The 57,437-nt window shown below is 71.1% G+C and carries 53 protein-coding genes (1 of these 53 running past the window's edge); 7 read left to right on the forward strand and 46 right to left on the reverse strand.

The annotated features are described in order from the left end of the window. Together AC1UKG_RS12180 and pyrR are read right to left on the reverse strand one after the other, a co-directional pair. A protein-coding gene (locus tag AC1UKG_RS12180; protein ID WP_018814041.1) for an aspartate carbamoyltransferase catalytic subunit crosses the window boundary here: on the reverse strand, nt 1–493 show its 5' portion. It extends 434 nt beyond the left edge of the window; 493 of the gene's 927 nt are visible here — the first part of the coding sequence; its start codon is at nt 491–493; its stop codon lies beyond the left edge, outside the window. Nucleotides 494–551: 58 nt separating this feature from the next. Continuing rightward, entirely contained in the window at nt 552–1,133 is a 582-nt protein-coding gene (gene pyrR, locus AC1UKG_RS12185) for a bifunctional pyr operon transcriptional regulator/uracil phosphoribosyltransferase PyrR (protein WP_018744001.1), read from the reverse strand. A 284-nt stretch (nt 1,134–1,417) separates the two neighbouring features. Between pyrR and bldD the strand changes: the two genes are divergently transcribed. Next, complete coding sequence (bldD, locus tag AC1UKG_RS12190; protein WP_011905744.1) at nt 1,418–1,906, forward strand: transcriptional regulator BldD; 489 nt, start codon at nt 1,418–1,420, stop codon at nt 1,904–1,906. A gap of 109 nt (nt 1,907–2,015) precedes the next feature. Here bldD and nusB read toward each other — a convergent pair whose 3' ends face one another. From nusB to aroC, 6 genes are all read right to left on the reverse strand, one after another. Continuing rightward, nucleotides 2,016–2,426, reverse strand: a complete 411-nt coding sequence (gene nusB, locus AC1UKG_RS12195) for a transcription antitermination factor NusB (RefSeq protein ID WP_180199258.1) — start codon at nt 2,424–2,426, stop codon at nt 2,016–2,018. A gap of 23 nt (nt 2,427–2,449) precedes the next feature. Next, nucleotides 2,450–3,007 carry an elongation factor P gene (gene efp / locus AC1UKG_RS12200; RefSeq protein WP_018730003.1) on the reverse strand — a complete coding sequence of 186 codons (558 nt, stop codon included), beginning with the start codon at nt 3,005–3,007 and terminating at the stop codon, nt 2,450–2,452. Between the two features lie 96 nt (nt 3,008–3,103). Next, complete coding sequence (aroQ, locus tag AC1UKG_RS12205) at nt 3,104–3,535, reverse strand: type II 3-dehydroquinate dehydratase (RefSeq protein WP_018740283.1); 432 nt, start codon at nt 3,533–3,535, stop codon at nt 3,104–3,106. After that, a complete protein-coding gene (aroB, locus tag AC1UKG_RS12210) occupies nt 3,532–4,605 on the reverse strand; it encodes a 3-dehydroquinate synthase (RefSeq protein ID WP_018814043.1) in 1,074 nt (357 codons plus the stop codon). The genes aroQ and aroB overlap by 4 nt, the downstream gene beginning before the upstream one ends. Before the next feature lie 173 nt (nt 4,606–4,778). Then, on the reverse strand, nt 4,779–5,282 hold the full coding sequence (locus AC1UKG_RS12215) for a shikimate kinase (protein WP_018743999.1): 504 nt from the start codon (nt 5,280–5,282) through the stop codon (nt 4,779–4,781). Then, nucleotides 5,282–6,460, reverse strand: coding sequence for a chorismate synthase (gene aroC / locus AC1UKG_RS12220; protein ID WP_018814044.1), 1,179 nt, complete (start codon nt 6,458–6,460; stop codon nt 5,282–5,284). Before aroC ends, AC1UKG_RS12215 begins: the two co-directional genes overlap by 1 nt. 154 nt (nt 6,461–6,614) lie before the next feature. On the opposite strand from aroC, the gene AC1UKG_RS12225 reads away from it, so the two are divergent. Further along, entirely contained in the window at nt 6,615–7,880 is a 1,266-nt protein-coding gene (locus AC1UKG_RS12225) for a cation:proton antiporter domain-containing protein (RefSeq protein WP_018743997.1), read from the forward strand. Nucleotides 7,881–7,924: 44 nt separating this feature from the next. On the opposite strand, the gene AC1UKG_RS12230 is transcribed toward AC1UKG_RS12225, so the two are convergent. From AC1UKG_RS12230 to AC1UKG_RS12315, 18 genes are all read right to left on the reverse strand, one after another. Then, nucleotides 7,925–8,311 (reverse strand): DUF1990 family protein, encoded by a 387-nt coding sequence (locus AC1UKG_RS12230; RefSeq protein ID WP_482642913.1) that lies wholly within the window; start codon nt 8,309–8,311, stop codon nt 7,925–7,927. 183 nt (nt 8,312–8,494) lie between these two features. After that, complete coding sequence (locus tag AC1UKG_RS12235; protein WP_018743995.1) at nt 8,495–9,478, reverse strand: glycosyltransferase family A protein; 984 nt, start codon at nt 9,476–9,478, stop codon at nt 8,495–8,497. Then, nucleotides 9,430–9,996 carry a glycosyltransferase gene (locus tag AC1UKG_RS12240; protein WP_018743994.1) on the reverse strand — a complete coding sequence of 189 codons (567 nt, stop codon included), beginning with the start codon at nt 9,994–9,996 and terminating at the stop codon, nt 9,430–9,432. The genes AC1UKG_RS12235 and AC1UKG_RS12240 overlap by 49 nt, the downstream gene beginning before the upstream one ends. A 160-nt stretch (nt 9,997–10,156) precedes the next feature. Continuing rightward, the gene (locus tag AC1UKG_RS12245; RefSeq protein WP_018722790.1) at nt 10,157–10,639 is read right to left on the reverse strand and encodes a glycosyltransferase family protein; all 483 of its coding nucleotides are present in this window, start codon (nt 10,637–10,639) and stop codon (nt 10,157–10,159) included. Between the two features lie 135 nt (nt 10,640–10,774). Then, complete coding sequence (locus tag AC1UKG_RS12250) at nt 10,775–12,046, reverse strand: hypothetical protein (protein WP_482642914.1); 1,272 nt, start codon at nt 12,044–12,046, stop codon at nt 10,775–10,777. After that, nucleotides 12,043–12,945: a sulfotransferase domain-containing protein gene (locus tag AC1UKG_RS12255; RefSeq protein ID WP_482642915.1), complete on the reverse strand. Its 903-nt coding sequence runs from the start codon at nt 12,943–12,945 to the stop codon at nt 12,043–12,045. The genes AC1UKG_RS12250 and AC1UKG_RS12255 overlap by 4 nt, the downstream gene beginning before the upstream one ends. Before the next feature lie 8 nt (nt 12,946–12,953). Next, nucleotides 12,954–14,534, reverse strand: coding sequence for a lipopolysaccharide biosynthesis protein (locus AC1UKG_RS12260; RefSeq protein WP_482642916.1), 1,581 nt, complete (start codon nt 14,532–14,534; stop codon nt 12,954–12,956). Further along, entirely contained in the window at nt 14,531–15,916 is a 1,386-nt protein-coding gene (locus tag AC1UKG_RS12265) for an O-antigen ligase family protein (protein WP_018743990.1), read from the reverse strand. The genes AC1UKG_RS12260 and AC1UKG_RS12265 overlap by 4 nt, the downstream gene beginning before the upstream one ends. A gap of 8 nt (nt 15,917–15,924) precedes the next feature. Next, nucleotides 15,925–17,601 carry a lipopolysaccharide biosynthesis protein gene (locus AC1UKG_RS12270; protein ID WP_482642917.1) on the reverse strand — a complete coding sequence of 559 codons (1,677 nt, stop codon included), beginning with the start codon at nt 17,599–17,601 and terminating at the stop codon, nt 15,925–15,927. Beyond that, nucleotides 17,594–18,136 carry an acyltransferase gene (locus tag AC1UKG_RS12275; RefSeq protein ID WP_029123651.1) on the reverse strand — a complete coding sequence of 181 codons (543 nt, stop codon included), beginning with the start codon at nt 18,134–18,136 and terminating at the stop codon, nt 17,594–17,596. Before AC1UKG_RS12275 ends, AC1UKG_RS12270 begins: the two co-directional genes overlap by 8 nt. An 88-nt stretch (nt 18,137–18,224) precedes the next feature. Further along, complete coding sequence (locus tag AC1UKG_RS12280; protein WP_482642987.1) at nt 18,225–20,156, reverse strand: hypothetical protein; 1,932 nt, start codon at nt 20,154–20,156, stop codon at nt 18,225–18,227. Between the two features lie 254 nt (nt 20,157–20,410). Next, entirely contained in the window at nt 20,411–21,238 is an 828-nt protein-coding gene (locus tag AC1UKG_RS12285) for a shikimate dehydrogenase (RefSeq protein WP_482642918.1), read from the reverse strand. After that, nucleotides 21,228–22,433 (reverse strand): endolytic transglycosylase MltG, encoded by a 1,206-nt coding sequence (gene mltG, locus AC1UKG_RS12290; protein WP_482642919.1) that lies wholly within the window; start codon nt 22,431–22,433, stop codon nt 21,228–21,230. The genes AC1UKG_RS12285 and mltG overlap by 11 nt, the downstream gene beginning before the upstream one ends. Next, a complete protein-coding gene (gene ruvX, locus AC1UKG_RS12295; RefSeq protein WP_018730022.1) occupies nt 22,430–22,891 on the reverse strand; it encodes a Holliday junction resolvase RuvX in 462 nt (153 codons plus the stop codon). Before ruvX ends, mltG begins: the two co-directional genes overlap by 4 nt. A 64-nt stretch (nt 22,892–22,955) precedes the next feature. Next, nucleotides 22,956–25,634 (reverse strand): alanine--tRNA ligase, encoded by a 2,679-nt coding sequence (gene alaS, locus AC1UKG_RS12300; RefSeq protein WP_482642920.1) that lies wholly within the window; start codon nt 25,632–25,634, stop codon nt 22,956–22,958. Then, nucleotides 25,631–25,936: a hypothetical protein gene (locus AC1UKG_RS12305; protein WP_018743982.1), complete on the reverse strand. Its 306-nt coding sequence runs from the start codon at nt 25,934–25,936 to the stop codon at nt 25,631–25,633. Before AC1UKG_RS12305 ends, alaS begins: the two co-directional genes overlap by 4 nt. Before the next feature lie 32 nt (nt 25,937–25,968). Continuing rightward, entirely contained in the window at nt 25,969–26,430 is a 462-nt protein-coding gene (locus tag AC1UKG_RS12310) for a DUF948 domain-containing protein (protein WP_018743981.1), read from the reverse strand. Nucleotides 26,431–26,582: 152 nt separating this feature from the next. Then, nucleotides 26,583–27,392: a hypothetical protein gene (locus tag AC1UKG_RS12315; protein ID WP_018814056.1), complete on the reverse strand. Its 810-nt coding sequence runs from the start codon at nt 27,390–27,392 to the stop codon at nt 26,583–26,585. Between the two features lie 870 nt (nt 27,393–28,262). On the opposite strand from AC1UKG_RS12315, the gene AC1UKG_RS12320 reads away from it, so the two are divergent. After that, the gene (locus AC1UKG_RS12320; RefSeq protein WP_482642921.1) at nt 28,263–28,529 is read left to right on the forward strand and encodes a hypothetical protein; all 267 of its coding nucleotides are present in this window, start codon (nt 28,263–28,265) and stop codon (nt 28,527–28,529) included. A gap of 491 nt (nt 28,530–29,020) precedes the next feature. Here AC1UKG_RS12320 and AC1UKG_RS12325 read toward each other — a convergent pair whose 3' ends face one another. From AC1UKG_RS12325 to AC1UKG_RS12355, 7 genes are all read right to left on the reverse strand, one after another. Further along, nucleotides 29,021–30,529: a replication-associated recombination protein A gene (locus tag AC1UKG_RS12325; RefSeq protein ID WP_026271357.1), complete on the reverse strand. Its 1,509-nt coding sequence runs from the start codon at nt 30,527–30,529 to the stop codon at nt 29,021–29,023. A gap of 121 nt (nt 30,530–30,650) precedes the next feature. After that, a complete protein-coding gene (locus AC1UKG_RS12330) occupies nt 30,651–32,045 on the reverse strand; it encodes an MFS transporter (protein WP_482642922.1) in 1,395 nt (464 codons plus the stop codon). Further along, a complete protein-coding gene (locus AC1UKG_RS12335; protein ID WP_026325298.1) occupies nt 32,045–32,641 on the reverse strand; it encodes an ArsR/SmtB family transcription factor in 597 nt (198 codons plus the stop codon). Before AC1UKG_RS12335 ends, AC1UKG_RS12330 begins: the two co-directional genes overlap by 1 nt. Before the next feature lie 168 nt (nt 32,642–32,809). Beyond that, nucleotides 32,810–34,633: an aspartate--tRNA ligase gene (aspS, locus tag AC1UKG_RS12340; RefSeq protein WP_018743975.1), complete on the reverse strand. Its 1,824-nt coding sequence runs from the start codon at nt 34,631–34,633 to the stop codon at nt 32,810–32,812. Nucleotides 34,634–34,815: 182 nt separating this feature from the next. Continuing rightward, on the reverse strand, nt 34,816–35,751 hold the full coding sequence (locus AC1UKG_RS12345) for an acyl-ACP desaturase (RefSeq protein ID WP_018814061.1): 936 nt from the start codon (nt 35,749–35,751) through the stop codon (nt 34,816–34,818). Between the two features lie 146 nt (nt 35,752–35,897). Next, the gene (hisS, locus tag AC1UKG_RS12350) at nt 35,898–37,226 is read right to left on the reverse strand and encodes a histidine--tRNA ligase (RefSeq protein ID WP_018814062.1); all 1,329 of its coding nucleotides are present in this window, start codon (nt 37,224–37,226) and stop codon (nt 35,898–35,900) included. A gap of 54 nt (nt 37,227–37,280) precedes the next feature. Continuing rightward, entirely contained in the window at nt 37,281–37,997 is a 717-nt protein-coding gene (locus AC1UKG_RS12355; RefSeq protein WP_018743972.1) for an MBL fold metallo-hydrolase, read from the reverse strand. A gap of 239 nt (nt 37,998–38,236) precedes the next feature. On the opposite strand from AC1UKG_RS12355, the gene AC1UKG_RS12360 reads away from it, so the two are divergent. Together AC1UKG_RS12360 and AC1UKG_RS12365 are read left to right on the forward strand one after the other, a co-directional pair. After that, a complete protein-coding gene (locus AC1UKG_RS12360; protein ID WP_482642923.1) occupies nt 38,237–39,112 on the forward strand; it encodes a peptidylprolyl isomerase in 876 nt (291 codons plus the stop codon). A 40-nt stretch (nt 39,113–39,152) separates the two neighbouring features. Further along, the gene (locus tag AC1UKG_RS12365) at nt 39,153–39,986 is read left to right on the forward strand and encodes a peptidylprolyl isomerase (protein WP_482642924.1); all 834 of its coding nucleotides are present in this window, start codon (nt 39,153–39,155) and stop codon (nt 39,984–39,986) included. Nucleotides 39,987–40,052: 66 nt separating this feature from the next. On the opposite strand, the gene AC1UKG_RS12370 is transcribed toward AC1UKG_RS12365, so the two are convergent. The 8 genes from AC1UKG_RS12370 to ruvC all read right to left on the reverse strand — a co-directional run bounded on the left by AC1UKG_RS12370 (nt 40,053) and on the right by ruvC (nt 49,524). Then, nucleotides 40,053–42,512 carry a RelA/SpoT family protein gene (locus AC1UKG_RS12370; RefSeq protein ID WP_018743969.1) on the reverse strand — a complete coding sequence of 820 codons (2,460 nt, stop codon included), beginning with the start codon at nt 42,510–42,512 and terminating at the stop codon, nt 40,053–40,055. 275 nt (nt 42,513–42,787) lie between these two features. Next, nucleotides 42,788–43,354, reverse strand: a complete 567-nt coding sequence (locus tag AC1UKG_RS12375) for an adenine phosphoribosyltransferase (protein WP_018730036.1) — start codon at nt 43,352–43,354, stop codon at nt 42,788–42,790. Nucleotides 43,355–43,442: 88 nt separating this feature from the next. Further along, complete coding sequence (gene secF, locus AC1UKG_RS12380) at nt 43,443–44,621, reverse strand: protein translocase subunit SecF (RefSeq protein ID WP_482642925.1); 1,179 nt, start codon at nt 44,619–44,621, stop codon at nt 43,443–43,445. Nucleotide 44,622: 1 nt separating this feature from the next. Then, complete coding sequence (gene secD / locus AC1UKG_RS12385) at nt 44,623–46,557, reverse strand: protein translocase subunit SecD (RefSeq protein WP_018743967.1); 1,935 nt, start codon at nt 46,555–46,557, stop codon at nt 44,623–44,625. A 240-nt stretch (nt 46,558–46,797) separates the two neighbouring features. Beyond that, nucleotides 46,798–47,136, reverse strand: a complete 339-nt coding sequence (gene yajC / locus AC1UKG_RS12390) for a preprotein translocase subunit YajC (RefSeq protein WP_018730039.1) — start codon at nt 47,134–47,136, stop codon at nt 46,798–46,800. A gap of 138 nt (nt 47,137–47,274) precedes the next feature. Further along, nucleotides 47,275–48,339 (reverse strand): Holliday junction branch migration DNA helicase RuvB, encoded by a 1,065-nt coding sequence (gene ruvB, locus AC1UKG_RS12395; protein WP_018730040.1) that lies wholly within the window; start codon nt 48,337–48,339, stop codon nt 47,275–47,277. A 55-nt stretch (nt 48,340–48,394) separates the two neighbouring features. Further along, nucleotides 48,395–48,997, reverse strand: coding sequence for a Holliday junction branch migration protein RuvA (gene ruvA, locus AC1UKG_RS12400; protein ID WP_018743966.1), 603 nt, complete (start codon nt 48,995–48,997; stop codon nt 48,395–48,397). Beyond that, entirely contained in the window at nt 48,994–49,524 is a 531-nt protein-coding gene (gene ruvC, locus AC1UKG_RS12405; RefSeq protein WP_018743965.1) for a crossover junction endodeoxyribonuclease RuvC, read from the reverse strand. Before ruvC ends, ruvA begins: the two co-directional genes overlap by 4 nt. Before the next feature lie 236 nt (nt 49,525–49,760). Here ruvC and AC1UKG_RS12410 point away from each other — a divergent pair, with 236 nt between their 5' ends. Together AC1UKG_RS12410 and AC1UKG_RS12415 are read left to right on the forward strand one after the other, a co-directional pair. Next, nucleotides 49,761–50,543, forward strand: coding sequence for a 3-hydroxybutyrate dehydrogenase (locus tag AC1UKG_RS12410; RefSeq protein WP_018743964.1), 783 nt, complete (start codon nt 49,761–49,763; stop codon nt 50,541–50,543). Nucleotides 50,544–50,557: 14 nt separating this feature from the next. After that, nucleotides 50,558–52,477, forward strand: coding sequence for a helix-turn-helix domain-containing protein (locus AC1UKG_RS12415; protein WP_018743963.1), 1,920 nt, complete (start codon nt 50,558–50,560; stop codon nt 52,475–52,477). A 129-nt stretch (nt 52,478–52,606) separates the two neighbouring features. Here AC1UKG_RS12415 and AC1UKG_RS12420 read toward each other — a convergent pair whose 3' ends face one another. From AC1UKG_RS12420 to AC1UKG_RS12440, 5 genes are read right to left on the reverse strand one after another with little or no spacing between them, the layout of a single operon-like run. Next, entirely contained in the window at nt 52,607–53,620 is a 1,014-nt protein-coding gene (locus AC1UKG_RS12420) for a branched-chain amino acid ABC transporter permease (RefSeq protein WP_482642926.1), read from the reverse strand. After that, nucleotides 53,617–54,498: a branched-chain amino acid ABC transporter permease gene (locus AC1UKG_RS12425; RefSeq protein WP_018743961.1), complete on the reverse strand. Its 882-nt coding sequence runs from the start codon at nt 54,496–54,498 to the stop codon at nt 53,617–53,619. Before AC1UKG_RS12425 ends, AC1UKG_RS12420 begins: the two co-directional genes overlap by 4 nt. Then, complete coding sequence (locus AC1UKG_RS12430; protein WP_018743960.1) at nt 54,495–55,754, reverse strand: ABC transporter substrate-binding protein; 1,260 nt, start codon at nt 55,752–55,754, stop codon at nt 54,495–54,497. Before AC1UKG_RS12430 ends, AC1UKG_RS12425 begins: the two co-directional genes overlap by 4 nt. A gap of 39 nt (nt 55,755–55,793) precedes the next feature. Next, complete coding sequence (locus tag AC1UKG_RS12435) at nt 55,794–56,486, reverse strand: branched-chain amino acid ABC transporter ATP-binding protein (protein WP_018743959.1); 693 nt, start codon at nt 56,484–56,486, stop codon at nt 55,794–55,796. Continuing rightward, a complete protein-coding gene (locus AC1UKG_RS12440) occupies nt 56,473–57,234 on the reverse strand; it encodes an ABC transporter ATP-binding protein (protein WP_482642927.1) in 762 nt (253 codons plus the stop codon). Before AC1UKG_RS12440 ends, AC1UKG_RS12435 begins: the two co-directional genes overlap by 14 nt. Nucleotides 57,235–57,437 lie beyond the last annotated feature (203 nt).

Consider the following 57,437-nt stretch of genomic DNA (forward strand, 5'->3'; position numbering starts at 1 on the left):
TGTGCAGCACGTCACCGACCACCGCCACCGACAGACCGGCGAGCCGGCCCAGCCGGGAACGCATCGTGTACGCGTCGAGTAGCGCCTGGGTGGGGTGCTCGTGCGTGCCGTCGCCGGCGTTGACGACCGAGCCATCAACCCAGTCGGCCAACTGGTACGGGGCGCCGGAGGCGGGGTGCCGGACGACGACGGCGTCGGCGCCCATCGCCTGCAGGGTGAGCGCGGTGTCCTTGAGGCTCTCGCCCTTGGCGACGCTGGACCCCTTGACCGAAAAGTTGATCACGTCGGCGCTGAGCCGCTTGGCGGCGGCCTCGAAGGAGATCCGGGTCCGGGTGGAGTCCTCGTAGAAGAGGTTCACCACGGTCCGGCCGCGCAGCGCCGGCAGCTTCTTGACCTCCCGCCCGGCCACGGTCGCCATCTCGGCGGCGGTGTCCAGGATCTGGAGGGCGGTACCAGCGTCCAGGTCGGCGCTGGAGAGCAGGTGACGGATCATGCGTCGAGCTTCCTTCCGGTCGCGACCAGCAGGCGGCGCCGCGCCGCGCCCCGCGGGCTCACCGGTCACCGCCGTAGAGCCGGACCTCGTCCACGCCGTCGGGCTCCGCCAGGGTGACCCGGACGCTCTCCGCGAGGGCGGTCGGGATGTTCTTACCCACGTAGTCGGCGCGGATGGGCAGCTCCCGGTGTCCGCGATCGACCAGGACGGCGAGTTGGACCGAGGCGGGACGGCCGACGTCGTTCAGCGCGTCGAGCGCCGCCCGCACGGTTCGGCCGGAGAAGAGGACATCGTCGACGAGTACGACCCGCCGACCGTCGATGCCGCCAGCGGGAACATCGGTGGGGCCGATCGCGCGGGTGGCGTGCTGCCGCAGGTCGTCCCGGTAGAGGGTGATGTCGAGCACACCGACCGGGACGTCCACCCCCTCGAAGGCACTGATCCGGGCGGCGAGCCGCCGGGCGAGCGGCACTCCCCGGGTGGGGATCCCGAGCAGAACGGTCTGTTGGGCGCCCTGGGTCTTCTCGAGGATCTGGTGGGCGATGCGATCAACCACGCGCTGCACGTCGGCGCTGGTGAGTATCACCTTCACCGAGGGTTGTCGGGTGGTCGGCGAGTGGGCAGCCGGTGGGTAGGCCACGGCAGACCTCCTTCCCCGCCTCACGGGACGGGTCGTTAAAGGATGTCGGAGTGACCGGCGCGGACCGCGAACGGACCGAGCCGGGGCTTCCGGCAACGTTACCAGTGGTCACCGTCTCGACCGTCGCCGGCCGAGGGCCCGACAACAGAACGGCGAAACCGGGACAACTCCCCCAGGATGAAACAGGAAAGTTCACGACCACTTGACCGGCTGTCCCAATCCCCGTACCGTCACGCTCCGTAGCGATCGACGGGAGAACCCCGAGCAGCACTGGGAGTGTCCGAATGCCCTCTGAGTACGCCAAGTCGCTGGGCGCCCGCCTGCGCTCCATTCGCCAGCAGCAGGGCCTGTCCCTGCAGGGCGTAGAGGAAAAGTCCAACGGACGGTGGAAGGCCGTCGTGGTTGGCTCATACGAGCGCGGCGACCGAGCCGTCACCGTGTCCCGCCTGGCCGAGCTGGCCGACTTCTACCGTGTTCCCGTCTCCGAGCTACTGCCTGACGGCAGTGGCGTCCGCCACGAACCAACCAGCAAGATCGTGCTGGACCTCGAGCGGCTCTACGACGAGGCCTCGGAGGACCTCGCCTACGTCGCCCGGTACGCCCGCGCGATCCAGCAGCAGCGCGGCGACTACAACGGCCGGGTGCTGTCGATCCGCGCCGACGACCTGCGCGCCCTGGCGATCGTCTACGACGCCTCGCCGTCCGGCCTGATCGAACGGCTGAACGAGCACGGCGTCCTCGTCGCCGACCCCCGGGCGTTCTTCGCCTCCTGAGGAGCGCCACCCGAAAAGGGGGCCCGTGCCGATCGGCACGGGCCCCCTTTTCGACTATCCGGTCTCGTTTCCGGCCGCCTCGCTTCCGAGCCAGCAACCCCGGTGGCGGCTACCGGGTGGCGTATTCCGCGATCCGGCCGAGGATGCCGTTGAGGAACCGCGGTGAATCGTCGGTCGACATCTGCCGGGCCAACTCCACCGCCTCGCTGATCGCCACCGCGTCGTCGATCTCGTCCACGTAGAGCAGCTCGTAGACCGCGATCCGAGCAAGATTCCGATCAACGGTCGGCATCCGGTCCAGCGTCCACCCCTCGGCGTAGCTGGCGATCAGCTCGTCAACCCGGTCCAGGTGGGCAGCAACCCCCTCAACCAGGCCGACCGCGTATCCCAGATGCTCGGGCCGGGGCTTCTCGATCCGCTCCACGTAGCCGGCGAGCACCTCGACCGGTGGACGGCCCCGCAGGTCCGCCTCGAAGAGCACGTCCAGCGCCCGTTTGCGCGCCTTGCGACGCGCCGGCATCTGCTGCTTGGGCCCCTCGGCCATCAGGCGCGGCCGAGGTAACGGCCGTCGCGGGTGTCGACCTTGATCTTCTCGCCGGTGGTGATGAAGAGCGGCACCTGCACGGTCGCGCCGGTCTCGACCGTGGCCGGCTTACTACCACCGGTCGAACGGTCTCCCTGGAGTCCCGGCTCGGTGTACGTGATCTCGAGCACCACGCTGGTCGGCAGCTCCACGAAGAGCGGCACCCCCTCGTGGGTGGCGACCGTCGCCTCGGCCTCGGGCAGCAGATAGTTCGCCGCCTCGCCGACCGTGTCGCCGAGCACATTGATCTGGTCGAACGTCTCCAGGTCCATGAAGACGAAGTCCTCGCCGTCGGCGTACAGGTACTGCATCGTACGCTTGTCGACGGTCGCGGTCTCGACCTTGGTGCCCGCATTGAAGGTCTTGTCGACCACCTTGCCGGAGAGCACGTTCTTCAGCGTGGTGCGCACGAACGCACCACCCTTTCCGGGCTTGACGTGCTGGAACTCGACGACGGCCCAGAGCTCACCGTCGAGGTTGAGTACCATGCCGTTTTTCAGGTCGTTGGTGGTGGCCATTTCCTGCCTTGATCATAAGGTGGCGGACAGACCCGGCAAGTCTACTAGGCCGCGATTGGGCAGGCTCGCCCGAGCAAGCCCCGGCCACGCCGACGATCAGCGGACCCGGGCCGCCAGGTGGTGCAGGGCCAGGCGATAGCCATCCACGCCCAGCCCACAGATCACCCCGGTCGCCACCGCCGAGACCACCGAGTGGTGCCGGAACGCCTCCCGGGAATGGATGTTGGAGAGGTGCACCTCCACCAACGGGGCACGCAGCAGGGCGCAGGCGTCCCGTACCGCGACCGAGTAGTGCGACCAGGCGGCCGGATTGAGTACCACGCAGGCGCCCAGGTCAGCAGCCTCATGCAGCCAGCCGAGCAGCTCGTGCTCGGCGTCGGTCTGCCGGACGACCACCTCCAGCCCCAGCTCCCGCCCGGTCTGCTGGCACAGCTCGACGAGGTCGGCGTAGGTGGTGGTGCCGTAGACCTCCGGTTGCCGGGTGCCCAGGCGGCCCAGGTTGGGCCCGTTGAGCACGTACACCCTCATTCGGCGATCTCCTGGTAGGCGGCGTGCAGCAACTCGTCGGAGGGCGCCGCGAGAATCGTCGGGCGGGCGAGCCCGGCCAGTACGACGAAACGCAGGATGCTGCCCCGCGCCTTCTTGTCCACCCGCATCGTGGCGAGCAGCTCCGGCCAGGCCTCTGCCCGATATCCGATGGGCAGGCCGAGCGCACCCACCACCGCCCGGTGCCGCTGCGCGGTCTGCGCGTCCAGCCGGCCCTCGAGCTGGGCCAGGGCCGCCGCGTAGACCAGCCCCACCGCGACCGCGTGGCCGTGCCGCCAGCGGTAGCCCTCCACCTTCTCGATGGCGTGCGCCAGGGTGTGCCCGTAGTTCAATATCTCCCGGGCCCCCGACTCGCGAAGGTCCCCCGCGACGACCTGCGCCTTGACCCGGATCGCCCGCTCGATCAGCTCCCGGAGCACCGACCCCGCCGGGTCCATGGCGACGGCGGGCTCCCGCTCGACCAGGTCAAGGATCACCGGGTCGGCGATGAAGCCACACTTGACCACCTCGGCCATTCCCGCGGCCAGGTCGGCCGGGGAGAGGCTGTCCAGCGCGGTCAGGTCACAGATCACCCCGGCCGGGGGGTGGAAGGCACCGACCAGGTTCTTACCGGCCGAGGTATTGATTCCGGTCTTGCCCCCTACCGCCGCGTCCACCATGCCCAGCAACGACGTCGCCACCGGCACCCAGCGCACCCCGCGCAGCCAGCAGGCCGCGACGAAGCCAGCCAGGTCGGTAACCGCGCCGCCGCCCACCCCAACGACTGCGTCGGCGCGGGTGAAGCCCGCCGCACCGAGCCGTTCCCAACAGCTGGCAGCGACCTCGATCTGCTTACCCGCCTCCGCGTCCGGCACCTCGACCAGCAGCGGCGACACCCCATCCGCCCGGGTCCGCTCCGCCAGCTGCTCGGCCCAGCCCTGCATCGGCGACGCGTACAGCACGGCCAGCCGCTCCGCGCCCGGCAGCAACCGCGGCAGGTCTGGCAGGTCACGCCCCACCAACACGTCGTACGGCTGGTCACCGCCAACCGGGATTCGAGTAATCTCGTCCATCGCGCGCAGCCTAACCGAGCCGGCCGTGTCGGTGGCGGCGACGGTCGAAGCGTCCCGGAACCCGGGCCGGAACCGGACCGGGACCGGGACCGAATGGAAGTGGACCCGGAACCGTTGGCCGCCGCCCGGCCGGCCCGACGCACGATCGCGTCCCGCAGCCGCCGGCCCGCCCGTCAGGCGGGGAGCAGCGCGGCGACCTCGGCCGCTAGCTGCTCCGGCGTGCGGCCGTCGGTCACCACCGTCGCCGTCGCCACCGCCGCGTAGTGCGGGCGGCGCTGCTCCAGCAGGTGCTTGAGGGTGGCCCGCGGGTTGACCGCGAGCAGGGGTCGACCCGCACCGAGCCCGACCCGGCGTACCGCGTCGGGCAGCTCCACCGACAGATACACGACGGTGTGGCCGGTCAGCACGGCCCGGGTCTGTTCGGCGAGCACGGCACCACCGCCGAGGGCGAGCACGCCACTGCCGGCGGCGAGCGCCGTCGCCACCGCCGCCCGTTCGAGGGTACGGAAGTGCTCCTCCCCCTCGTCGATGAAAATCTCCGAGATCGGCTTGCCCGCCGTCGCCTCGATGTCCAGGTCGGTGTCCCGGAACTCCACCCCGAGCAGCTCGGCGAGGGCTCGCCCGACGGTGGTCTTGCCCGAGCCGGGCGGGCCCACCAACACACAGACCGGCGCCATCAGCGGACAACCAGCGCGTCGAGGTAGCCGGCGAGGTTGCGGCGCTGCTCGGCCACCGAGTCGCCGCCGAGCTTCTCCACCGCCGCCTCGGCCAGCACCAGCGCCACCATCGCCTCGGCGACGACTCCCGCGGCCGGCACCGCGCAAACGTCCGAGCGTTGATTGATCGCGGTGGCGGGCTCACCAGAGGTGACATCCACCGTCGACAGCGCGCGGTTCAGGGAGGAGATCGGCTTCATCGCGGCCCGCACCCGCAACGGCTCACCGGTGGTGATGCCCCCCTCCAGGCCGCCGGCCCGGTCGGTGACCCGCCGCACACCGGTCGCGGTGGGGATGATCTCGTCGTGCGCGACGGAGCCCCGGGAACGCGCCTGCTGCCAGCCGTCGCCGATCTCCACCCCCTTGATCGCCTGAATGGACATCAGCGCGGTGGCCAGCCGGGCGTCCAGCTTCCGGTCCCACTGCACGTGGCTGCCGAGTCCCGGGGGCACCCCGTACGCCAGCACCTCGACCACGCCGCCGAGCGTGTCGGCGTCCTTCTTTGCGGCGTCCACCTCGGCGACCATCCGGAGGCTCGCCTCCGGGTCCAGACAGCGCAGCGGGTCCGCGTCGATCCGCTCGGCGTCGGCCGGGCTGGGTCGCAACCCCGGTTTCGTCGCGACTGACCCCAGCTCCACGACGTGCGAGACGACCTCGATGCCCAGCGACTGCCGGAGCAGGGCCTTGGCGACGGTGCCGACGGCGACCCGGGCAGCCGTCTCCCGGGCGCTGGCCCGCTCGAGGATCGGGCGGGCGTCGGTGTGCCCGTACTTCTGCATGCCGGCCAGGTCGGCGTGCCCCGGTCGGGGACGGGTCAACGGCGCGTTACGCGCCTGCCCGGCCAGCTCCGCCGGGTCGACCGGGTCGGCCGCCATCACCGTGCGCCACTTGGGCCACTCGGAGTTGCCGACCCGGATCGCCACCGGACTGCCCAGGGTCACCCCATGCCGCAGCCCACCGATGATCTCGATCTCGTCCTGTTCGAACGCCATTCGGGCACCACGGCCGTAGCCGAGGCGACGCCGGGCCAGCTCACCAGCGATCTCCTCGGTGGTCACCTTGACCCCGGCCGGGACCCCCTCGAGCAACGCGACGAGGGCGGGACCGTGCGATTCCCCTGCAGTCAACCAGCGCAACACAACAGTCAGTCTGGCACGCCCGGTGGGCGCCAGGTGCCACACCCGGCCCGGCCCGCCCTGCGGACACGAGTGTCCGTTGAACGGTCACGATCACCCCGTTGGCGGCGAATCCGTACGATCATGGCGGCCTCCCGGAAGTCTGGTCGGCGACGACGTGGTTTCGACCCACCCGGAGGCCCCGGTGCTGCTCCTCGCGTTCGCAGCCGTGCTGCTGCTGGCTGTCCTGCTGTCCAGCCTCGCGCACCGCAGCATCCTCTCCACCGCCGTGCTCTTCCTCCTCGCCGGCATCCTGCTCGGCCCGGACACCACCGGCGTCCTGAACATCACCGCCGACAGCGACCTCGTCGCCACGCTCGCGGAGCTGGCGCTGTTCACCGTGCTCTTCACCGACGGCATGCGGGTCGGTTTCGCCGACCTACGCCTGGCATGGCGGCTACCCGGGCGGGCGCTCGGTTGGGGACTGCCGCTGACCCTGCTGATCACCGCCGTCCTGGCGCACTACGTAGCCGGGCTCGACTGGCCGGAGGCGCTGCTGATCGGGGCGGTCCTCGCCCCCACCGACCCGGTCTTCGCCGCCGCCCTGGTCGGCAACGTGGGCGTTCCACGCCGACTGCGGCACCTGCTCAACGTCGAATCCGGCATCAACGACGGCCTCGCGTTGCCGTTCGTCATCCTCTTCCTGGCGGTCGTGGAGGGCTCCGGCGACCTGCACCTCGACGAGCTGGGGACCGAGCTGCTCCTGGGCCTGGTGATCGGGGTGGCGGTGCCATGGCTCGCCCTGCGACTGGAGAAGGGGCGGTACTTCTCCGCCTCCACCAAGTACGAGCCCCTCAACGGCGTGGCGATCGGCCTGCTGGTGCTGGCCCTGGGGCTGATCACCCACGCCAACCTGTTCCTCGCCGCGTTCGCCGCCGGTGTCACCGTGGCCACCTTCGGCCAGCGACAACGGGAGAGCTTCGAACACTTCGGCGAGTTGATCGCCGAAGTGTTCAAACTCGCCGCCCTGCTGGTGTTCGGCGCGCTGATCTCGGTCGAGTTCCTCAGCGAGATCAACTGGACCGGATGGGTCTTCGCGGTGCTGGCCATCGTGATCGCCCGCCCGCTCGCCCTCGCGGTGTCGTTCATCGGTTCGAAGCTGAGCCGCACCGAGCAGTTCGCCGCCATGTGGTTCGGCCCGAAGGGCTTCGCCTCAGTGGTCTACGGTCTGCTCGTGCTCCAGGCCGGTATCGCCGCTGGGGACGAGGTGTTCCACCTGGTGGCGCTGACCGTCGTCTTGTCGATCCTGGCGCACTCGTCAACGGACGTCCTGGTCGCCCGGATCTTCGACCCGGCGATGACCCCCCAGTGGTCAGAACGACTACGGGCAGCCTCGGCCGAACGCCGAGAACACCGCAGCGACGGGGATCAGCCGCCGCCGTAGGCCGCTCCCGGCCGTCGGGAGTGGTGGCCGGAGGTGGGAGCCGGTCAATCAACCCGGGACAGGGACCGCATCGCGCCAAGGTATCTCGACGTGATGACATCCTGCACGAACCGCCCCAGCGGCCCAGCCATTCGCGCCGTCACGGAATCCGGCCGCGAGAAGGCTCGCACCTCGTGCACCAGCAGCCCTCGCCACCCAACACCCAGCCGGAAGTCCACACCCGGTTCCGGCCGCAGATCCGGGCGATCGATGCGGACCCGCGCCCGACGGTGCATGCGCCACCGAAGCAAGGCTGGAACGGCCTTGTGGAAGACCCGTTCATCCGCGCCAAGAAAAGTGCTGCGGTGGCTGTGTCGGTAGCCAGACGGAAGAACGCCCGCTGACGCACCGACCGCTGGATAGATTAATCCACCCACTTCAATTCCGCTCACCTCAAGTCGGTGTCGCGCATTCCTTAATGACTCCCGCAATGAGCGCGCAACACCGCACCCCCATGACCTCGACCTTGGTTAGCCCGCGCACCGGTCACGCCGAGGTTGATTGTTGAATGGCGATCAGCGATGTGGTGCGGCCGAGCAGACGCTCGATACGGATGGCGGGGGTGGCCTGCGGGCTCAGATGCCCCGGCCGCGCTTGTGTAGCGTGCGCAGCACCGCGTCCGCCCGGACCACCCGCCCGGCCACCGCGAGCGCCAGGTAGGCCCGTGGCTCGCGCGGATTGAACCGGAGGGTGCGGTGGGCCCAGCTCAGCGCGCCCTGGCGGTCACCGGACGCAGCGCGCGCGAAGGCGATCTGCCCCGCCACCCGGGCCGCACCGGCCGGCTGGGTGCCGAACTCCGGGTAGCGCTCCAGCAGCCACTGCAACGCCTCCGAGATGGTGTCCCAGCGCTGCGCGAAGTACGAACGTTTGTGCCAACGCACCAGCACCAGCGGGGTGCGCAGATTGACCAACGGTGCGCTGCGGGCGGCCCGCAGCAGAAACTCGTAGTCCTCCGCGTAGCTGCCCGGAATCTCCTCGTCGACCAGCCCGAAGCCGTCGTGGAGAGCCGCGGCGCGGATGAGGAACGTCGACGGGTGCAGCTCGGTCATCCGATCCCGCAGCAGGTCGGCGAAGGTGATCCGGTCACGGGACAACGACCGATCGACGGTGTGTCCGTCGTAGCTCACCCGGATGCCACACGAGACGAACTCGGCGCCCGGAGTGGTGGTGAGCGCCGCAACCTGTGCCGACAGCTTGTCGGGCAGCCACTCGTCGTCGTCGTCGCAGAAGGCGATCAGCTCGCCGGTGGCGGCCAGGGTGCCGGTGTTGCGGGCACCCGCGAGGCCAGGAGTCCGGCCGTTCTCGGTGATCCGGACCAGTCGACCCGGTCGGGACAGCTCGGTCAGGGTCGGATCCGGCTCCGAACGGTCGTACACGACGACCACCTCGAGCTCACCCGGATAGTCCTGGTCGAGGATGGTGCGGACCGCGGCCCGCAGCAACTCCGGGCGGTCCCGGGTGGGCACCACGGCACTCACCCTCGGCAGTGCGGTCACCCGCGGCAGTGCGGTCATCCTCGCGCTCCACTCCGGGGCGACCGTGACCACGGCCGCCACCATCCTCGTCGGCCGTTCGCCGCGACCACCAGGTCTTCCACGATCTCCCCGACCCGGGCCACGGCGGCCGCCCGCGCCCGGGCCGAATCGGGGTCAGCCCGGACGACGAACCGGGACGGCTCGGCCAGGCCAGCGGTGAGCGCCGCCACCAGCGCCGCCCGGGTCTCGCACACCACCACCAGGCCCGCCGCCCCGAGTCGCCGCGCGAACCGCAGCTGGTGGTCGTCAACGTGCTCGCCGTGGGACGGATCCCGGGGGACCACGATCGGCACCCGGCCATGCCGGCGCGCCTCCAGGATAGTGGCCGGGCCACCGTGACAGATCACAAGGTCGGCCGCGGAGATCGCCGCTTGAAGCTCAGCGTGCCCCAGGAAGGGAACCGCCCCGGGAACGTCGTCCGCTCCGGTGTGACCATGTTGGACGGCTAGCACTACTCGATCGGAGACTGTGGGTTGCCAACTCCGAAGCCAGTCGACCAGCCGGTCAAACGGATGCTTGTCGGTACCGACCATGACCAACACCTGCGCCCGACCGACACCAGGCCGATTCCGTTGCCGGGGAACACGACCGAACTCGGACCCCACCGGCGCTACGACTCGCTCCGTACTCACCGAATCCCCCTCCACCCGGGTTGACGAAACCTGGCATCGCGCGTCGTCGCGCCGCCCGCACTCTCCACGCTCACAGCAGCGGCCCCACCACAGTCGCCTCCGGGTAGTGCCGACGTTGCTCCTCCCACTGCACAAGCATCGCGGACAGGAACGGGCGACACAGGCGCGCGGTCAGGGTCGGGGTGTCGATCCGGTCGTACACCTCGACATAGACGGTGGGAATTCGCCGCAGCCAGGCGAACACCACGAACGGCACCGCAACCCCGGCTCCAGTCGTCACCACCGCCGCCACCCGACGCCGCCGCAGCACCCGCACCGCCAGGAGCGCGTTGCGCACCAGGTTGGGCACGTTGCGGGTGGTCGGGTGGTGCGCCGAGACAACCTCTTCCCCCGCAAGCTGGGAGAGCGCGTCCGGGGTGTCGAAGGTTACCCAGCAGCGGTGCCAGCGCTCGTACCAGGAGCGCAGCGCCAGTAGCTGGGCCAAGTGCCCACCGCTCGATCCGACGAGCAGCAGGACCGGGGAGTCACCGCGACCCTCGGGGTACGTCTCCATGCAAGCTTCACCGTTCACTTTCTTTGGCATACGGCTCCATGCAAGCCTCATCGACTCTTTTCGCCTCAGATGCGATCGATGATGTGCGAAAGCAGATCACGTATCGCGCCGTGGGGGCATCGGGCAACCGGGCTGTCACCGGTGGTCCCGCTGCCCGAAAAGCTCCAGCAGAGCGGGGTGCAGCGCGGGGTTCCAACCCGCCCCGGCGTTGGCCAGGCGCCAGGTCCGCAACCACAGCTCCAGCAGGTACGTGTCAGCCACCAGACGCTGCCCGGCCCGGTTCAGGCCGAGCGCGTCGCCGTACCGTCGAAGTTGGAGGTCAACAGCGTCGGCCGCGACGGCGGCGGAGGAACCCCGCAGCACCAGGGCCCGCTGGAACGCGTCATGCGCCAGGTCGAAGCCGAGCGGGACGTCCGGGGCGCTGTGCTCCCAATCCCAGGCGACCAGCCGGCCGGCATCCCGACCAAGGTTCCACGGAACCCAGTCGCCATGCCAGTGCCCAAACTCGACCCGGGTCTCCCCGTGCTGCGAAGCGAGCCCGGCCACCGCCGCGACCACCCGGGGATCGGCCGGCATCGTGGCGGCGGCCCGGTGCGCGGTCCGGGTGAGGCGGGCCAGGAAGCTCGATCCGGCCAGTGGCCGGCGCCGGGCAGGCGGGTGGCCCCGGCGAGCCACCGCGAGCACCGCGGCGACCTCGGGCTCGGCGGTGCTGGACAGCCCGCGGACCGCGGGCGGCAGCGGCTCCACCAACGCGACGGAGCGACCGGCCCACCGAAGCTCGGCCAGCAGTCGCGGCGCCACCGGGTGCTCCGGCACCCGAGCCAGCGCGGGAAGTTCCCGCAGGGCCGCCGCCTCAGTGGTCACCAGGGCCCGGGTGGCATCGTTCCAGCCGATCTTCGCGAAGCCCAGCGGACGACCTTCCGGGGCAAACAGTTGCAGCGTCGGCTTGTGGTTCGGATCCGGCGGTCGCACCCCACACGCCGCGTACGCGGGTCCCCAGCCCTGCAGGGCGGCGAGTCGGTGCACAAGCAGCGCCTCGTCCGCGGCGACCGCATCGACCGCTTCGGGCAGCGACACTGTCAGGACCGAGAACCGGGCCAACTCCAGCCCACCGAGCCGGGCGAACCCACCGAGAGCCGCCCGCGCCGCCCGCACCCGGGGCGGTCGCAGCGCGTTGTACGCCAACAGCGACGCAGCCGTTGCCCGCTTGGAGCCCAGCGGCAACAGGAACCGGGCCCGCTCCACAGAGGGCACAATCGCGTACCGCGCTACTGCCCGGTGCGCGGTCGGCGGCCGGCCGTCCACGGTGAGCCCGACCCGCTCAACACCGAAGACCGCCCGGGTGACCCAGCCCAACCCGTCAGTACGGGTACGCGGGTCGGCGGAGGCAGTGACCGATTCAGTCATACGGCGCCGTCCGGCCAGTCAAAGTCCATTCCGAGCCGCTGCCGCAGCGCGTCGTTGTAGGGGCGGTAGTAGGCCGTCAGCTCCGCCTGAAGCTCCGGCTCCAGCGGTGCGGAGCGACGGTCGTTGTAGACCCGGAAACTCGCCAGGTCGTACGCCGGCAGCCCGAGGAAGGACAGGGTACGGCCGTACGTTGACCGGGCGTCTCGATAGAGATCTTCGCTGCGTAGGAAGAGGAACTGCGTACGGTCGAACCGGTCCAGCCACGGCTCAAGGTGCTCGAGGTAGCGGCCCCGGGCCCGGTAGGTGTACCAGTCGTACGCCTCGCTGACGTACTCCGGCTCGGCCACCAGCCGCTCCCGCTCCCCCGCGGTGCGCTCCTGCTCGGCGCCGAGGGCGGCGGCGAAGTCCAGCGGCTCGATGCCGTGGGTGCGCCGCTCCTTCCAGTGCGAGTAGGCCCGCTGCACCGGATCCCGCAGCAGCACGACCAGCTTGACCGACGGCATGAGCGCGGCGACCCGCTCGGCGGCGAGCGGGTGGAACATGTACAGCGGGGCGGCTTCACCGGCCCGGACCGGGCCCCCGTGCCGCCGCTGGAGCGCCGCCCGGTGACGGGTCGTCGGAAAGTGCGAGCGGTACCACGCCTCGCCGCGCCGCCAGTGCTCCTCGAAGTAGTGCGTGGCCTTTGTGTTCCAGGCCGGGAAGAGCCGCGGCACCAACGGATGCTGGATCAGATAGTTCCACAGTGACGTGGTCCCGCCCCGTTTGGTACCGATGACGAGGAAATCTGGCAGCGGTCGTCGGTCACTGGTCTGCACGCCGTAGCCGACGAGGGAGTCCCGTACTCGCTCGGTCACCTGAGTCGGCACGAGCTGCTTCACTCGATCACGCATCGCCGGCACGACGCACCTCACCTTTCCTTCTGCTCTGGTATGCCGGAGTCGGCCGGGACGGCCGGCTCCCGCGCACGGAGTTGCCTCAGGCTCGCCCGAAGTTCGGGCCATACTCGGGACAACGTCCCGGCACCACCAACGGCCAGCACCGCCACCGCCACCAGCAGGCCGGGAATGCCCCGCCCCCCGACCAGCACGCCCACCCCGGCGGCCACGCCCACCCCGGCGGCGGTGATCGCCGCCGCGCGCAGCATCGCCGCGTCCAGCAGCGGATGCCGCACCACGAGCCAGGCGCACGTCGCGGCAGTGAGGTTCTCGGTGAGGATGCCCGCGGCCCAGGCCACCGCCGCGCCGGTGGCGCCGTGCCTGGGGATCAACACCAGGCCGAGCGAGACCGTCACCAGCAGCCCACCCAGGGTGGCGGCCAGGTGTAGACCACTGCGGCCCCCCATCAGCAACAGGCTCTGCACGTTGCCCACGCCCGTACGCACCAGCATGGCCAGGGCGAGGACGGTCAGCGCGGGGGCTCCGGCGGTGAACCCGGGCCCGAACAGTTCGAGAAAGGCCACCCCGAAGACAGCGAGCAGCAGGTACACCGGCCAGGAGAGCACCAGCCCCCAGGTGGTCAGCTGCCGGTGCACAGCCGCCGCGAGGGCCGGCTGACCCGCGCCGAGCAGCCGGGACAACCGGGGGGCCACCGTCACCCGCAGCCCCTGCATGGCGAGCTGGCCGGCGAGGACGTACCGGCCGACGGCGCCGAAGACACCGGCCTCCTGCGCCCCGGCGAGCGCTGAGGTCAACAGCACCCCGATCCACAGGTTGCCGGCGTCGATGGCGGCCGAGACGGCCCGGGGCAGCGCGAACCGCCAGAAGGTTGACCAGTCCCGCGGCCCGGGGCGGAGCCGGGCGCCCCGCCCGATGTGCAGCGGCCCCACGACCAGGGCCAGGCAGACCAGCAGGGCCAGGGCGGCCGGAGCCAGCCAGGCGGACACGCCGGCCACCAGGCCACCGCCGACCAGGACCGCACCGCCGACCAGGACCGGCCGGGCCACCGGTAGGAGAAAGAACTGCACCGACACGTACGCCCGAATCGGCCGGACACACCGCAGGGCGGCGAGCAGCAGTGTCAGGAGGACGACCACCGGGACGGCGGCGAAGCTCACCGCCAGCAGCGGCGACCCGGCGGCCGGGCCGAACACCCGGGGCGCCAGGGAGTCGGCGGCGAAGAACCCGGCCAGCGCGACCACGGCGGCAACCACGAACGGTGGGAGTAGGGCCACCGGTAGCACCCGGGCGGCGTCCCGCCACCCCCCGGCCGTGCGGCGGCGCGGCAGCGCCCACAGCAGACCGGTTTCGGCACCCAGCGTGCACACGGCGGTGGCCACTGTGACCACCCCGATCGCGGCGAAGAAGACGCCGGAGCCGGTGGGGCCGTAGCCGCGGGTGATCACCACCGCAAGGAAAAAGCCGAAGAGGCCGCTGGTGGCCGCACCGAGCAGCCCGGCGACCCCGCTGCGCGCGCTGTCCCGGCGCTCCGCCTCGTCCGGCTTACCCGCGTCGGGGCCGGACGAGGCGGCCGGAGCTGTGCCGGCGGTCATCCGGCCGTCCTAGCAAGCGTCGTCGGCAGCCGCGGGGGCTGCCCTCGTGCCGGACCAGCCGGACCAGCGTCCAGCAAAGGACGGGGCCGTGACGCCGACTCGCCCTCGGTACGTGCCATGGCGAAGGCGATCACGTAGAAGGCGACGGCGAGGTTCTGATTGGCCATGCCGTAGAAGGGGATCTGCACCAGGCACACCACCGGGACGATCGCCAGCCACTGCCCCGCCGGCGAAGCCGCCCGGGCACAGCACCGGGCAGCCACGACGAACCAGGCCAGAAAGCAGAGCAGGGCGGGGATGCCGTGGCTGAACAGCACCATCCACAGCTGCCCCTGGGTGCCGATCGGTGCCTGGGCCGAGACCGTGTCGACGTTCGCCGGGGCGCCGTAGCCGAGCCACGGCGAGTCACCGACCCGCCCCAGCACCGCGCGGTAGAGAGCGAGCCGGTCGGTGTTGGTGCCGCTGTTTCCGACCCGGTCCCCGATCAGCTGGGTGACCGGGATGAAGACGGTGGCGAGGAGCCCCACCAGCAACACGCCGACAATCGAGGTGGTGACCCGGGTGTTGCCGTGCCGGCCGGCCCGGACACCGAGCACCAGCAGACCGACACCGAGGCTGAGGAACATCGCTCGGTTCAACGTGAGGAAAGCCGGTGCCAGGGAGAGCGGCAACGACCCGAGCAGCAACCAGCGCAGCACCCCGCGCCGCCGCAACATGATCACCGCGACCACAGCGGGCAACGCCATCGCATACGCGCTGCCGTAGTTGTTGGTGTACGCGTACGGCGCCGCGGGACGGTAGATCGGGTTCAGCGACCGGGCGCTGTACTCGGCGGTGGAGAGGTGGACCATGTCATGGACGAAGGGTTCGGCGGCGATCGTGCCGGGCAACAGAACCTCCACCGGGGTGGTCAGGCCGAGCCGGGGGGCGAGGACGCTCAGCCAGCCCAACGCCACCAACCCGAGCCAGAACGCGCAGAGGGGCAGGAGCACCCCGCTGCCTCCGGCCCGCTCGCGGGCCACCAGGTAGACGTAGACGCCGACCACCAGCGCGGTGGCGTAGAACGCCAGCCGCAGCCCAAAGGTCAACACCGCGTTGGGCGTCCCCAGCCGGGTGGCGCTGACCAGGACGATGGCGAGGAAGAGTAGCCAGATCCCGGTGCCCGGCGGCAGCGGAACCCGACCCCGAACCAGCAGCAGGGCCAGCAGCACCGCGCCCAGCAGCGGCCAGCCCAGATAGAACGCGCCGGCCAGCCACCAGATCGGCACCAGGCCGAACATCAGCGCCAGCGGCCAGATCGGTAGTCGCGGTGGTGCGGGCGACGGAAGGACCTCGGAGGCCCCGTCCCCCGCCGGCTCGCCCGTCGCCGGAGTCCCGTCCACGGGCACGGTCAGCCCCGGCCGCGGTGGGTGAGAACGAAGCCGAGGGGGGCCACACCAGCCGCTCGCAGCCGCTCCGCCAGCCGACGTAGATCACTCTGCCGGGTCTGGTCCTGCTGGACCACCACCACCGCGGCGCCCTGTCGAGCCGCCGCGACGCCCCGCTCATCGGCCTCGGCCGGTGGGGCGTTGAACAGCACCACCCCGCTGGCAGCCCGCTGCCGCCAGGTACCGAACCGGATGCTGCCGGCACCCACCGCAACCGTGTCGGCGGACGCCTCGACTGCGCTCTTTCCGCTGCTCGGCACGGTGGGGGCGATCCGGGGCAACGAGATCGTGCCATCCGGGTCGTCGGACGTCTGGTGGTCAGCGGCAGTACCGTGGCCGGCCGGGGTCGCGCGCTGGACCGGGGCCTGGCGGGGAGGAGCGGTCGGGTGGGGGGATGGTCGCCGGACGGTGATCTGCTCGGTGACCTCATCAATGGGGGCCGTCCGCTGGCCCTGGCGCGGCTGCGGCACCACCGGCCGGGCGGAGTTCGCCGTCGCCGGCAGGCGCGCCACGCCAGCCAGCACCTCGCTGCGCAACCGCCCCAGGCGACCGATGTCGTCAGCGAGGTACACCTCCCGGCCGGTGACCGCGAGCGCCACCGCCAGCCCGGCGCCCAGCGCGGTCTGATCCCCCCGGGTGGTCAACAACACGATCCGGGCCGGTTCCCGGATCCGCCCAGCGATGGCCATCGCCACGTACCGAACATCGGCGTCCACGGCGTGCCGTGAGCCGCGCGCTTTCGGGCCGCGGGCGGTACCGAGTAGTGGCAGGCCGGTAGCGTCCCGGCCATCGTCGACCGACCGGATGCGCCGGTCCACCGACTCCCACCCGTACGCCAACACGATGCCGAGCAGCACCCCACCCAACAGCCCCGCGAGTAGGCGGAGCAGGTTGCTACCGCCTGCGGCGACCAGGTTCGGCTCCGCCTCACGGGTGACCCAGCCGGGGTTGACATCAACCGCCGCGATCTCGGTACGGGCCGAGCCGAGCTGGACCAGCTGGCTGTTCACTGCGGACAGCTCAGCCACCGCCGCATCCGCCTCGCCCTCCCGCGCACCGGCGATCTGACTTTGCAACGCCGCCTGCTGGGCCTGAACCTTCTTGATGCTCTCGTCGTACGAGCGCAGAATGTCCGCCCGCTGCTGCTCGTACATGGTGCGGCGCACGTCCAGATAGGCCGCCGCGGCGAGATTGACGCCGGCAACCGCATCCTGGGTGGAGTTCGCGGTGAAGCGGAAGCGCAGGATCTGGCCGCCGGTCGGCACCTCGAGCTCGAGGGCGTCCTGCACGTCACGCTGGTCCCGGCCGGTGGCGTCCACCAGCCGCCGCACCACCTCGGTCCCGGTGGCGATGCCCCGCTCCACGTTCATGTTCACCGCGCGATCGGCGGAGGCGCCGCTCGGCGTGAAGGCGTCGGTGACCACCGGTCGCACCGCCACCACGGCGTCGGCGGTCACCGCACTCGGCACCAGCAGCACATAGCCGAATGCGGCGAGCAGCCCGAACACGGCGGCACCGGCCAGCACCCGGATCCGGTGCAGCGGCACGCGGAGCAGGTCGGTCAGGGTGACCGTACGACCCGATGTCCCCTCACCCGAGGCGGTGTTGGCGGTCCAGCCGCCACCAGCGGTGCTAGTCATTGAACTTTTTCACTGTCTGTTGCGGGTTTCCAATAACCACCACCCGGGGCGGGACATCCGTCCGGACCACCGTGGCAGCGCCCACGACACTGTCCCGGCCGATCCGCACACCCTTCAGCACGAGCGCGTGTGCGCCGATCCAGACGTTGTCCTCAAGAACAATCGGGGCTCGGGTGCGCGGGCTGGGCGGGTCGTGTCGCACCTCGGGCCGCAGATTGTGGAAGTCGTTGTCCCGCACCTCACAGTTCGACAAGAGGCAACCGTCGCCGACCGTGACCGAGGTCCAGGCACCCACCCACGTCGCACTCAACAGACAGTCGGCGCCGATGTGAACCTCCCCCGGACCGGCGAACCGCACCAGCTTGTTGATCCGAGTCCGGTCGCCGATGCGCACCCGCACGCCACGGCGTAGCCGGACCCGGCCCCGGATCTCCACATCCCGGCCGAGACTCAGCCTCGGATAGCGCAACCGGTACCAGCCGCGCTTCAGTGCAAACCCGGCCCTTACCACAAAACCACGGCGGATGCCCCGCAACGATCCTCCCCACGTCCGGGGACGACGGCATAGTCTTCACCGTCAGCCAACACGAAGCATCCACCATAATCGACGCTCCTTAGTCGACTTACTGCACGGTGAAGAACAGTTGTGGAGTGGACCAGGTCAGCTCCGGGCTCGCGGTCACGAGCAGTACGCCTTCCCCGCCGTCCACCACGGGATCCACCGCTGGCCGGAAGGGGACGCTACGCAGGTTCCCGTCGGTGTTTCCGTACACGATCCTGCCGTCCACCCACGCCATGCCCCGCACCGTCGACCAGTCGACCCCGGCGGTGGGCAGCGTGAACTCGGTGGCACCGAGGTAGTTCCCGTCCGTCTCGAAGTATCGGTAGTGGAGGGCTTCGGAGTCGGCCCGGGTGTAGTGGAGGCGCCCGTCCAGGAAGAAGGCGGCGGTCAGCTCCCCCGCATCGAACCAACCGTTGTAGCCGGACGACTCCCACGGGACACCGACTACGCCACCGGGGAACATCGAGATGTCGATCCGGCTGCCCGTCGGGGTTCCGGCGACGGTGTGTGCCCAGTAGATCCGGTCACTCATTCCCCAGGTCGCCCCGGCGCCGGTGTAGTTCGGCTGGCTGACCGTGGTCGGTGCGCCGATGCCGGTGCCGTCGAACGGCACCCGGGCCAGCTCGCCCTCCCCGGTGCCCAGGTAGAGATTGCCGCTGGGCGCGGTCGACGGGTTCTTCGGGGTGATCGTCCGACCACCGGAACGGGGGAACATCCCGAGCCGGCCGTGGTACTCACTCCCCATGCCATCGGAGTTGTGCCCGAAGTGCAACCCGTCCTCGCCTCGCCAGAGCACCGGGACGGTGGTGCCCCACGAGCTGGCGCCAGGGGGCAGCGACGAGCCACCGCTGCGACGGGGATTCCAGTTCACCGGCATCCCGGTGGCCGGGGTGACGGCAGCGATACCGAGTCGATCAACGGCACCGTCGCCGGCCTTGTCGTTCCCGTTCGGGTTGTTCAGCCAGCGAAAGTGCCCCCCGAGATAAATGACGTTATCGGCCACCTCGACCGAGGTAACGGTGTCGTTGCCGGTGTATTGCACCCACGTGCCAAGCTGACCACTGCCGCGGGCCGCGGTCTCGAACCGCACCAGCGCGTCGCAGTACGCGGCCGGCCAGCCCGACCCGCCGTTGGTGCCGACGACAAACCAACTGCCAGAACCACCGAACCTCACATCCTGCACATAGTGGACGAAGACGTCGGGCCGGCGGCAGGGCGCCACGAACTTCTCCGAGCTCCAGTCGAGAACACTCGGCGTGCCCGAGAGATCGACCAACACCATCTGGTTCCGTGACAGGCCATTGACCTCCGTGAAATTACCGCCGGCCACGAGAGTGTCCCCGCCCGGCGAGACATCAATGGTCCAGACGTACGAGTTGGTGTCGTGTCGCCCCACGGTGGCGTTGATGGCGAAGGTCGAGTCGATCGCTCCCGTGCTGGCATGCAGTCGGGCCAGCCCGGCGTGCGGAGTGCCGTTCACCCAGTTGAAGGCGCCCGCCAGGTAGAGCCAGCCGCCGGACAGCACCATGTCCCGCACGGTGCCGCCGTCGGAGCGGCCCACCCAGCTGTCGACGGTGGCGCCGGTGCTCGGGTCGAGCGCCACCAGATTCTTCCGGGACACCCCGTTGGCGTTCCGGAAGGCCCCGCCGACGAGCAACGTGTCGTTCGGGCCGGCGACCAACGAGTTCACCGCACCGTCGAGCGCCGGCAGGAAGGTCGTCGAGATCGCCCCGGTGACCTTGTCGTAGCCGAACAGGTAGCGCTGGCTGACCCACGCCGTGGTCGGATCCTGCCGGATCTGGGTGAAGGTGCCGCCGACATACACCATCGAGCCGATCTCTGCGAAGGCTCGGGCCTCGCCGTCACGGGCGTGCGGTGTCTCATCAACAGGATCGCTCGACACCAGGATCTGTGTCTCGGGTACCGGCGGGACGGTGGCGGAGGCCGCGGATGGTATGAGCAACGCGGCGACAACGGTTACCGAGCAGATCAGGGCCGTCCGAACGGGGCGACCCGAAGTCCGCCGACGATGCAAGAACCCAGCCACGCTTTACCTCCCAGGGGGTGAGAACCCGCGTAGCGTGCCTTACCCGACCCCCTCAGCGATATCAACCGATTGGTCGGCATTTGCCCTTTGGCCGGCACGTGCCCCGCTGGCCTCAGCCCCGGGCACTCCGGCGTCCCCCGCTCGGCGCACGCCACCGCCGGTTCGCCCCGTTGGCGGGTGACGAGTCGCCGCTGCGGGGATCAGCCCGCCCGAGCCGCGGTGAGCGCGGCGGCCATCGCGGCACGCGGCGCCGGCACCCCGGTGAACTGCTCGAACTGGCCGACCGCCTGGGCCAGCAGCAGATCGAGACCAGAGCAGACCCGGCAGCCGGCAGCCTGCGCGGCGGCCGCGAGTGGGGTCGGCCAAGGGTCGTAAAGGGCATCGAAGAGCACCGTGGAGGGCCGCCACGCCACCGCCGCAGCGAGCGGGTCGGCGACCCCCGCCGGGACGGTCGAGATCACCACGTCGGCGGAGCAGGCCGCAACAGCGTCGGACCAGGGAACGCCGGTCAGCGACACGCCCACCGCCGCGGCCACCGGACGCAGGTCGGCGATCGCGGCCTTCCGCCGGGCCACCACCGTCACCGTCCGGGCCCGCAGCGCCGCCGCCGCGGCCACCGCCGCCCGGGCGGTACCACCGGCGCCGAGCACCGTCAACGTCGACTCCGGGCCGACCCCGGCCCCGGTCAGCACCTCCACCATGCCGGCGACATCGGTGTTGTCCGCGTGCCAGGAGCCGTCCGGCCGGCGGACCAGGGTGTTGGCCGCGCCGACCGCGGCCGCGACCGACGACGCCGTCGCGGCCACCGCGAGCGCCGTCTCCTTGCCCGGCATGGTGACCGAGAGCCCCGCCCACTCCGGGCCCAAGCCGGCGACCAGAGCCGGCAGCTGCGCCTGGGCGCACTCGAAGCGGGTGTACGACCAGTTCTGCAGGCCCACCGCGGCGTAGCCGGCGTTGTGGATCACCGGGGAGAGGGAGTGCGCGATCGGGGCGCCGACCACCGCCGCCCGCACGCGCTCAGATGACACCCGCCTCCCTCGCCTTGGCCTCGTTGCGCAACTGCTCCTCGTAGGTTTCCGCGAAGGCCGACTCTCCCTCCTTGTTGATCGCGACGAAGAAGAGCCACTTTCCGGGCGGCGGGTCCATGGCGCCTTCCATGGCCAGCTGACCCGGGTTGTTGATCGGCGTGGGGATCAGGCCCTCAAGCTTGCGGCTGTACGGGTTCTCCGTGTCAAGCAACTCGTCCTGGGTCATCTCGGCGGAGGTCTTGGTCTCCTGGCCGGTCAACTCCAGGTAGTAGTTGACCGTGACATCCATCTCCAGGCAGTTGCAGTTGAAGTCGCCGTAGACCCGGTTGTAGGCGACCCGGGCGACCTTGCCCAGGTCCCCCGGCGTACCCGCCTCGGCTTGGGCGAGTGACGCGACGATCAACGCCTCGTAGGGCGCGATCTGGCGTTCGTTCTGCACCCGGTCGACGAACTCCATCCCTTCGGCGACGGTGAGGAACCGCTCCACCATCAGCGCGAGAATCGACTCGGCCGTGGGGTCCGGGGGAAGCTCGTAGGTGTCGGGGAAGAGGAAACCCTCAATCGACGGCTCGACCTTCCGGTCATCGGTCCGCTTGAACCACCACTGCGGGACACCGAGCGCGAGCGGATCCTTCGCCGCCGCCTCGAACTCCGCCACGGGGATCCCGGTCTCTTCGGCGAGCAGCTTGTAGATGCTCTTCGCCGTCCGCCCCTCGGGAACAGTGATCCCGTTCACGACCCGGTTATTCGGGTCCAGCATCGCGGCCACGGCGTACTCGCCACTCATCTGCCTACGCAACTCGTACTGGCCGGGCTGGATGTTCTTGCTCTGGCTGTTATCCTCCGCCGCATTGACGAAAGCCTTACTGCTCTTGACCACCCCGGCCTCGTAGAGCGTGACCGCGATAGCGGCGATTGGCGCGCCCTCCGGGATCTCGACCGTCACCGCCTCGGTCCCGGAACCGTCGTAGTCTGGCGTGCCGAGCAGGCTCTGGATCCGTTCGAAGCCGTAGTAGGCGCCACCACCGAGGCCGCCGAGTAGAGTCAGGGTCAGCAGCAGGGCCAGCACGGTCTTGCCGCGCCCGCCACCCGAGCCGCGCTTTCGCTCGCGCTGACGCTTACGCACGTAGCCGCGCCGATGCCGGCCCTTCTCCCCCCGATCCGCATCGAAATCGGGGTCCAGCTCCTCGATCATTGCATCCGCCTCCGCTGCGCATCGAGCCAGCTCTGCAGGATTTCCACCGCGGCCGCCTGGTCCACCACCGCCCGCTGCCGCCGCCCCCGGACGCCACGCTCAGCAAGCCTACGGCTAGCCACGACCGTTGACATCCGCTCGTCGGCGAGCGTCACCGGCACAGGCGAAATCACCTCGATCAGGCGGCCGACATACGCCTGCACATGTACGGCGGCGGGGCCCTGCCGACCGGCGAGATTCACCGGAAGGCCAACCACCACCTCGACCGCCTCGTGTTCGGTCACCAACGCGGCCAGCTCGGCCATGTCGCTGGGGACCGCCTCCGGCGCGGCAGTGCGATCCCGGGCGAGGGTGACCAGCGGGGTTGCCAGGACGCCGTGCGGGTCGGACCGAGCCACGCCGACCCGGACCTGTCCGACATCCACCCCGAGGCGTACGCCTCGGGACCACTGCGCCACGAATGGTCACCTCCCTGGGAGAACGAACGGGCGGCACCTCCGGCACCGGGCATCCTCCGGCACACTACGCCCCGGCGATGGCATTCTCGACAGTGCGGAGCAACGCCGGCGCCTCCGCCGCCGGCAGGCCGCCCCCCTGGGCCAACTCGGGGCTGCCCCCACCCCGACCGGCGAAGGCTACCTTGACCAGATCCGCCGCCGACAGCCCCTGGCTCCGGGCAGCTGGATTGACCGCCACCACCAGCGAAGCCTTGCCGTTCGCCCGGGCTGCCACCGCGACCACCGCCGGACGCGCCGGATCGATCCGGCCACGGATCTCCTGCGCAAGGGTCCGCACATCGTTGCCGGCCGCGCCCTCGGGCGCCTCGGTCCCGACGTACGCCACCCCACGCACCTCGCTCGCCTGGGCGGCGAGGGCCGCCGCGCCGCCGAGCACCAGCTGTGCGCGCAGCTTCTCCAGCTCCTTCTCGGCGTCGCGCAGCTGGGTGACGGTCTGCTCCACCCGCTCCGCGACCTGGTCGGACGGGACCCGGTACAGCTCGGCGAGGCGCGCCACGAGCAGGTGCTCGCGGGCAAGGAAGTTGAACGCGTCGATCCCGACCAACGCCTCGACCCGGCGCACCCCGGACCCGATCGACGACTCGGAAAGGATCTTCACCAGGCCGAGCTGGCCGGAGCGGCCCACGTGGGTGCCACCGCACAGCTCTCGCGCGTAGTCACCGACCTCGACGACTCGCACCTGCTCGCCGTACTTCTCGCCGAAGAGCGCCATCGCACCGATCCGCCGCGCCTCGGCCAGCGAGGTGACGAAGGCACGCACCTCCAGGTCGGCCAGGAGCGCCTCGTTGACCTGCTGCTCCACATCCCGCAGGACGCTCGGCGCCACCCCGGTCGGGGTGTTGAAGTCGAAGCGGAGCCGCCCCGGTGCGTTCAGCGAACCGGCCTGGGTGGCGGACTCACCGAGGAAGTTGCGCATGGTCTGGTGCACGAGGTGGGTCGCGGTGTGCGACCGGGAGATCGCCCGCCGGCGATCGGTGTCGATCTCGGCGAAGCCGGTCTCGCCCACGCGCACCTCGCCCCGCAGCACCCGGGCCCGGTGGACGATCAACCCGGGCACCGGCTGCTGCACGTCGAGGACCTCCACCTGGCCCCCACCAACGGTGATCACGCCGAGATCCGGCTGCTGACCGCCGCCCTCGGCGTAGAACGGGGTGGTGTCGAGCACCAGCTCGACCGTCTCGCCCTCCACCGCCGCGGCGTGCGGGCTGGCCGCACCGAGCACCGCCCGCACCGTCGACTCGCGGGAGACCTCCTGGTAGCCGGTGAAGGTGACCGGGCCGCCCTCATCCAGCACCGTCCGGTACGCGGAGAGGTCCACGTGCCCCGTCTTCCGGGCCTGCGCGTCGGCCTTCGCCCGAGCCCGCTGGTCGGCCATCAGCCGACGGAAGCCCTCGGCATCGACCTGCAGGCCCTGCTCGCCGGCGATCTCCAGAGTCAGGTCGATCGGGAAGCCGTACGTGTCGTGCAGCTGAAACGCCTTCGCGCCGGAGATCGCGCGCCGGCCCGCGGTGCGGGTCTCGGCGATGGCGGTGTCCAGGATCGTGGTGCCGGCGCGCAGCGTGGACAGGAACGCATCCTCCTCCGCGTACGCGTAGTCGGCGATCCGGCCGAAGTCCGTCGCCAGCTCCGGGTACGACGCGGCCATGCAGTCGCGGGCCACCGGCAGCAGCTCGGGCATCGCCCGTTCCTGCCAGCCCAGCAGCCGGATCGAACGGATCGCCCGACGCATGATCCGGCGCAGCACGTAGCCCCGCCCCTCATTACTCGGGGTCACCCCGTCCCCGATCAGCATCAGTGCGGTGCGGACATGGTCGGCGACGACCCGCAACCGGACATCGTCCGGGTGCGATTCGCTGGCGACCTGACTGGATTGCGCGCCATACCGCTTGCCGGTCAGCTCGGCGGCCTTGGCCAGGATCGGCCGCACCTCGTCGATCTCGTAAAGGTTGTCCACGCCCTGGAGGATGGAGGCCATCCGCTCCAGGCCCATCCCGGTGTCGATATTCTTCGCCGGCAGGTCGCCAAGGATCGGGTAGTCCTCCTTGCCGATGCCCGGCCCCCGCTCGAACTGCATGAAGACGAGGTTCCAGAACTCCACGTAGCGGTCCTCGTCAACCGCCGGGCCACCCTCCGGGCCGTACGCGGGGCCCCGGTCGTAGAACAGCTCGGAGCACGGCCCGCACGGCCCGGGGATGCCCATCGACCAGAAGTTGTCGGCCTTGCCGCGACGCACGATCCGATCCGCGGGCACCCCGACCGACCGCCAGATCTGGAACGCCTCGTCGTCGTGGTGGTAGACCGTCGGCCAGATCCGCTCCGGGTCGAGTCCGAGGCCCCCGGCGTCAACCGGTTTGGTGGACAGGTCCCAGGCCAGCCGGATCGCCTCGTCCTTGAAGTAGTCCCCAAACGAGAAGTTGCCGTTCATCTGGAAGAACGTGCCGTGCCGGCTGGTCTTGCCCACCTCGTCGATGTCCGGCGTACGGAGGCACTTCTGCACGCTGACGGCCCGCTTGTAGGGCGCGGTCTGCTGCCCCAGGAAGTAGGGGACGAACTGCATCATGCCAGCGGCGACGAACAGCAGGTTCGGGTCGCTGATGGCGGGCAGCGGAGCGGACGGCACCACGGCGTGACCGTTCGCCTCGAAGTGCGCGAGGTACCGCTGCCTGATCTCCGCCGTCTTCATCGCTGGTGCTCCTCCGGGAAAGTCTCTCGATCGCCGGTGCGCGGATGTTCCCGCAGCTCGGCGACGTTGTCGTCGAACGCCTCGCCGCGCGCGAAGGCCTCGTGAATCTCCTGTTCGCGCTCGGCCATTCCGATCCGGACGTCCGACACGAAGCTACGTACCGACTCGGCCAGGTCGCCAGCGGATTCGGACAGCCCGCCGGCGATCCCGGCCGGCGTGTAGGCCTGGGCCGTCCGGGTGGCCTTGCGGACCACCAACACGCCCACGGCCAGCCCGATGCCCAGCCAGAACAACCGCCTCATGACTCTCCCCCTCCTGCGCGCCCCGGCGCTGCTCAGCGGCGACCGCGCCGGCGGTCGCGCTGTTGCTGCTTGATGGTGTCCCGCACCTCACGTTCGGTCTCCGCATGCCGGCGGGCGGCCGTGGCCCGACGCACGCCATAGCCGAAGGCAGCCACCTTGACCAGCGGGCTCGCGGCAGCGGCGGAGACGATCGTGGCGAGGTTGGCGACGTTCGCCGTGATGTTCTGCGCGTGGTTGGTCATGGTATCGACCTTGGCGAGCTGGAGATTCACCCCATCCAACGAGGTCTGCACCTGATCCAGCGCGGTGTTGACATTCTTCACCGTGGTATTGACCTCGCTCAGCAGCGGCGCGGTACGCTCATTGACGTCGTTGATCATCCGGGTGGCCGCATCAACCGTGTGCCGCAGCCGCAGGATCGGTAGCACCAGGATCAACACCAGCATCGCGAACGCGATCGCCGCGATCAACGCCGCGACTTCTCCAAGGTCCACGCCTGTCCTCCTCAAGCCGAATCAGCGGGCACCGGACGTTTCAGGGCAAGCCGCCGTCGTCCCCACGCCCGTGCCGCGCGCCCCGGCCACTGGTCGGCCGGAGGCAGGCGGGCCTGCCAGCCCAGACCCTACCGTCCGTGATGGAGACCGCCTCAGGATGGTGAGGGGGTCAGTTCACCGAGCGGGTCCTCGGACAAGGTCGGGAAAGGATCCTCACCGGTGAGCGACGGGTCGGTGCTCGGCTGCGGTCGCGTCCGGTCATCGTCGATGGCGTTCCGCACCTTCACCGAGACCAACGAGCCGGTGCACTCCGCCGCCTGGGTTGATGGATCCGGGGACGGCACGAGCGCCGGCTCGCCGTCGACTGGTGGCGGCACACAGGCGGGCTCGCGTACCCACAGATCGAGGGTCAGCTCATCCCGTCGCCAGCAGGTGTAGCTGCCCTTCGCCGACTGCTCGGGGCAACGGTCGACCTGCCACGGCTGCCAGCCCTCGCCCCGCAGCGACGCCTCGTAGACCTGGACAGTCTCCTCCGGAGAACGTTCCGAGGCCACGGTGCGCTCGCGGAGTCGACAGTCCAGCAGACACCAGCGACTGCCACTGACGTCGTCCACCGTCTCGGTCGCTGCCCAGGTGGGAACCGCCAACTGGTCGAGGGTGTCGAACACCGGGTCACGGTTCAGCGTCTGTAGCCCGAAGACGGCCGGGACAACACCGAGCAGCACGATGCTGGCCAGCGCCAGGGCTCCGGTCCGGAGCCGCTGCTGCGGTTGCCGGCGCAGGTACGAGCGGGCGCCACCGGATCCGTCCGGTGCGGCGGTGTCGACCGCGGGGGGTTCTGCCCCGCCGCGCGACGGCCCGTCCGGCGCGGCCGCCAACGGCGCCGGCGGGACACCCTGGGGCGTGGCCCGGGCCGGCTCTCGCGGTGGCGGTAGCGCGCGACCCGACGGTCGCTCGTCCATGCTGGTACGGGGGCCGGCGGGCCGGGCCATCCCCGCCGCGAGTCGCGGACCAGCTGGCGCATCGCCGGGCCGGGCAGCACCGGGCGGCATCCCGGGGGGACCACCCGGGATGCCGTCCGGTCGGGCTACGCCGGGCGGCGGAGCTCCGCCCGCGGGCGGAGTCGGCATGCCGGCCCGCCGCGGGGCAACCGTGCCCGACGGCGGCCCGACGGCGGCCCGTGGCGGCGGCCCAGCGGCAGCGGCCCGTGGCGGCGGCCCAGCGGCAGCGGCTCGTGGCGGCGGCCCAGCGGCAGCGGCTCGTGGCGGCGGCCCGGCAGCGGCCCGTGGCGGCGCCTGATCCGGACGGCCCGGACGGACAATGCCCGGGCCGGGCGGGGACGGCTCACCGATCGCGCCGCTCGCGGCGGCGGACGGGCGGGGGCGTTCGGCAGCCGGTCCAGCGGGCGGGTGTGGTCGCGCGGGGCCAGCCGCTCCCGGGTGCGGACCGGCGGGGCCGGGCCGCGCTCGCCCGGCGGCGGGACCGCCCCGGATCGGTTCGGGTCCAGAACGCGGGCCGTCAGCGGGTCCCTGGCCGCCGGCGGGCGGCGCGCTACGCGGGGCTACCGGCGAGCCCGGGGGGACCGCTGGTTGATTCAGGGAACGGAGCGTGGGGTCGGTCTGGTGGGGGGTACGGCCGGCCTCCCGCAGCCAGTCGGCCGGCCGCCTCGGTCGAGCTCGCCGCCCCTCGCTGGGGACCGGGTCGGCGCGGTCGGTTCGCGGGCTCGGGATGTCGGTGTTCACCGCGGGAGTGGCCGGCCCCGGGCCGCCCTCGGGGGCGGACGGGCGGCCACGCGGTACAACGGTGTCCTCCTCCGGCGTCTCCCGTCGGCCATGCCGGGCGACACCACCGGACGGCGGGGCAGCACGGTGGCCGGGTGCCCTGCCAACCTCGGCTGGCGCACGATGCCCACCCGTGGCGAGAGGAATCCCGCCGGTGGGATCGTCGCCGGCCCGGCCGGGGACCGCCGGCGAGGTGCCCGGAGCGCCCAGCGGGGTGCCCGGAGCGCCCGGCGGCTCACCGGCGCCACCTCGTCCACCCCGGCCAGCCGATGGGGCGAGGCCCGGCGGGGACGCGGCGCCGGCCGGCGGACGGGCTGACGCTGCCGGGCGGCCACGGCCGACCGGCTCGGTGTTCGGCAGGCCGGGCTGGGCCCCGCGCCCGTGGGCCTGGGGAGGAGCTGAGGGGCCGGGAGGAGCGGAAGGAGCCGGCAGCCCTCCAGGGGGGGTGGCAGGACCAGAAGGAGCGGGCTGCCCGGGAGCGGTCGCAGGCTTCGCGGAGCCGGACCGCCGGCCAGCGTCGGGTCGCGGGCGGGGCGCCTCGGGCGCGTCTCGCCGCACGGGCGGTGTAGCCCCAGTGCCGCTCGGGCCCGGGTCGGCACCGAGGCGCTGTGGCGGCGTGGACGGACCGGGCCCGCCCTCCGGGCCCAGCTCGGCCCGCTGCGCCTTCGCCGTACGCAGGTCGTCGATCCAGCCGAACTCCTCGCCGCCTACCGGCTCGGCGGCCGTGGCCTCGGCCTTCCCCCGCCCCCAGCGGCGCCCCTTGCGCCGCTGGTCGGCGCTCTCCTCGGGCTGGTCCGCCCCTCGCGACTTCACTGCTGCCCCTCCTCAGTGGCGTCCGCGCCACCCTCGTACGCCCCGTCGTCACCCGGTCTTTCGGGTTGGCGGCCGTTGCCCGCCCCGGTGCCACCGGGCGCCGCTGCCGGCCGGCGGTCAGCCGTCGGCGCCGACCGGCGAATGATCCGGCGCAGCAGCGGCAGTCGATCAGCGACGGCTCGCTCGGCCCCGTGCTGGCTGGGCCGGTAGTAGTCGGTGCCGACGAGATCGTCGGGCACGTACTGCTGGTTGACCACACCCCGTTGGTCGTCGTGGGGATAGCGGTAGCCGGTGCCGTGGCCGAGCCCCTTGGCGCCGGGGTAGTGCGCGTCCCGTAGCCCGCGTGGCACCGCCCCACCCCGACCAGCCCGGACATCGGCGAGGGCCGCCCCGATGGCGGTGGTCGCCGAGTTCGACTTCGGGGCCGTGGCCAGGTGGATCACCGCCTGGGCGAGGTTGAGCTGGGCCTCCGGCAGGCCGACATACTCCACCGCGTGGGCGGCGGCGGTGGCCACGCCGAGCGCACCCGGGTCGGCCATGCCGACGTCCTCGCTGGCGAAGATGACCATCCGTCGGGCGATGAACCGCGGATCCTCGCCGGCGACCAGCATCCGGGCCAGCCAGTGCAGCGCCGCGTCCACGTCGGAGCCGCGCATGCTCTTGATGAACGCGCTGGTCACGTCGTAGTGGCTGTCGCCGTCGCGGTCGTAGCGGACGGCGGCGCTGTCCACCGCCTGCTCGGCGGTGGCCAGATCGATGCGGTTGGCCCCGACCGCGGTGGCGGAGGCGGCCGCGGCCTCCAGGGCGGTGAGCGCCTTGCGGACGTCACCGGCGGCGAGCCGAACCAGGTGCTCCTCGGCGTCGGGGGCGAGGGCGGGCGTGCCGCCCAGGCCTCGACCGTCGGCGACCGCACGGCGGAGCAGGCTGCGCACCGCGTCGTCATCCAACGGCTGCAGGGTGAGGAGCACGCACCGGGACAACAGCGGCGAGATGACGGAGAAGTACGGATTCTCAGTCGTCGCCGCCAGCAGCGTGACGGTCCGGTCCTCGACCGCGGCGAGGAGCGAATCCTGTTGGGTCTTGCTGAACCGATGCACCTCGTCGATAAAGAGCACGGTCTGCGGGCCACCGGCGCGGCGCTGCCGGCGGGCGGCCTCGATGACGGCACGGACGTCCTTCACCCCGGCGTTCAGCGCCGACATCGCCACGAAGCGACGGTCGGTGGCTCCGGCCACCAGGTGCGCGATGGTGGTCTTCCCACTGCCCGGCGGCCCCCAGAGGATCACCGACATCGGTGCGGCCCCGGAGACGAGTTGGTGTAACGGCGCGCCGGGGGCACGCAGGTGGTCCTGGCCGATCAGCTCGTCAAGCCCGGTCGGGCGCATCCGGACGGCCAGCGGCGCGTCCTGACCGACCGGCGTGAACCCAGTCATGCCGGCCGTACCCGCGGGCGCGACGGCCGCGGCGGCGGGCTCTCCTAAGGAGAAGAGGGCGTCAGGATCCATCACGGGAACAGTACCGGGCGCGGCCGGGGTCAACAGAATCAGCGCCGCCGGGCGGAGCTGACCTGCCCCCTCCGGTCCGGCCCGTGCCACCGGCCGCGTGACGCGGCCGGTGGCACCGCCATCACCGTCGAGCCGCGCCCGCTCCGGTGGTCGGGTCACCGGCGCGGGCCGGGGGCACGCCGGGCTCTCCGCTGACCGGCGCCGAGCCCTCGGGCTGGGTCGCCGGTACCGGCGGCTCGGGCGAGTCGGCGGCCGTCGGCGTACCGGCCGGGGTGGAAGAACCATCGCGGCTCGCCCGCCAGGCGGGCAGGTACAGCGGCGCGGCGATCACGAGCACGACCGCGCCGGCCAACATCGCGGCGCTGACGCCGGCCCGGTCGGCGACCAGGCCGAGCACGATCCCCCCGGCGGCACCGGCAGGCATAGCCACCATCGAGTTCAGGGAGACCACACTGGTTCGGTACGGCCCGTCGACCTGCCGGTGCACCAGCCCCATGTGCAACGGGTTCGAGGCGCCGTGCACGACGTAGCAGACGACGAACGCAACCAGCACTCCGACCGGGCCGGCGAGCAGCGCCATCCCGACCACGGTGACGCCCTGCGCGATCCGCAGCAGCGCCGCGGCGGGCGCGGCGCCCAGTCGCCGGGTCAGCAGCGGGGTCACCGCCGCGCCGCCGGCGCTCGCGAGCCAGGCCACCATGGTTGCCGGCCCGAGCAGCGCACCGGCTCGATCGGAGTCGCCGAGCACCTCGGCGAGCCGGACCGGCAGGAGAGCTTCGAAAGTGACCATGCCGAAGCCCCAGAAGATCTCGACCGAGAGCAGGGCGAGCAGCACCCGGGAGCGGCGCAGCAGCCCCATCGCCTGGCCGATCATCCGGGGGGCCTCCGCGATCGACTCGCGCAGCGCCGACGACCCGGCGGTGGGACGACGCTCACGTAGCAGGGCGAGCACGGCCAGCAGCCCGACGACCTGCAAGCCCACGGCGACCACGATCGGCATGGTCAACGCAGTGAACGGGCCGACCGGGCCGAGCGCGACCAGCGCGCCACTGAGCAGGGCACCGACCGCCATGGCGACGCCGAGCGCCGTCCCGCCCTGGCTCAGGCCGCGCTCATACTCGGCCTCGGGGTCGGCCGCGAGGGTGCTGTCCACGAACCACGACTCGAGTGGGCCGCTGTCCAGCGCCCGATAGACCCCCTGCAACGCCCACACCGCCACCAGCAGGGCGAACGAGTCGGCCATGACGAAGAGCGCTAAGGAGACGAGGTTGACCACCGCGGCGAGCACCAGCACCGGCCGGCGTCCCACGGCGTCGGCGAGCCCGGCGGTCGGCAGCTCGAGCGCGAGAACGAGGACACCCTGGGCGGCGAAGGCCACGCCGATCTCGGTGAGGGTGAGGCCCCGCTCCTGCATCAGCAGGACAAAGACCGGGACCAGCAGGCCGACCGGCAGCCAGCGCAGGCTGAGCAGGATGAGGTAGCGGTTGCGGACCTGGTGGATCGAGAGGGTAGCCATCACGCCTCCTTCGGTAGCGGGTAGGCGGCGAGGTAGACCTGAACCTGCTCGGCGCCGGGCTCCGCCGGGTCGGCCGCTTCGCGGTAGCGCTCCAGGACCTGCCAGAGTTCGTCGTTGAGCGCCTTCAGCCGGTCTGCGGGAAGGGTCAGGAAGGCGTCGCCCATCCCGAAGGCGTCCCGCCACTCCGACGACCACTCGCTCTGCGCCGCGCGCCACCGCTGCGCCTGCTCGGTCAGCAGGCGCAGCTGGTGGCCCTGGATCCACTCCAGGGCGGCGCGGGCGTCCGGATCGTCGTCGAAGTCGGTGGGCTCGAGTTCGCTGATCTCGTGCGCGGCCCGCCACCAGCGCTGCCGGCCGGTGCCCCGGTCGGGGTCCTCGGCGACCAGCCCCACGTCGGCGAGCTGACGCAGGTGGTAGCTGGTGGCACCGGTGTTGGTGTCGAGCTGTTCGGCCAGCATGGTGGCGGTCGCCGAGCCCTGCACCCGCAGCGCCCCGAGGAGCCGGATCCGCAGTGGGTGCGCCAGCACCCGAATCTGCCGGTGGTCGATGTGCACCACGCGCGGAGCCGGCCCTGCCCGCTCCCGGTCATCAGTCATGCTCGCACAATATCTGTGCATAACTTCTGTGCACAAGAGTTTTGCACAGAAGTTATGCAACGCCTTCGGGTTCGACTGGTCCCGCACCACTCAGCCCGACCGGGCGCCGAACACGACAGTGGCGGCCCGGCAGGAGCCGGGCCGCCACGGGAATGACCAACGAGGCGATCAGGTGGGGTCGGCCACCGGAGCAGCCGGGCCGGCGGTGCCGGCCTGCGCCCGCGCCTCGGGCTTGGGCCGGGCGTCCACGCCCGCCTCCAGGCGCTGCGCCGCGGTGATCGGGGTCGGCGCGGCGGTCAACGGGTCAAACCCGCCGCGGGTCTTCGGGAAGGCGATGACCTCGCGGATCGAGTCGGCACCGGCGAGCAGCATGCAGATCCGGTCCCAACCGAAGGCGATCCCGCCGTGCGGCGGCGCGCCGTACTTGAACGCCTCCAACAGGAAGCCGAACTTGTCCTGCGCCTGCTCGGGGGTGATACCGAGCAGGTCGAAGACCCGCTGCTGCACGTCGCCGCGGTGGATACGGATCGAGCCGCCGCCGATCTCGTTTCCGTTGCAGACGATGTCGTACGCGTATGCGAGAGCCCGCTCCGGCGCCTCCTCGAAGCGGTCCACCCACTCGGCGTTCGGTGCGGTGAAGGGATGGTGCACCGCGGTCCAGCCGCTCGCCCCGCCCTCCTCGCCGTCGGTGACCCGCTCGAACATCGGCGCGTCAACCACCCAGCAGAACGCCCAGGCACTCTCGTCGATCAGCTTCGCCCGGCGGGCGATCTCCACCCGGGCCGCGCCGAGCAGCTCCTGCGCCGCCCGGCTCTCCGCCCCGGCGGCGAAGAAGATCGCGTCACCGGGTTTCGCGCCGACCACGTCGGCCAGACCCGCCAGGTGCTCGGTGGAGAGGTTCTTGGCGACCGGGCCCCGCGCCTCACCTGTCTCGGCGTCGAGCACCACGTACGCCAGGCCCTTCGCGCCCCGCGCCTTGGCCCAGTCCTGCCAGCCGTCCAGCTCCTTCCGGGACTGCGCCGCACCACCGGGCATCACGACCGCACCGACGTAGCCGCCCGCCTCGATCGCGCCGGCGAAGACCCGGAACCGGGTGCCGCGCAGGTAGTCGGTCAGCTCGGTCAACTCCACGCCGTAGCGCAGGTCCGGCTTGTCCGAACCGTACCGCGCCATGGCCTCGTGCCAGGTGATCCGCGGGATCGGCCGGGTGATCTGGTGGCCGGCCAGTTCCCGCCACAGCCGGGACACGATCGCCTCGCCGAGGTCGATCACGTCGTCCTCGGTGACGAAGGACATCTCGATGTCCAGCTGGGTGAACTCCGGCTGCCGGTCCGCGCGGAAGTCCTCGTCCCGGTAGCAGCGGGCGATCTGGTAGTAGCGCTCCATCCCGCCCACCATGAGCAGCTGCTTGAACAACTGCGGCGACTGGGGCAACGCGTACCAGGTGCCGGGCTGCAGCCGGACCGGCACCAGGAAGTCCCGGGCCCCCTCCGGCGTCGAGCGGGTCAACGTCGGAGTCTCGATCTCCAGGAAGTCCCGCTCGTGCAGCACCGTGCGGGCGATCTGGTTGGCCGCGGACCGCAGCCGCAGGGCGCTGGCCGGGCCGCTGCGGCGCAGGTCCAGATACCGATAGCGCAGCCGGACGTCGTCACCGGCCTCGACCTGGTCGTCCACCGGCAGCGGCAGGGGCGCCGCCTCGGAGAGCACCTCCAGCTCCTCCGCCGTCACCTCGACCTCGCCGGTGGCCAGTTCCGGGTTCTCATTGCCCTCGGGACGACGGGTCACCTCGCCGGTGACCCGGACGCAGTACTCGTTGCGCAGCACGTGGGCGTCCTCCTCGCGGAGGACGACCTGGGCCACCCCGGAAGCGTCCCGCAGGTCGACAAAGATGACACCGCCGTGGTCGCGCCGGCGGGCCACCCAGCCGGCGAGCGTCACCGTGGTGCCGGCGTCCGTCGCGCGCAGGCTTCCGGCGTCATGGGTACGGATCACGGCGTGCGTCTCCCTCGTCTGCGGAATGAATCTGCCCGGCATCCTCGCCGGGCCGCCCCGGGGCCGCATCCTCGTTCCAGCCTGTTCCGGGGCAGAATGTCTCTGCCCCGGCATTCTGTCAGGGCTACCGCACCGCCGTTTGCCGGGTGCGCGCAAGGAGATCCCGCCGCGCCCTGGGGGCGTCAGCCCCGGGCCGCCTGTCGGGCGCGACGGGCGTCGCGCTTCTCCTCGAATCGGGACGCGGCGAGCTCCAGGCCCTCGAGGTGGGCCGCGATCTGGTCCCGGGCCGCCTCGCCGTCCGCGTCCAGGCCCGACACCTCGAAGATGTCCCACTGCCGCAGCACCGGCAGCACCACCTCGTCCCGGTGCTGGCGCAGGTCGTAGATGCCGGCCAGGGCGATCGCGACGGACTTCCGGGCGAACCCCTCGATGCCGTTGCCCGGCATCTGGAACTCGGCCAGCACGTCGGCCACCGCCCGCATCGTCTGGCTGGGCGCCAGCTCCAAGGCGGCGGCGAGCAGGTTTCGGTAGAAGAGCATGTGCAGGTTCTCGTCGGTGGCGATCCGCGCCAACAGCGCCTCGCAGTGCGGATCGCCGGTGGCCCGGCCGGTGTTCCGGTGCGAGATCCGGGTGGCCAACTCCTGGAACGACACGTACGCGAGCGAGTGCAGCATCTCCTCGTCGTGCGCGTTGCGGTAGCCGGCCGACATGTGCGTCATCCGGGCGCGCTCCAGGGCCACCGGGTCGACCGCCCGGGTCACCGTCAGGTAGTCCCGGATCGCGATGCCGTGCCGCGCCTCCTCGGCCGTCCACCGGTGCACCCAGGTCCCCCACGCCCCGTCCCGACCGAAGAGCGTGGCGATCTGGTGGTGGTACGAGGGCAGGTTGTCCTCGGTGAGCAGGTTGACGATCAACGCGGTACGGGCGACCTCGGGCAGCTCTGAGTCGGCCGGCGTCCACGCCTGCCCACCGAGCGGACCGTCGAAGGTCCGCCCCTCACTCCAGGGCACGTACTCGTGCGGGAACCACTCCTTCGCGATCGACAGGTGCCGGTCGAGGTTTTTCTCCACGACGACTTCCAGCTCGTGCAGGAGGGCGGTCTGGCTGAGGACGCTCATGTGCGGTCTCCCTACGGTGGCGTAACTTACGCCACCGTAGGTCCGATCGCCGGTACGCGCCAGTAGCATCCCAGATGCGCCTCGGAGCAGCGCCTTCCTGCCGAAACACCCACCCCGGACCGAACCGGGCCGACGGTCACGTGAACTCAGCTCACCACCGGCCGCAGGTCCGCCGCCGGTGGCTGCCACACCTCCGCCCGCGCCGACACCTGCGCACCGGTACGGATGTCCTTGACCTCGTCCGCTCCCTCGTCCGTGCCGGGGAACCACACGTACGGGATGCCCCGCCGCTCGGCGTAGCGGATCTGCTTGCCGAACTTCGCCGCGCTCGGCGCGACCTCGGTGCAGATGCCCCGGGCCCGCAACGCCTCGGCGACCCGGTTACTCACCGCCCGCTGCGCCTCGCTGGTCACCGCCACCACCACACAGGTGGGGACCGGACGGGAGATGCTCAACGCCCCGGCACCGAAGAGCAGGCCGAGCAGCCGGGTCACACCGATCGAGATGCCCACTCCCGGGAACGCGACGGCACCGGCGCTGGCCAGGTTGTCGTACCGGCCGCCGGAGCAGATCGAGCCGAACCGCTCGTACCCGACCAGCTGCGTCTCGTAGACGGTCCCGGTGTAGTAGTCCAGGCCGCGGGCGATGCGCAGGTCGGCGACGCAGAGGCCGGGCGCGTGCTCGGCGGCGGTCTGCATCACCTGGACCAGCTCCGCGAGGCCCTCGTCGAGCAGCGGGTGACTGACCCCGAGCGCGTTCACCGCGTCGGCGAACGACGCGTCCGGCGCCGAGATCTCCGCCAGCGCCAGCACGGCCTTCGCCTGCGCCTCGGTCGCCCCGGCCGTGGCGGTCAGGAGGTCGGCCACCCGGGCCGGGCCGACCTTGTCCAGCTTGTCGACCGCGCGCAGCGCCGCCTCCGGGTCGGTGATCCCCACCCCCCGGTAGAAGCCCTCGCAGATCTTGCGGTTGTTGACCTGGATCCGCACCGGCGGAATCGGCAGCGACCGCAGCGCGTCCCCGATCACCAGCGGCATCTCGGCCTCGTGGTGCGGTGCCAACGTGTCCCGGTCCACGATGTCGATGTCCGCCTGCAGAAACTCCCGGTAGCGGCCCTCCTGCGGTCGCTCGCCCCGCCACACCTTCTGGATCTGGTAGCGGCGGAACGGGAACTGGAGCTTGCCGGCGTTCTCCAGCACGTACCGGGCGAACGGCACGGTCAGGTCGAAGTGCAGGCCAAGAGCGTCGTCGCCGGCCGGTCCGTCGGGGTCGGCCTGCAGCCGCCGGAGCAGGTAGACCTCCTTGGAGGTCTCCCCCTTGCGCAGCAACTGGTCGAGCGGCTCGACCGCGCGGGTCTCCAGCGGGGCGAACCCGTACCGCTCGAAGGTGTCCCGGATCCGCTCCAGGACGGACTGCTCGATCATCCGCTGGGCGGGCGTCCACTCCGGAAAGCCGGAGATCGGCGTGGGCTTACTCATGGTGCTCCGTTCGCGAACCCCGCGCGGTCCACGCGGGGGAAGAAGATGCGGCGGCTACAGGCCGCGGGCAGGGGCCGCCGGTCGCGCCTGCGCGCCCGCGACCTCGAGGAGGTACGGGTTGGCGGCGCGTTCCCGGCCAATCGTCGTGGTGGGACCGTGGCCGGGCAGCACGACCGTGTCGTCCGCCAGCGGGAGGATCTTGCTCCGCAGGCTGGCGAGCATCGTCGGATGGCTGCCACCCGGCAGGTCGGTACGGCCGATCGAGCCGGCGAAGAGCACATCACCGGAGAGGCAGAGCTCGTCTGCCTCCCAGCGGGAACCCGCTCCGGGCAACCGGAAGAGCACCGACCCGCCGGTATGGCCCGGCGCATGGTCAACGGTGATCTCCAGCCCGGCGAGGTCGAGGGTGGCGCCGTCGGTCAGTTCGGCGACGTCCTCCGGCTCGGTGTACGGCAGCCGACCACCGAAGAGCCCGGCCAGGTCGGCGGAGAGCCCCTTCGCCGGGTCGGCGAGGAGCTCCCGGTCAGCCGGGTGAACGTACGCGGTGACCCCCCGCGCACCGCAGACCGGCGCGACGGAGAAGGTGTGGTCGAGGTGGCCGTGGGTCAACAGGACCGCGGCCGGATGCAGCCGGTGCTCGGCCAGCAGGGCGTCGAGTCGGTCGAGCACCCCGATGCCGGGATCGACCACCACACACTGCTCCCCCGGCGCCGTCGCGACCACGTAGCAGTTGGTGCCGAAGGCGTCCGCGGGAAAACCGGCCACGAGCACGACGGCTCCCCTTCCCTCGAAGTGTCAGGTCGTCTGCTGAGCCTAGTCGCCGCGGCAACCACGCTCGCGCGGTGCGGCCCGATGGTGGGTGCGGCACGGTCCGCGGGTCACCACTGCGCCACCTCGTACACGACAATCCCCGCCTCTGGTCGTACACTCTTGCGGGCGTGTGGCATGGCACACCTGACCAACGGTCGGGCCGCCCGTCACGGAACCAGGGTAGAGGAAGGGGAGCGCGGGTGGCCTCCAGCAGGGATCGGCAGCGCAAACTGGCGCGGGCAAAACTCGACCGACAGCTGGCCCGGCGGGCCGCTCGGGCCCGCCGCCGACGGCAGGTCCAGGCCGGGGTGGGCGTCGCAGTCGTCCTCGCCCTGCTCGTGGCCGGCTCCGCCTGGGCGCTGGGTGCCTTCGATCGGGAACCGGTCGAGGACACCGCGGCCGAGGAGATCTGCTTCTGGACCCCGGAGGACGCCACCGCCAACACCAACCTGACCGACGTCGGCACACCGGCCACCACCGGGCTGCCGACCGGGGGGGTCCGGACGATGACGGTCGTCACGAACCAGGGCGCCCCGGTCACCGCCGAGCTGGACACCGCCGCCACCCCGTGCGCCGTCGCGAGCATCTCCCACCTCGCGGCGAACTCGTTCTACGACAACACGAAGTGCCACGAGATCACCGCCGAGGGTGCGGTGCGCTGCGGCGACCCGAGCGGCACCGGACTGGGCGGACCCGCCTACTCCTTCTATGACGAGAACGTTCCCACCCCGGCGGAGACCTCGGCCAGCCCCGCGCCCGACCAGCCCGCGACCTACCCGAAGGGCACGGTCGCGATGGTCAGCAACAGGCCCAGCGCCAACGGAAGTCAGTTTCTGATCTTCTTCAAGGACTTCACCACCGCCGACCCGGCGTACACGGTCGTTGGCCGCGTCACCGGTGGCCTGGATACGGTCGAGAAGATCGGTGCGCTTCCGACCGTGGAGAATGAGGGCGGGGCGAAGGTCAAGCCGAAGGACGACGACGTGGTTATCCAGAGCCTGACGGTCACCGAGCCGGCGACGACGCCGACCGCCACCACGTCGGCCACCCCGGCGGTTGACCCGAGCGCCGGCTGACCGATCCCAGCCCACCCACATCGTGCAGGAGGATCCAGGCGTGACGTCCATCAGTGAGCGGCAACGCGCGGCGGCCCGCGCTCGGCTCGAGAAGGAGATGGCCGAGCGGACCGCCCGGGCTCGTCGGCGTCGACAGACCCAGGCGATCGTCGGGGCGAGCGCGGCTCTCCTCCTGGTGGTCGCCGGCACCGTCTGGCTGGTGTCGAGCCTCGGCGACGACTCGGCGACCGACTCGACCACCACCGCCGGTGCCACCGAGTGCGTCTTCACCGAGATCCCCGCCGACCAGCGGACCCCACAGATCAAGGACGTCGGCCTGCCGAGCACGCAGCAACCGAACACCGGCACCCAGACCCTCACGATCGACACGAACCTCGGGCCGATCACGGCCAAGGTCGACCGCTCCGAGACGCCGTGCACCAGCGCCAGCTTCACCCACCTGGCCGAGCAGAACTTCTTCGACAACACCAAGTGCCACCGCCTCGTCACCGAAGGAATCAAGGTGCTCCAGTGCGGTGACCCGAGCGCGACCGGTGACGGCTGGCGGGAAACCGACGGCACCGGCGGGCCGAGCTACGGGCTGGCTGAGGAGAACCTGCCCACGGACAAGCGGCCCCCGTATCCGGAGGGCGTTATCGCGATGGCCAACTCCGGCGCCCCCGGCAGCACCGGCAGCCAGTTCTTCATCGTCTACGGCGACTCGCCGCTCGACCCGAACTACACCGTCCTCGGCACGATCACCGGCGGGATGGACATCGTCAAGGAGGTCGCGGCGGCCGGCGACGACGCGGCCTACGCGCAGATGGCCGGCGGCGGACACCCGAAGAAGGGGGTCACCATCACCGACCTCACGATGAGCGCACCCCAGGGCTGACCGCCCCAGCGAAGACCGCGACGCGCCCCCGGCTCCGGCCGGGGGCGCTCGTGCATGCCGATGGGCTCAGGAGCCGGAGGTGACCCGGTAGGCGTCGAAGACGCCGTCAACCTTGCGCACCGCGGCCAACAGGTGCCCCAGATGCTTGGGGTCGGCCATCTCAAAGCTGAACCGGCTCACCGCCACCCGGTCCCGCGTGGTCGTCACGGTCGCGGAGAGGATGTTAACCCGCTCGTCGGAGAGCACCAGGGTCACGTCGGTGAGTAGCTTGTGCCGGTCGAGCGCCTCGACCTGGATGGCGACGAGGAAGGTTGACGCGCTGGTGAGCTTCCAGCCCACCTCCACGACCCGCTCCCCCTGTGCCTTGAGGTCCTCGGCGTTGGCGCAGTCGTCCCGGTGCACGCTCACCCCGCCGGAGCGGGTGACAAAGCCGAACACCGAATCCGGCGGGACCGGGGTGCAGCAGCGGGCCAGCTTGATCCACACGTCGCTGACGCCCCGAACAACGACACCCGGGTCGTTGCTGCTGGCCCGACTCCGCGGCGGGCGAGTGGCCACCGCGGTCTCGGCGATGTCCTCGACCGCGCCCTCCTCCCCGCCGTAGGAGGCCATCAGCTTCTGCACCACCGACTGGGCGGAGACGTGGCTGTCACCGACCGCCGCGTAGAGCGAGGCGACATCGGCCAGGTGTAGATCCCGCGCGATCGCCATCAGGTTGTCGGAGCTGAGCATCCGCTGCAGCGGCATGCCCTGCTTGCGCATCGCCTTGACGATCGCGTCCTTGCCGGCCTCGATCGCCTCCTCGCGCCGCTCCTTGTTGAAGTACTGCCGGATCTTCGTACGCGCCCGCGGGCTCTTGACGAACCCCAGCCAGTCCTGGGTCGGGCCAGCCGTCTCCGACTTCGAGGTGAAGATCTCGATCACATCGCCGTTGGAGAGCGTCGACTCCAACGGCACCAGCTTGCCGTTGACCCGCGCCCCGATGCACTTGTGCCCCACCTCGGTGTGCACCGCGTACGCGAAGTCCACCGGCGTGGACCCCGTCGGCAACGGAAAGACGTCGCCCTTCGGGGTGAAGACGTACACCTCCTGGCTGGACAGGTCAAAGCGCAGCGCGTCCAGGAACTCGCTCGGGTCGGCCGCCTCCCGCTGCCAGTCCAGCAGCTGCCGCAGCCAGGTCATCTCATCGATGTGCGCCGGCGGGCCCACGATCTGGGTGCCCTTGTGCTCCTTGTACTTCCAGTGCGCCGCGATACCGAACTCGGCGGTACGGTGCATCGCGTACGTGCGGATCTGCATCTCCACCGGCTTACCGGTGGGCCCAATCACCGTCGTGTGCAACGACTGGTACATGTTGAACTTCGGCATCGCGATGTAGTCCTTGAACCGGCCCGGCACCGGCTGCCAGTTCGCGTGAATCACACCCAACGCCGCGTAACAGTCCCGCACCGTGTCCACCAGGATCCGCACACCCACCAGGTCGTAGATGTCGTTGAAGTCCCGCCCCCGCACGATCATCTTTTGGTAGATCGAGTACAGGTGCTTCGGCCGACCGGTCACCTCCGCCCTGATCTTGGCGGACTTCAGGTCGGTGCCGACCTTCCTGGTCACCTGTCGCAGCAGCGCCTCCCGCTGCGGCTGGTGCTCCCCGATCAGTCGGTTGATCTCCTCGTACCGCTTCGGGAAGAGGGTGCCGAAGGCCAGATCCTCCAGCTCCCACTTGATCGTGTTCATACCCAGGCGATGTGCCAGGGGAGCCAGGATCTCCAGCGTCTCCTTGGCCTTCTGCTCCTGCTTCGGCCGCGGCAGGAAGATCAGGGTACGCATGTTGTGGAGCCGGTCGGCCAGCTTGATCACCAGGACCCGTGGGTCCTTCGCCATGGCGACGACCATCTTGCGGATCGTCTCCGCCTTCGCCGCGTCGCCCAGCTTGACCTTGTCAAGCTTGGTCACCCCGTCAACCAGCAGCGCCACCTCACCACCGAAGTCGGCCCGCATCTGGTCCAGCGTGTACTCGGTGTCCTCGATCGTGTCGTGCAGCAGCGCCGCGACCAGCGTGGTGGTGTCCATGCCCAGATTGGCCAGGATGGTGGCCACCGCGAGCGGATGGGTGATGTAGGGGTCGCCGGACTTACGGTACTGGCCGGAGTGCCAGCGAGCCGCCGTGTCGAAAGCGCGCTGCAACAGCCGCGCGTCGGCCTTCGGGTGATTCTCCCGGTGACTGGAGATCAGCGGCTCCAGCACCTCGCTGACCTGCGAGGACTGCCAAGGCGCGTTGAACCGGGCCAGGCGGGCCCGCACCCGCCGTCCGGTCGGCGCGCTGGAGAGTGCGAATCCGCCGCCGGGAACGGTCTCGGGCACCTGGTCGCCCCGCCTCGCAACGACCGCCCCCTCGCTCCCCGCGTCCGGGCCGGTGCGGAGGGCGTCGGTCGCTCCGGCGCCACTACCGGGACCAACCCCGGAGCGAGAGCCACCACTGCGGTCGGTCACCGAGCCGTCGCCTGTCGGATGCACCGTGTCCTCCAACGGAGGGGCGACATCGTGAGACACCGTCCTCCTCACCGCTCGCCGGACGCGCCGGCCAGGCGGCCGACGTCGGATTCCACCGGCCGCGCCGGCCGGCGTCGTCGATCCCACCGGCCGCACCGGCCGGTGTGGCCCGCCGACCTTTGGCCGCCGGCTCCTCGCCACCGGACGAATCGACGCGCCCGGTTAGCAAATGGCAATGCTACCCGCACTCAGGGGGCGCCGCCGTCTCGCCGACCCGGGCCGCACCGGGTCATCCGCCCCGGCCCAGACGATCAAACGGTCAGCAGGGCATGGACCGGGCGCGGCGCCAGCCGCTCACGACCGCCCAGGAAGCCCAACTCCAGCAGGACGGTGCAGCCCGCCACCGTACCGCCGGCCCGCTCGACCAGGTCGAGGGTCGCCTCAGCGGTGCCACCCGTGGCGAGTACGTCGTCCACCACCAGGACCCGGTGCCCGGCAGTGAACGCATCCTGGTGCACCTCCAGGGTGGCCTCACCGTATTCCAGGGCGTACGACGCCGAGTAGGCCACCCGGGGCAGCTTGCCCGCCTTGCGTACCGGCACCACCCCGACGCCGGCGGCGTACGCTATCGCTGCCGCGACCACGAACCCACGGGCTTCGATCCCCACCACGGTGTCGAACGAGTCCCGCCCGTGGTAACGCACGATGCCGTCAATGATCTCGCGAAAGGTGTCCCCATCGGCGAAGAGCGGCATCAGGTCCTTGAACATGACACCGGGCTTCGGGAAATCCGGTACGTCCAGCACCCGGCTGGCCACCAGTTCGGCCATCTCCCGGCCGCTGTCCCCTCGTACCACGGTGGTGTGGGTCTCTGTCACGCGGTTCCGCTCCCTTGTTCCGACGACGGCGTCCCGCACGCCGCTCGCACAGCATGAAGGACGCCGTCGTTTCCGTTCCCCTGGCGCGTCAGCGCCGCTTGCCGCCCGGACGGTTACCGCCACCGCGCGCACCGCGCGTGCCGGTCGGCCGCTTACCCGCCGGCCGTGCCCCCACCTTCGGGGCCGCGCCGGCGAGGGCCGGCGCCCCCGGGTCGAGCTGCTCGTCGGCGCGCTCCGTCAGCCGGGGCGCGCTCTTCGTCGCACCCTCGCCACGCTCCAGCGCGGCCCGCCGGGCCAGCACCCGCTTGTTGTGCGCCTGGATCCGCGGCTCCTGGTTCTTGAGCAGCACCAGCAGCGGGGTGGCCAGGGTGATCGAGGAGAAGAACGCCACCGCCATACCGACGAACAGCACCAGGCCGAGGTCCTTCAGCGTGCCCGCGCCGAAGAAGCCGGCTCCGATGAAGAGCAAGCCGCCGACCGGGAGCAGGGCCACGATCGAGGTGTTCAGCGACCGCATGAGGCTCTGGTTGATCGCCAGGTTGGCCGCCTCGCCGTACGTCTGGTTGTTGTTCGCGGTGATGCCGCGGGTATTTTCCTGGACCTTGTCGAAGACCACCACCACGTCGTAGAGGGCGAAGCCCAGGATGGTGAGGAAGCCGATCACCGTCGACGGGGTCACCTCGAAGCCGACCATCGAGTAGATGCCGGCGCTGAGGACCAGGTTCATCAGCAGGGAGCTGACCGCACCGACGGCCATCCGCCACTCGAAGCGCAGCACCAGGTAGACCATCACCAGCACGAGGAAGATCACCAGACCGAGCACCGCCCGCTTGGTGACCTGGCTACCCCAGGCCTGGCTGACCTGCTCACCGCCAACGTCGCTGACCTGGAGGCCGAACTCCAGGGCTACCGCCGCCTTGACCGCGTTGGCCTGCTCCGCGCTGAGCTGCGAGGTACGCATCTCATAGAAGTCGTCACCGGTACCGCCGACCTTCTGCGCGGTGACCACCTCCGCGCCGCCACCCTCAGTGGCCAGCGCGGCGTCAACCGCCTCCTCGGCCTGCTCCAGGGTGCCGACGCTGGCGGGAACCTGGATCGAGTTACCGCCAGCGAACTCGATTCCGAGGTCGAACCGGAGGAACGCGAAGCTCAGCACCGAAATCAGGGCCAGCGCCCCGGCGACGCTGAACCACACCTTGCGACGGCCGACAATGTCGAGACCGGCCTCACCACGGTAGAGGCGACTCGCGAGACCAGCACCGGCCATCTCAGGCCTCCTTCGCGTGCGGGTTGCGGGGCTGGGCCGGCTTCTCCCGGGCCGGCAACGCCCGGCCGAGGCCGCTGACCCGCGGGGACAGGAACGCCCGGGTGCGGGCGAACATCGTCATGATCGGGTGTCGGAAGAGGAAGACCACCACCAGGTCGAGGACCGTGGCGAGGCCCAACGCGAAGGCGAAACCCTTGACCACGCCGACCGAGACGATGTAGAGCACCACCGCGGACATCAGGGTGATCGCGTTGGCGGAGATGATCGTCCGACGGGCGCGGATCCACGCCCGGGAGACCGCGCTGCGGGGGCTGCGCCCTTCCCGAATCTCGTCCTTGAGCCGCTCGAAGTAGATGACAAAGGAGTCCGCCGCCACACCGAGCGAGACGATCATGCCGGCGATTCCGGCGAGGGTGAGGGTGAACCCGATCTGCCGGCCGAGGACCACCAACGCGCCGAAGACGAGCAGCGCGGAGAGCACGAGGCTCAGGAAGATCACGGAGCCGAGCAACCGGTAGTAGAAGAACGAGTAGATGATCACCAACAGCATCCCGATGCCGGCCGCGAGCAGGCCCGCCCGCAGGTGGCTGGCGCCCAGGGTCGCGGTGACGTTCTGCTGCGCCTGCGGCTCGAAGGTCACCGGCAGCGCGCCGTAGCGCAGCGTGCTCGCCAGGTCGCCGGCGTCCTGCTGGGTGAAGTTGCCGGTGATCTGCGAGTTACTGGTCAACACACCCAGGATCTCCGGCGAGGAGACGATCTCGTTGTCCAGCACGACGGCGACCCGGCAGTTGCCGCTGTCCCCGAGCGCGCTCGGGTCACAGGCCTCGCCCTCGTTCCGGAACGCCTCACCGGTCAACGCGGTCCACTTGTCCTGGCCCGAGTTGGTGAAGTCCAGGCTGACCACCCACTGGCTGGTCTGGTCTAGCACGGCGTTGGCGTCGTTGATGTCGGTGCCGACGACCTTGGCCTGGTCGAGCAGGTACTTGATGCTGCCGAACTCACAGGCGACGACCTGCTGGTCGACGGCGGAGATCGACGCCGGCGGACGGGCGTCAAGCTGGTCACAAGTGATCTGCGGGACGTTGAACTGCACCTGGGCCGGCAGCACCGCGACCTCGCGGTCGGTCAGCGACGCGAACGGCTTGAGCTTCTCGACCAGCGACGGGTCGGTGGTCAGGTCGTTGGGCGACTGGAGTGCGTTCGCGGCCTCCCAGGCGGGCGCACCGACCTTCTGCTCGACTGCCCTGCGCTGCTCCTCGATGCTGGCCGGGACCGGGGTGGCGCTGTCACTCGCCGCCGGTGTCGCGCTGGGCGAGGAGGAGGCGCTCGGCGTGGGCGTGACGCTGGGCGAGGCCGTGGGGGTCTCGCTGGGCGCCGCGGCACCACCGCCCTCACCTCCGGTCGGCGAGGCCGTGACCTGGACGCTGCTCGACGGGGTGGGGGAGGCGCTGCCGGTCGTGGACGGCGTGGCGGAGCCAGACGGCGCAGCGGAACCGGACGGTGTGGCCGAGGGGGTGTCGGTCGGGCTCGGCGCCGGGTTCGCCGCCGCGCCACTACCGTCGGTCACCTGGAGCACCTTGCGGAAGCGCAGCTCCGCGGCGCTTCCGACCTCGGTCAGGTCCCGGTTCTCGCCGGGAAGGGAGATCACGATGTTCCGGTCGCCCTCGGTGACGACCTCGGCCTCGGCAACCCCGAAGGCGTTGACCCGACTCTCGATGATCTGCCGGGCCTCCTCCAGGTTCTCGGCGGTCGGTGCCTGGCCGTCAACGGTGTTGGTCGCCTCCAGCGTCAGCCGGGTGCCGCCGACCAGGTCGAGACCGAGCTTGGGCTCGAGCCGGTCCTGCCAGCTACCGCTCGCGCCGCCGCCGAAGAAGACCAGAAGATAGAGGACCACGAAGATGAACCCGAGCACGGCTAGCTGCCGCCCGGGGCGCATCCGTTTCTGAGGTGGTGCCACGGCTGTCCTGTCTCCCTGTAGGGTCACGCCGCCACGCCAGCGGCGGCTGTCGGCCGGATAGACCGGCCGAAGCTATGTGGGGGTCGCCGCAGCGGCGCACGGGCACCGACGCGGAACGCCACCACACCCTGCACCTACCGTGGGTGGCGTATCGACCCGATTGTCAAATTTTCGTCCAACTCATGCGCTGCCCGGCCGCCGAAATTGACGGGCGGGGTATTACTCCTTGATTGCGTCCGCGTCGTCGGCCGCCGCGTCAGCGGGCTGCTCCGCCTTGGTGACGACCCGGGCGATCGCGGGACGGGCGTACCGGGTCTCCACGCCGGGGGCGACCTCCAGCAGCACCGTCTCGTCGTCCACGCCGGTGACGGTGCCGTAAAGCCCGCCGATGGTGACGACCTCGTCACCATGCCCCAGCGAGGACTGCATGGCCGTCGCCTCTCGGCGCCGCTTCTGCTGCGGACGAATCATCATGAAGTACATGACTCCGAAGAGCAGGACGATCATAAGGATGGGCGTGAAGCCGCCAGCGCCGCCGCCATCTTGTGCCAAAAGCACGGTGGTAAAACCTTCCCATTGGCCTTCGTACCGGCACAAGGGCACCGGGCTGAAGGCGATTTCTCACATCTGTACAGACCGCGGCGAGTCTAGTCGCTCCACCTGGGAACACCGAATGCGGCACAGATCACGTTCGCATCACGGCTGATCAGGCTCCACCGAGAACAGGGCACGCGCGGGAGGGACATCCGGGCCAAATGTACCATTCGGCGGCGTACGCCCCAGGTGGTGCCAGGCCGCCTCGGTGGCGACTCGACCACGCGGTGTTCGGGCGAGGAGACCGGCCCGCACCAGGAACGGCTCACACACCTCCTCCACCGTGTCCGGCTGCTCCCCCACCGCCACCGCCAGCGTGGACAGGCCGACCGGACCGCCCCGAAACAGATCCACCAGCGCGGTGAGCACCGCCCGGTCCAGCCGGTCCAGCCCCAACGCGTCCACGTCGTACACGGTGAGTGCCGCCTGCGCGGTCTCCCGGGTGACCACGCCGTCGGCCCGGACCTCGGCGAAGTCCCGCACCCGGCGCAGCAGCCGGTTCGCGATCCGGGGAGTGCCCCGCGCGCGGCCGGAGATCTCGGCCGCGCCGTCAGCGGTGATCGGCACACCGAGGATGCGGGCCGAGCGGTTCAGCAGCCGCTCCAGGTCGGCCGGGGAGTAGAAGTCCAGGTGCGCGACGAAGCCGAACCGGTCCCGCATCGGGCCGGTGAGCAGCCCAGCGCGAGTGGTCGCCCCGACCAGGGTGAACGGCTCCACGTCCAGTGGGATGGCGGTCGCCCCGGGACCCTTGCCCACCACCACGTCAACCCGGAAGTCCTCCATCGCACTGTAGAGGAGCTCCTCCGCCGGCCGGGCGATCCGGTGCACCTCGTCGATGAAGAGCACATCCCCCTCGCCGAGACTGGTCAGGATGGCCGCCAGGTCACCGGAACGCTCGATCGCCGGGCCGCTGGTCACCCGGATGCTGGTGCCCAGCTCAGCGGCGACGATATTGGCCAGGCTGGTCTTACCCAGCCCGGGCGGGCCCGACAGGAGGATGTGATCGGGAGGACTGCCGCGGCGTAGCGCGCCCTGAAGCAGCAGGTCGAGCTGATCCCGGACCCGCTCCTGCGCGATGAACTCGGCCAGCCGGCGCGGCCGGACGCTGGCCTCCGCGTCCCGCTCGGCGTCGCTCACATACGCCGAGACCAGATTGTCGCCCGTCATCCCGACTCCTCACCCATGGCCCGGATGCGGTCGCCCGACCCGCTCCGCCCGCCCGTCATCGCGTGCGGCCCAGCAGTCGAATCGCCTGCCGGAGCAGGACCGGCACCGGGGGCACCTCCCCCTCCACCGTCTCCGCCACCGCGGTGACCGCCTGATCCGCCTGCGCCGCCGTCCAGCCGAGCCCGACCAGGGCCTGACGCACCTGCTCCGGCCAGTTACCGGTCGTGACGCCAGCCGCGGCGTCGGCACCGACCGGGGCGGGACCGATCCGGTCCCGCAGCTCCAGTACGAGCCGCTCGGCGCCCTTCTTGCCGATCCCCGGCACCCGGGTCAACGCGGCGATGTCGGCGTTGGCGACGGCCGTCCGGACCGCCTCCGGCGCATGCACCGCGAGGACGGCCTGGGCCAGTCGGGGGCCGACCCCGCTGGCCGTCTGCAAGAGCTCGAACAGGGCCTTGGCGTCGTCGTCGGCGAACCCGTAGAGGGTCAGCGAATCCTCCCGGACGACCAGGCTGGTGGCGAGGCGGGCCGGCTGACCCACCCGCAGGTCGGCGATCGTGCCCGGCGCGCACTGCACCGCCAGGCCCACGCCGCCGACCTCCACGACGGCGTGGTCGGGACCGGTCGCCGTCACCACCCCCCGGACACTGGCGATCATCGGCCTCCTCCTCGTCGTCGGGCCCGGTCGGCGGCGGTCGCCAACTTCGAACGGGTGCCACCGCGCCACACGTGGCAGATGGCCAGGGCCAGGGCGTCGGCGGCGTCCGCCGGGCGGGGCGGGGCGGAGAGCCGCAGCAGCCGCGTCACCATCGCGGTCATCTGGGCCTTGTCGGCCTGACCGGAGCCGGTCACCGCCGCCTTCACCTCGCTCGGAGTGTAGGTCTGCACCGGCAGGCCCGCCCGCGCCCCGGCGAGAACAGCGACCCCGCTGGCCTGTGCCGTGCCCATCACCGTGCGGACATTGTGCTGGCTGAACACCCGCTCGACAGCCACGCTGTCCGGCCGGTGCTCGGCCACCAGGGCGGTGAGCGACCGGTCCAGGGTCAGCAGGCGCAGCGGCAACTCGTCGTCGGGATCAGTGTGGACGACGTGGTAGGCCACCAACGTGCAGGGGCGCCCCGGCACACCCTCGACCACGCCGACCCCGCACCGGGTCAGCCCCGGGTCAACGCCGAGCACGCGCACGCCGCCTCCTCCCCGACCGCCAGCAGTACGTGTGTTCGACACCCTATCGAGATCGTCGGAGCCGCAGCCGGCGGGACACGCCGGAGCCCGACGGCGGTGCCCGGCGCCGAGCCCGACGGGTGGTGCCGGCACCACCAGGATTCGCCCGATGTCGACTGCGACCACACAGCCCCGACGGCGAGTATGTGCCGCTACCCCATGTCCGCCTGGCCGTACAGGTCGTAGTTTCATGCGCCATGACGGCAGATCCGAGGACGACCCCCCACGTCGTACAGGTCGATCTCACCGGCCGAACCGCCCTGGTGACCGGGGGCGGCAGCGGCATCGGGCGAACGTGCGCGCGACGACTCGGCGCCGCCGGCGCCACCGTCGTCGTGGTGGACCGGGACCTCGCCGCCGCCCAGACGGTCGCCACCGAGGTGGGCGGCGTAGCCGTCGGTGCCGACCTGGCGGACCCGGAGACGGTCAACCGCCTCGACACCAAGGTCGATATCGTGGTCAACAACGCCGGGCTCCAGCACGTCGCCCCGGTCCCGGAGTTCGCCGTGGAACGCTTCGAACACCTGCACCGGGTGATGGTCGAAGCCCCGTTCCTGGTCATCCGCCGGGCCCTGCCGCACATGTACGCCAGGGGCTGGGGACGCATCGTCAACATCTCCTCGGTGCACGGGCTACGTGCCTCGCCGTACAAGGCGGCGTACGTCTCGGCGAAGCACGCGTTGGAGGGTCTGTCCAAGGTAGTCGCGTTGGAGGGGGCCGCGCACGGTGTGACCGCCAACTGCGTCAACCCGGCGTACGTGCGCACCGCGCTGGTGCAGCGCCAGATCGCCGACCAGGCCGCCAGCCACGGCATTCCGGAAGCCGAGGTCGTCGAGAAGATCATGCTGGGCCGGGCGGCCATCAAGCGGCTGCTCGAACCGGAGGAGGTGGCCGAGTTGGTGGCGTACCTCTGCTCGCCACCGGCGGCCTTCATCACCGGTGCGTCCATCGCTCTCGATGGGGGGTGGACGGCAAACTAGGGTACCGGCGCACAATGGCCGTCATGTCCTCGCCGGTGGAGTTCCTGGAACTGCTCGCCCGCGAAGCCACGGCGGTGGAGTTCGAGGGTCCACTGGTGGCCGCACGCACCGCCGGAGCACCCTCGGAGCGACTGGCCGAGCTGGAACGGGCCAAGACGGTCGCGCTGCGGGTGCGGGCGCTGCTGGAACGACGGCGGCGCCGGGAGAGTGAGCTCTCCGGGCTGTACGACACCGTCAGCGACCTGGCCGGGCTCCGCGACCTGGACGACGTGCTGCGGGCGATCGCGCGCCGGGCCCGGGACCTGCTCGACGCCGACGTCGCGTACATGACGCTCAACGACGACCGGCGCGGCGACACCTACATGCGGGTCACCGACGGCTCGGTGTCGGCCCGGTTCCAACGGCTGCGGCTACCGATGGGCGCCGGGCTCGGTGGCCTGGTCGCCCAGTCCGGTGCCCCCTACGTCACGGCGAACTATCCGGCGGACGACCGGTTCCACCACACCCGCGAGATCGACGCCGGCGTCGGGGAGGAGGGCCTGGTGGCGATCCTCGGCGTGCCGCTGCGGCTGGGCTCGATCTCGATCGGCGTGCTCTACGCGGCCAACCGCTCGGCACGCCCGTTCGCCCGGGAGGAGGTGGCCCTGCTGGCGTCGCTGGCCGCGCACGCCGCCGTCGCGATCGACACCGCTCGGCTGCTCACCGAGACCCGCTCCGCGTTGGCGGAGCTGTCCGCGGCCAACACCACCATCGGGGCGCACAGCGCGTCGGTGGAGCGCGCGGCGGCGGCCCACGACCGGATGACCGCGCTGGTGCTCCGGGGCGGCGGAGTGGAGGAGGTCGCCGCCGCCGTACCGGAGGTCCTGGGTGGAGCGCTACTGGCCCTGGACGCCGAGGGGCGACTCCTGGCCCGGGTCGGCGAGATCGACGAACCGAGGCGGGCGGAGATCGTGGCGGCGGTGGCCGCGTCCCGGGCCGCGGGGCGCAGCGTGCGTCGCGGCCCACTCTGGTACGCCGCCGTGGTCGCCGGCGCCGAGAACCTGGGGGCGTTGGTGCTTCGCCCGGACGACGAGTTGGTCGACGCCGACCAGCAGATCCTGGAGCGGGCCGCCCTGGTCACCGCGCTGCTGCTGTTGTTTCGGCGGACGGTCGCCGAGGCGGAGGGGCGGGTCCGCGGCGAACTCCTCGACGATCTGATCGCCGACCCGCCGCGGGACACCGACGCGCTCCGTGACCGGGCCCGCCGACTCGACGTGGACGTGGACACCGCGCAGGTGCTGGTCTGTGTGCACGACGGCGCGATCGCCGCGACGGACCCGGCCCGGCAACGGACCCTCTCCTGGGCCACCACCTACGCCTGCACCCGCGGCGGCCTGGCCGCGGCCCGGGACGGGAAGGTGGTGCTGATGCTGCCCGGCTCGGACGCGGGCACCGCCGCCCGCGCGGTGGCGCGGGACCTGTCCCGGCTGACCGGGCGACGGGTGACCGCCGGCGGCGCTGGTCCCGCCACTGGTCCGGCCTCGCTGGCCGCGGCGTTCCGGGAGGCGGAGCGCTGCCTGACCGCGCTCGGCGCGCTCGGCCGAGCCGGGCAGGGCGCCAGTGCGGACGAGTTGGGCTTCGTCGGCCTGCTGCTGGGCGCGGTCGACATCGGCGGCGACCGCGACGTCTCCCGGTTCCTGGCAGCCACCGTGGGGCCAGTGCTCGACTACGACGCTCGCCGGGGCACCGCCCTGGTGCGGACCCTGGAGGCGTACTTCGGGGTGGGGAGCAGCCTGACCCGCGCCGCGGAGCAGCTCCACGTGCACGTCAACACGGTCACCCAACGGCTGGAGCGGGTCGGTCACCTCCTCGGCGGCGACTGGCAGCAGCCGGAGCGCATGCTCGAGGTGCAGCTCGCACTCCGACTCCACCGCCTCCGCCACCCGCCCGGCTAAGCCCGCCGCGGTCGAGGGCGCCGCAGTCGAGGCCTCCCCGGCCGAGCCCGCCCCGGTCGAGCCCGCCGCAGTCGGGGCCGCGCCGCTGGAGCCGGCCCCGCGGAGGCTGTGCGCCCCCGCGGCCAAGAGTCAGTCCCGACGCCCCCACCAGCGCCGGGCCAACGTGGACGCGGTGCCCCAGATGCCGCGCCGGAACAGCAACACCACCACGACGAAGATGCCGCCGGTGACCAGCCCGATCGCCTCGAAGCCGGAGAATGACAGCCAGTCCTCCAGGCGGACCACGATGCCGGCACCGAGCACGCCACCCCAGAGGGTGCCGATGCCGCCGAGAACCACCACGATCACCGCCTTTCCGGAGGTGGTCCAGTGCAGCACCTCCAGCGAGACGAAGCGATGGCTGACGGCGAAGAGCCCACCGCCGAGGCCGGCGACGAAGCCGGAGAGCACAAACACGGTGAGCTTGTACCGGTGCACCGGGTAGCCGAGCGCACGGGCGCGCGCCGGGTTGTCCCGGATCCCGACCAGCACCCGGCCGAACGGCGAGTGGACGATCCGCCACGCGCCGGCCAGACCGAGCAGCACGATCGGCAGGATCGCGTAGTAGAAGTAGTAGTCGTCGGTCAGGTCCAGCCCGAACAGCTCCCGCGGCACCCCCTGCAGGCCGTTCTCGCCCTGGGTCACCGACCGCCACTCGTTGGCGACGTAGTAGACCAGCTGCGCGAAGGCCAGGGTGACCATGGCGAAGTAGATTCCGGTTCGCCGTACCGCCAGGTAGCCGATCGGCACCGCGAGGACCGCCGCGGCCAGCGCCCCGGCCAGCACCGCGGCCGGAAACGGCAGGCTCAGGTGGATCGCCACCAGACCGGTCGTGTACGCCGACACGCCCCAGAAGGCCGCGTGCCCGAAGGACAACAAGCCGGTGAAGCCAAGCAGCAGGTCCACCGCGACGGCGAAGAGCGCCCAGCAGAGGATGTCCACCGCCACCGCCGGGTACAGGCCGTTCGGTAGCCAGAGCGCCACCGCCAGGCCGGCGACGAGCAGCGCGTACCGGGCCCAACCGGGGGCTCGGGCCGCCACGGCCAGGCCACTGGGCGCCCCCCGCCCGGCCGGCTCGGACCTGCTCTCCACAGTGCTCGTCATGCTGGCGCCTCCGCCCGGCCGAAGAGTCCGGCCGGGCGCCAGAGCAGCACGGCGGCCATCACGATGAAGACGATCGTCTGGGCCACGATCGGGAAGGCGGAGAGGTAGGCCTCGGCCCACGCCTGCACCATCCCGATCCCGAAGCCGGCGGCGACCGAGCCGAAGATCGACCCCAGCCCACCGATCACCACCACCGCGAACACCACGATGATCAGGTCCGCTCCCATCAGCGGGTTGACGGCGCGCATCGGCGCGGCGAGCACCCCGGCCAGCCCGGCCAGCGCGATACCGAAGCCGAAGACCGGGGTGATCCAGCGCCCGACGTTGATGCCGAGCGCCCGGGTCAGCTCCGGCCGCTCCGTCGCGGCGCGAACGACCATGCCGACCCGGGTACGGGCCAGCGCCCACCACACCCCGACGCAGACCGCCACCGCGAAACCGAGGATGAAGACCCGGTACGTCGGGAAGTCGAAGAGCCCGAGGTCGACCGAGCCGCGGAGCCCGGCCGGCGCCTCGTACGGGCTGGACTGCACCCCGTACCGGAGCTTCACCAGGTCCTGCAGAATCAGCGTGAGGCCGAAGGTGAGCAGGAAGTTGTAGAGCGGGTCGAGCCGGCTGAGCCGGTGGATGAACGCCCGCTCGAGCGCCATGCCGAGCAGCGCCAGGGCCAGCGGCACGACCACCAGGGCGACCCAGAACGGCACCCCCGCCTCGGCCAGCAGCACGTACGCGCCGAAGGCGCCGAGCATGTAGAAGGCGCCGTGGGCGAAGTTCACCACCCGCAGCATCCCGAAGATGACCGCGAGGCCGAGCGCGAGCAGGGCGTAGAACGCCCCGCTGACCAGCCCGTTGAAGGTGCTCTGGAGAAAAGCGGTCACAGCGTGCAGTCCGGGGACGGGGCTCGGAACGCCTCCTCGGCCGGGATGGTGTCGAGGATCCGTACGTAGTCCCACTCCTCGGTGACCTCCGACTGCGGCTTCACCTGGGCCAGGTAGGCGTCGTGGATCACCCGGTGGTCCTCGGCCCGGATCTTGCCGTTGCGCAGGAAGACGTCGTTGACCTCCTTGCCCTCCAGCTCGGCGACGATCGTGTCGGCGTCGTCGGTGCCGGCCGCCTGCACCGCCTCCAGGTACTGGGTGGCGGCGGAGTAGTTCGCCGCGTGCGCGAACGACGGCCGGGTGCCGGTCTCCTGCTGGAAGCGGTCGGCGAACTCCCGGTTCTGCTGGTCGAAGTTCCAGTACCAGGCGTCGGTGTAGGTGGTGCCGGCCAGCGCCGCCGGGGTGAGCGAGTGAATGTCGGTGATGAACATCAGGCCGACGGCCAGACCCACGCCCTTGTCGCGCAGCGCGAACTCGTTGTACTGCTTCACCACGTTGACGAGCTCCGCCCCGGCCTGCATGGTGCCGAGGACGTCCGGCTTCGGGTCCAGCGTCGCCGCCTTGAGCAGGTAGCTGGAGTAGTCACCGCTGGTGTTCGGGAACGGCGCCCCGTCCTTGCCGACCACCCGACCACCGGCGTCGGCGATGGCCGCGGAGAAGCTCTTCTCCATGTCCTGACCGAAGGCGTAGTTCGGGTAGAGGATGTACCAGTTCCGGCCGACCTGCTCGGTGGTGGTCCGGCCCGTGCCGTTGGCCAGCATGTACGTGTCGTACGCGTAGTGAAAGGTGTATTTGTTGCAGCTCTTGCCGGTGAGGTCGGTGGTCGCCGCACCGATGTTGAAGTAGAGCCTGCGCTTCTCCTTCGCCACGTCGGCGACCCGCAGCGCCGCCGACGAGGTGGGCACGTCCAGGATCAGGTCGACCCCCTGCCGGTCGTACAACTCCTGGGCCTTGCTGTTCGCCAGGTCCGGCTTGTTCTGGTGGTCGGCGCTGCGCACGCTGATGTCCGTGGTGACCGCCCGGTCGCCGTATTTCGCCTGGAAGTCGGCGATCGCCAGCTCCACGGCCGTGACCGAGTTGCGGCCCGACAGCTCGGAGTAGGCACCGGACTGGTCGTTGAGGACGCCCAGCACGATCGCGCCACCGGTCACCTTCTCGTCCCCATCGGACTGGGGACCCCCACCACCGCAGCCGGCGACCACGAGCGCCGTGGCCGTTGCCGTCGCGACCAAACCCACCGTCCTACGCATGACCATCCCTTCGTCCGCGCACCGCGCGGGATCGGTCCCGAGCTCTCAGATGCCGAGGTACGACAGCAGTTCGCGTTCCCGCGACCGCACCTCGGAGTTCTCCATCGCCGCCGTGACGCGCCCCTCGGCCAGCAGGTAGTGCCGGTCGGCGACGCTGGTGGCGAAGCGCAGGTTCTGCTCCACCAGCAGCACCGTCACCCCGTGCCGCTTGGCTTCCCGCAGCAGGTCACCGACCTGCTGGACGAGCAGCGGCGCCAGCCCTTCGGTCGGTTCGTCGCAGAGCAGCACGCGGGCGCCCATCCGCAGGACCCGGGCCAGCGCCAGCATCTGTTGCTCACCGCCGGAGAGCGTCGTGGCGGCCGCGTTACGCCGCTGGTAAAGGGCGGGGAACGCCTCGTACACCCGCTCCAGCGACCATGGGTCGGGCCCAACGGTGGGCGGCAGGGTCAGATTCTCGGTCACGGTCAGGGTGGCGTAGCTACCCCGATCGTCGGGAACCCAGCCGAGTCCCCGCCGGGCCCGCCGGTCCGCCGACAGGTTGCCCAGCGCTGTCCCGCCCAGCTCGACGGTGCCCCGCCAGCCTGCGTGCAGGCCCATGACGCAGCGCAGCAGGGTCGACTTGCCGGCCCCGTTGCGGCCCACCAGGGTGACGACCTCGCCGGGGTCCACGTGGAGACCGGCGTCCCGCAGCACCTGCGCCTCGCCATACCAGGCGGAGAGGTTCTCAATGCGCAGCATCGGCGGCTCCCAGGTAGGCGGTGATCACCCGTTCGTCGGCGCGAACCTGCTCGTACGGGCCTTCGACGAGGACCCGGCCGGCCTGCAGGACGGTGACGGTGTCGGCGAGTCGCCCCACGACGCTCATGTTGTGCTCGACCAGCACCACGGTGCGGCCCTGCCGAACCTGTGCGATCAGCTCGACGGTGCGGTCGACGTCCTCCAGCCCCATGCCCGCGGTCGGCTCGTCCAGCAGCAGCACCTTCGGGTCCAGGGCGAGGGCGATCGCCAACTCCAGGGCGCGCTTGCGACCGTAGGCGAGCGCCTCGGCGGGAACCGCCGCCAAGTCGGCCAGGCCGACCATCGCCAACAGTTCGTCGGCCCGATCGGTGTAGCGCCGCATCAGCTTTGCCGACCGCCAGAACCGCCAGCCCAGCCCGCTCGGACTCTGCAACGCCAATTCGACATGTTCCCGGGTCGACAGCTGCGGAAAGAGGCTGGTGATCTGGAAGGAGCGGGCGACGCCCCGGCGGGCGACCTGCTCCGCCGGCAGGCCGGTGATGTCGCGTCCCGCCAACTCGATCCGGCCACCGGTGGGCGACAGGAAGCCGGTGAGCAGGTTGAACAGGGTCGTCTTGCCCGCACCGTTCGGGCCGACGAGCGCATGCACGCTGCCTTCGGCAACCACCAGGTCGACGTCGTCGACCGCACGGAAGCCCCGGAAGTCGCGGGTCAGCCCGTGGGCCGACAGGAGGCCTTGCCCGGCCATCGCCACCCCTCTCCCCGGCCTGGCGACGGACGAAAGTAGTGACTGCGGTCACAGGTCCGTCGGGTGTGCAGGAAACCTACGGCCGTAGATCGAGGAGAGGCTATGTTGTCGGACCCCACATTCCGACACCCGAATGCGTGGCCGAACGACGCCTCTTCCCCCAGCTTCATCTCGCGGAGATCCTCAATCGACACACCCCGCAC

Source organism: Salinispora sp. CH2A1_6 (assembly GCF_056820975.1).

Coding starts and splice junctions, on each gene's coding strand:
- bldD (WP_011905744.1), top strand. CDS start 1,418: ATGCCCTCTGAGTACGCCAAGTCGCTGGGCGCCCGCCTGCGCTCCATT.
- nusB (WP_180199258.1), bottom strand. CDS start 2,426: ATGCCGGCGCGTCGCAAGGCGCGCAAACGGGCGCTGGACGTGCTCTTC.
- efp (WP_018730003.1), bottom strand. CDS start 3,007: ATGGCCACCACCAACGACCTGAAAAACGGCATGGTACTCAACCTCGAC.
- aroQ (WP_018740283.1), bottom strand. CDS start 3,535: ATGAGGGTGTACGTGCTCAACGGGCCCAACCTGGGCCGCCTGGGCACC.
- aroB (WP_018814043.1), bottom strand. CDS start 4,605: ATGGACGAGATTACTCGAATCCCGGTTGGCGGTGACCAGCCGTACGAC.
- AC1UKG_RS12215 (WP_018743999.1), bottom strand. CDS start 5,282: ATGGCGCCGGTCTGTGTGTTGGTGGGCCCGCCCGGCTCGGGCAAGACC.
- AC1UKG_RS12235 (WP_018743995.1), bottom strand. CDS start 9,478: ATGGTGGCGGCCGTGGTCACGGTCGCCCCGGAGTGGAGCGCGAGGATG.
- AC1UKG_RS12245 (WP_018722790.1), bottom strand. CDS start 10,639: ATGGAGACGTACCCCGAGGGTCGCGGTGACTCCCCGGTCCTGCTGCTC.
- AC1UKG_RS12250 (WP_482642914.1), bottom strand. CDS start 12,046: ATGACTGAATCGGTCACTGCCTCCGCCGACCCGCGTACCCGTACTGAC.
- AC1UKG_RS12260 (WP_482642916.1), bottom strand. CDS start 14,534: ATGACCGCCGGCACAGCTCCGGCCGCCTCGTCCGGCCCCGACGCGGGT.
- AC1UKG_RS12270 (WP_482642917.1), bottom strand. CDS start 17,601: ATGACTAGCACCGCTGGTGGCGGCTGGACCGCCAACACCGCCTCGGGT.
- mltG (WP_482642919.1), bottom strand. CDS start 22,433: ATGATCGAGGAGCTGGACCCCGATTTCGATGCGGATCGGGGGGAGAAG.
- alaS (WP_482642920.1), bottom strand. CDS start 25,634: ATGAAGACGGCGGAGATCAGGCAGCGGTACCTCGCGCACTTCGAGGCG.
- AC1UKG_RS12305 (WP_018743982.1), bottom strand. CDS start 25,936: ATGAGGCGGTTGTTCTGGCTGGGCATCGGGCTGGCCGTGGGCGTGTTG.
- AC1UKG_RS12315 (WP_018814056.1), bottom strand. CDS start 27,392: ATGGACGAGCGACCGTCGGGTCGCGCGCTACCGCCACCGCGAGAGCCG.
- AC1UKG_RS12320 (WP_482642921.1), top strand. CDS start 28,263: ATGCCGGGCGACACCACCGGACGGCGGGGCAGCACGGTGGCCGGGTGC.
- AC1UKG_RS12325 (WP_026271357.1), bottom strand. CDS start 30,529: ATGGATCCTGACGCCCTCTTCTCCTTAGGAGAGCCCGCCGCCGCGGCC.
- AC1UKG_RS12330 (WP_482642922.1), bottom strand. CDS start 32,045: ATGGCTACCCTCTCGATCCACCAGGTCCGCAACCGCTACCTCATCCTG.
- AC1UKG_RS12335 (WP_026325298.1), bottom strand. CDS start 32,641: ATGACTGATGACCGGGAGCGGGCAGGGCCGGCTCCGCGCGTGGTGCAC.
- AC1UKG_RS12345 (WP_018814061.1), bottom strand. CDS start 35,751: ATGAGCGTCCTCAGCCAGACCGCCCTCCTGCACGAGCTGGAAGTCGTC.
- hisS (WP_018814062.1), bottom strand. CDS start 37,226: ATGAGTAAGCCCACGCCGATCTCCGGCTTTCCGGAGTGGACGCCCGCC.
- secF (WP_482642925.1), bottom strand. CDS start 44,621: ATGGCCGGTGCTGGTCTCGCGAGTCGCCTCTACCGTGGTGAGGCCGGT.
- secD (WP_018743967.1), bottom strand. CDS start 46,557: ATGCGCCCCGGGCGGCAGCTAGCCGTGCTCGGGTTCATCTTCGTGGTC.
- ruvB (WP_018730040.1), bottom strand. CDS start 48,339: ATGACGGGCGACAATCTGGTCTCGGCGTATGTGAGCGACGCCGAGCGG.
- ruvA (WP_018743966.1), bottom strand. CDS start 48,997: ATGATCGCCAGTGTCCGGGGGGTGGTGACGGCGACCGGTCCCGACCAC.
- AC1UKG_RS12410 (WP_018743964.1), top strand. CDS start 49,761: ATGACGGCAGATCCGAGGACGACCCCCCACGTCGTACAGGTCGATCTC.
- AC1UKG_RS12415 (WP_018743963.1), top strand. CDS start 50,558: ATGGCCGTCATGTCCTCGCCGGTGGAGTTCCTGGAACTGCTCGCCCGC.
- AC1UKG_RS12420 (WP_482642926.1), bottom strand. CDS start 53,620: ATGACGAGCACTGTGGAGAGCAGGTCCGAGCCGGCCGGGCGGGGGGCG.
- AC1UKG_RS12430 (WP_018743960.1), bottom strand. CDS start 55,754: ATGGTCATGCGTAGGACGGTGGGTTTGGTCGCGACGGCAACGGCCACG.
- AC1UKG_RS12435 (WP_018743959.1), bottom strand. CDS start 56,486: ATGCTGCGCATTGAGAACCTCTCCGCCTGGTATGGCGAGGCGCAGGTG.
- AC1UKG_RS12440 (WP_482642927.1), bottom strand. CDS start 57,234: ATGGCCGGGCAAGGCCTCCTGTCGGCCCACGGGCTGACCCGCGACTTC.